Source organism: Sphaerospermopsis sp. LEGE 08334, assembly GCF_015207205.1.
In the GTDB taxonomy this organism is placed as follows: Bacteria; Cyanobacteriota; Cyanobacteriia; order Cyanobacteriales; family Nostocaceae; genus Sphaerospermopsis.
This window is the reverse complement of sequence record NZ_JADEXH010000039.1, coordinates 1-50,946: the sequence shown is the minus strand read 5'-3', so window position 1 is coordinate 50,946 and position 50,946 is coordinate 1. Positions and strand designations below refer to the sequence as shown.

The window sequence follows — 50,946 nt, the reverse complement described above, 5'->3', positions numbered from 1 at the left end:
GGACTGGGGACTGGGGACTGGGGACTGGGTAATCAGTTTTATGTTTTCTCATCAACTATCAACTATCAACTATCAACTATTATGAAAGGTTTATCTACCAAAAGTTTATCTTTAGCTTACGATGGTGCGACGATTATCTGGGATCTCAATTTAGCAATTCCCGCCGGAAAAATTAGTGCTTTAGTTGGTGCTAATGGTTGTGGAAAATCTACTTTATTAAGAGGTTTAGCTCGATTGCTTAAACCCCGTGGTGGGGCTGTATATTTGGATGGAGAATCTATTTTTCAACTTTCCACAAAAGCAGTCGCACAGCAATTAGGAATTTTACCTCAAAGTCCAGTAGCACCAGAAGGTTTAACAGTCAGAGATTTAGTAGCACAAGGACGTTATCCTTATCAAAATTGGTTGCAACAATGGTCGGAAAAAGATGAAAAAATTGTTCACCAAGCTTTAGAAATTACGGATTTACTCAAGTTATCTGAACGGGCATTAGATACTTTATCTGGTGGACAAAGACAACGGGCTTGGATTGCTATGGCATTGGCTCAAGATACGGATATTTTACTATTAGATGAACCGACTACTTTTTTAGATTTAACACACCAAATAGAAGTTTTAGATTTGTTGTATGATTTAAACCAATTTCAGGACAGAACTATTGTTATGGTGTTGCATGATTTAAATCAAGCTTGTCGTTACGCTGATTATTTAGTAGCAGTTAAAGAAGGTAGGATTTTTACTGCTGGAGAACCACAAGCAGTCATGAATGAGGAAATGGTAAAAGAGGTGTTTGGTTTAGATTGTCGTGTTGTTGCTGACCCAGTTGTGGGAACACCAATGTGTGTACCTATAGGACGTAAGGGTAAAGTAAATATAGATTCATAGTTGATCAATTCAGGCAATAAATTACAGCTAAAAAATGTTAGAAATTTTGACGCAAGAACAATACTATGAAATTGAGGAAGAAAGTCTCAAGCCTTTAGAGATTGTAGATAATAGTAGTGCTTTCGACTGTGTAGATAAATGGGAAAGTCAATTGAAGCTTGCTTTTTATCGGCAGGTGCAACTACGCCCAGAATTATCTCTAGAAATTTTTGACAAGACTTATTATCGCCAAGTAAATTGTCTAAATACTCACAATGGACAATATACACTGACAGCAAAATTTTATCTAGCTGGAAATCATAGTGTGATTTGTCCTGGCATTTCAGGGGTGAAAGAAAATTATCAAGAAATAGCGGGGAATAACTATTTATTTTACTTACCAGATATTGAGGAAATAGAGCAGTATTTTCCAGGCGATCGCTATTATCTGATCAGAATAATTTTTGACCTCAATTTTTTTAGAAACTTTGCTACTGGATTTTCACCTGTACCCAAACAATTGCAACCATTACTAGAATGTGATCATGCACCTTGTTTTCATCTGTCGGTTGGTAAAATTACGCCTACTATGCAAACTGTATTATCACAGCTTTTAAATGCACCCTATCAAGGTATGGTGCAACGTATTTATCTAGAAAGCAAAGTTCTGGAACTTCTAGCTTTGCAATTAGCGCAAATACTGGAAACTGAGAAAAACAGCAAAAAAGTTATTAACCTTAAAGCAGCTGATATTGAAAGAATTCATCACGCTAGAGAAATTTTAATTAGTCAATATGATAATCCACCAACACTACTGGATTTAGCAAAAAAAGTAGGTGTTAATGACCATAAGTTAAAATTAGGTTTTCGGGAAGTATTTGGTACAACAGTTTTTGGCTACTTACATAACTACCGCATGGAAATGGCAAAAATGCTGTTACAAGAAGGTGAGCAAAATGTAGCTGAGGTAGCATCTTACGTTGGATATTCTAACCCTGGTCACTTTGCAGCCGCATTTAAGCGTAAATTTGGCATGAGTCCTAAAATTTGTCGCTTAGGCAGAAATTAGAGAGACAGAAGAGGAAAGGGAGCAGGAAGCAGGGAGCAAGGGGGAAATACATCTCCTAAAACACTCTGTACCCCTCCCCCTGTCACCTGTCACCTGTCCCCTCTCTCCCTCTTGGGATCAAAAATCTCCGTTTGTGAGTAGACTTAACCGACGGAATTTACGTAAACTCTTTCTCAAGCTATTTGCAAATTACTTTCAATATTTAGTTTTTACAGGTGAAAGGGTGAATGGTATGAAATCTCAGCAGCATAGGGAAATTATTTCAGCAAGTCTCGTATTTTCGTGCATATCATTGCTATTACAACCAGCTATTGCTAAAACAAATTTGCATTATTCTATCAGTAACACGCAGAGGATGGCGCAACAATCGGTAGTAAAGATTACGGGTGTTAAAGTCAACTCTACAGATAAGGGTGTTGAAGTTCTGTTAGAAAGTACCCAAACCGAAGCATTACAACCTGTAACTAAAACTGAAGCAAATAATTATATTGCAGATATTCCTAATGCGGTACTAGCACTACCAAATGGTAAAGATGTTAATATAGCTAATCCTGTAGCGGGGATTGTTTCTGTTAATGTTACTCAAGCTACTGCTAATACTATTCAGATAAAGATACAAGGAGAGTCAGGAGTTCCCACACTGGAATTATTTGATAGTGATGAGGGTTTAATTTTTAGCTTTACACCTGCTGTTTCAACAACACAAACACCTACACCATCAGAACAGTTAACCAGTGAACAAACGCCATCTGAAACAACGTCTGAAACACCATCTGAAACAACATCTGATAGTGACTCATCAATTGAACTGGTGGTGACAGCAACTCGTACTGAAGAAGATATACGAAATGTTCCTCGTTCTATAACTGTAATTACTCGTGAACAGATTGAACAGCAATCTAAATTAAGCACTAACTTAGCTGATATTCTAGCGAAAACTGTTCCTGGTTTTGGTTCACCCACTAATCGGACTAATACCTTTGGACAAAGTTTGCGGGGTCGCAATATTTCCGTTTTGATTGACGGTGTTCCTCAAAATGCTAACTTACAATCTATTCCTGCTCAATTGACAACCATTGACCCCAGTGCAATTGAAAGAATTGAAGTTGTTCGTGGTCCAAATGCAATTTATGGTGGTCAAGCTACGGGTGGTGTCGTCAATATTATTACTAAAAAACCTAGTGGTCAAAGATTAATTTCGACAACAAATATTGGTTTAGATACCTCTTTAACTCGTTCTGAAGATAGTTTTGGTTATAATCTTTCCCATCAAATTGCGGGTACAGAAGGCAAATTTGATTATACTGTGGGTTTTTCTCTGGTAACAACTGCGGGTTTTTATGATGCAGAAGGCGATCGCATTGCTAACTTTGCAGGTGATGAAGACAGCAGAAAAATCAATGCTTTAGCAAAAATAGGAGTAGAGTTAGCACCTGATCAACGTCTACAATTTACCTTTAATCACTTTGATCAAAAACAAGATACAGATTTTGTTTCTGATGAAGCAGTTGATGATATTCCTGGAATTCAAAAATCTCGCGCTTTGAGAAAATTAGATGGCTTAAATATAATTGGTGCTGAGGATGGTAGTTTTATCAAAAACACTTTATTCAGCTTAAATTACAATAACGATAATATTTTTGGTAGCAAGTTACAAGCTCAAGCTTACTATCGTAATTATGGTTTTGGTGGTGGATTTCCTGTTGATAATCGGGGTGCTAGGTTCGATGCAATCACCCAATCAGAAGGAGAATCTGAACAGTTAGGAGGAAGATTGCAAGTTGAAACTCCGTTTAATTTTCAAAAAACCGTGAGCTTACTTTGGGGTGTTGACTATCAAAATGAGCGTAGTTCTCAAAAATTTAATATTTTCGATGGTGATGAATTTGACGCATCAGGGGGTCGAATATTTCGCAAGATTGAAGAGCGGGTTTTTGTTCCCGAATACGATTTTAGGGAACTGGGTATATTTGGTCAATTGCAATGGGAAGTTAGCGAGAAACTGCAATTAAGTGGTGGTTTGCGTTATGTAAATATAGGTGTAAGTTTGGATGATTACAAAACAGCAGAATCTCCCTCTCGAAATATTCAAGGAGGCGATCGCAGTTTTGATTCTACAGTTTTTAATGCAGGAATTGTCTATAAATTTACACCAGAAATCAGTGTTTTTGGTAACTTTGCTCAAGGGTTTTCCGTTCCAGATTTGGGTCGTGTCTTCCGTCTACCCCCAAGAGGTGTAGTTAATATTTTCAACTCTCTACAACTAACAGAACCCCAGAAAGTAGATAACTATGAAATTGGTGTTCGTGGTCAATGGGATAAATTACAAGCGTCACTTTCTGGTTTCTACAACTATTCTGAATTAGGTTCGTCCGTTAGCTTTAACCGCGCTACTGATTTCCTAGAAACTACTCGCGCTCCTCAAAAAGTTTACGGTATAGAAGCTGCGGTTGATGTTCAACCTGCTGATAATTGGAAAGTGGGTGGTACAGCTACTTGGACAGAAGGTGAAAATGATGAAAACAATGATGGTAAGTTTTTAGCCCTGAATAGCATTACAGTTGCACCTTTGAAATTGACAGCTTATGTAGAAAACCAAACTCTCAAAGGTTGGAGAAATAGACTACAACTACTTTATTCTGGTAATCGCGATCGCGGTTTTCAAGATGGGGCTGATGATGGCAAAATTAGCAGCTACGTCACTGTAGACTATATCAGCAGTATCAAACTAGGTAAAGGGGAACTACAAATAGGTGTTCAAAACCTATTAAATAACCAATACTTCCCGGTTTACTCACAATACTTTGCGCCTTTCTTTGATAGTGGTAATTATGCTGGTCAAGGTAGAACATTAAGCGTTGGCTATCGAATTAATTGGTAAGACTTTAAATAAGTTCTTACCACTTTTTATGGGTGTGTATTTTGCTCACTCATAAAAAATCCTTGTTTCCGAGAAAATCAATGTTAGCTAATTAAATGAAGGGGGATTAAATGAAGGAAATATATTCGGTAGGATTGGGATTATTAGTAATTATCAATTTGGTACAACCAACGTATGCACAAGAAACAAACATAAAAGTAGCTAGTGTTAAAGAACCAGAAAATTACTCGACTAGTGCAACACAATTATTAGCACAAAGCAACAATACCAAAGTTACAGGTGTTCAAGTAAATACCACAGATAAAGGTATTGAAGTTATTTTAAAAAGTACCAATATCGAAGCACTTCAACCTGTAAATAAAAGCCAAGGTAACGATTTTATAGTAGAGATACCCAATGCAGTCTTATCACTGGATAAAGCTACAAATTTCAATAAAGCTAATCCAGCACCAGGTATTACTTCTATTAGCGTCATTCAAGCTAATGCTAATACCATCAAACTAACAGTTACAGGAGAAAAAGGTTTACCAACCGCAGAATTATTTGATGATAATGAAGGCTTAATTTTTGAACTTGTTCCAGTTGCATCTGCTACTAAGCCACAACAGCAAAGTCAAAAATTAGTTAAAATTGATCAAGTTCAATTTAACAATACTGATCAAGGATTAGAAATAATCTTAGCCACTCCAGAAGCCGACAAACTACAAATATCTTCCAAAACAGAGGGAAATAAATTTATTGTTGACATTCCCTCAGCCCAACTTAGTCTACCTAATGGCGATACAGTTAGTCAACAAAAACCTATTGCTGGAATTAGTGAAATAACACTTAATAACTTGGATGCCAAAACTATTAGAGTTATTATTACGGGAACAGAAAAACCACCCACAGTAGAACTATTTGATAGTGAAGAAGGTTTGATTTTTGAAGTTACTAAACAATCTCAAACACCAGCTACAATAACTCCTCAATCAGAAAATCAAACTCAACCAGAACAACCAACAGTTTCCGAAACACCAATAGAATTAAAAGGTTTAGGACTAGGATTAGGTTTGGTGTATGCTGGTGAACGTGAAGCATCTTTACCAAATCAAATCAAAATTCCTTCTTTTCTGAGAACAGATGCTAGTGTCTTTTATAAAAAGAACAATTGGCGGGCTGCTCTCAACTTTAAGAACCTTTTGGACACTAAATATTATGAATCTCAAGGGTCCTTCGTTGTTCCGGCTGCTCCTTTTACCGTGATGGGAAATATTACCTTTGAATTTTGATTTGTTTAGAGTTTGATTTGTGTAGAGTGGGTATTTCTATATTAAATTTTCTATCGCAGCAAATATAATATAATCAAAAATTCCCACCCTACACATCAGATTTAAGATCAATGAAGTCCAAATTTTAGGAACAAAGCTTTATGATAAGATACTTTCAAACCTTTTCCTTGTCCTGTTAAATATGAAAAAAGGGTGCTTTTACTATATCAAACTATGCTTTGTGATAATTATGTCAGTATTAATAATCACTGCTTGTCATAGTATTAAATATCAAGATTTAACTTTATCCAAACCAAGATTATCAAATACTGAATGTAAATTAGTAAAACATGAATTAGGCGAAACTTGTGTTTCTATAAATCCGCAACGTATTATTGTTACAGAACAAGTATCACTAGAAGCTTTAATTGCATTACGTTTAAAACCAATAGCTACAGTAGACACGGCTTTTGTAGCTAGTAAAACTAATTTTCTAAGAAGTCAGATGGATGGTATACATTATATAGGTAAAGAGAGTCAGTTTAATTTAGAAACAACTCTGAAACTACATCCAGATTTAATTATTGGTACGTATGGTATTAATGCAGAAAATTATAAATTATTTTCCCAAATAGCACCTACGGTTAAATTACAAAATGTCCATAATGAATGGAAAGAAACTTTAATGAGTCTGGCTGAAATAGTAAATAGAACTGCAACAGCCAAGACATTATTAATCGAATATCAACAACGCCTAGAAAAATTACGCACTGCTTTGAGTGAGAAAATCAATGAACTAGAGGTTTCTGTGAGTCGTTTTCACGGTAGTAATAAACTTCCTGAGTTTCGTTCTCAATATTCTTTTCCTGGCAGTATTTTGGCAGAAGTAGGAATTTCTATGCCAGTTAATCAGCGTCAATTAATTAAGACTCCTGATGATACTATAGTAAAACTCAGCTTAGAAAAGATTGACTTACTCGATGCTGATGTTTTATTTGTAGCTGTAGATCCAGGTGCTAAAGAATTATTTAAAAAATATCAAAATAGTCAGCTTTGGCAAACATTAAATGTAGTCAAAAATCAACAAGTTTATAGTGTTGATTCTAGTTACTGGATATTTGGTAGTATTTTGTCGGCTAATGCAATAATTGATGATTTATGGAAATATCTCAGTTTAGAAAAAGTCCATAATTAATACATCATCTGTAATCTATTTACAAAAGATACCTTAAACCTGTACCAAAACCAACATAAATCATATTTGATTATTGATAATAATTCTAATTAGCTGAAATTACCAACTCTCATTTTCTGGTTTATTATGAACAACATTTTCTGTGCAGAAGAATCTTGTCAAGCGAAAGAAGACCCCATTGGAACGGCATTGAATCGCCGATATTATGTTTTACTTGAAGTCCCACCACCGTGGACATCTGACCTCCTAGAGTCCAAAAATATTAGCAATAAATTACAGAGTTTAAATTCTGTTATTGATGAAGCTTCTTGTTATCTACGGTTGCTATTTATTTACAACGCCAATTATTACCAAATTGGGCAAACTCGTTTAATTATCTACTACCAGACAGAAGAAATATCTTCAGGGTATAGCAAAAAAGAATATGTCCTCTCAGATATTGATGATGCAATACCAATCATAGAAAAGTGTATCAACAATGAAACTCTAGAATCTGAAAATACCAATATTCAAACTAGAGATTTTTTAGTATGTACTCATGGTAATCATGATAAATGCTGCGCTAAATATGGCAATCCTTTTTATCGTCAAGCTTTAGCAACAGTAGAAGATTTATCATTATCTAATGTTCGGGTTTGGCAAAGTAGCCATTTTGGCGGACATCGTTTTGCACCAACTATGATTGATCTTCCAGAAGGGAGATATTACGCTAGGTTAAATCAAAAATCTTTCACTTCTATTTTGACAAAAACAGGGGACATTCAATGTTTAAAAAATGTCTATCGTGGTTGGGGAATTTTACCCTGGCAAGTGCAAATTTTAGAACGAGAGTTGATGCTAAAATATAATTGGGATTGGTTTAATTACCAAGTACAAGGTCATGTAATTGAGCATAACGAAGATGAAACTTTTAGTCAGGTAGAAATAACTTTTACCACACCTGATGGTAAAGTTAACACTTATAGATGTAATGTAATTGATGATCCTACTAAAAGTATTAGTTTCCGAGGAGAATGTGGGACTAATGAATTAGTTACTTATTCTCAGTATACAATTACAGAACTTGTGAATATGACAGCATCATTAATTGCAGTTTAATTAATTAAGTGGGTGGGTGTTAAAAATTGTCATTGGGGCAAGGGAACAGGGAACAGGGAACAGGGAACAGGGAAAAGGAAGAAAGTTTTGGGCAATTTTACTTTTCTTCACACATTTTTGTTATCTCATTTCCAACTACTTATCAGGAAAATGTCAATCAAAAATAATTTATTTTTCAGGGTATCTACTTTACTGAATTACATACTTGATAATCCTCAAATTAAGTTACTTTTATTCAGCATCATCACAGCTTTAATAGTCATCGGCTGTGGACTGAATACACCAAAAAATATTACTTCTAACTCTGTCAATGTCATTCCAGAAATGCGAGTATTTAAACACGCTCTGGGTGAAACAAAAATACCTTTACATCCACAGCGTGTAGTTGTATTAGGAGGCTTAGATAATGTTTTAGCTTTAGGCGTGAAACCAATAGCAGCTACTACATTAGGTGATTATAAATTTCAGGCTTATTTACAAGATTTAACCTCAGAAATTGAGAAAATTGGTACTAACGGTCAACCCAATTTAGAAAAGATTTTATATCTCAAACCTGACTTAATTCTAGGTTTTTCTTGGGATGCTGAATTATATGGACAACTATCTAAAATTGCTCCAACAGTATTAGTAGATCAAGATAGCAACTGGAAAGATTGGTTAAAGCAATATGCGGAAGCACTGGGAGAAACCGCCAAAGCTGAAAAATTATTGCAAGATTATAATCAAAAAATAGCAACTTTGCGGCAAAGAATGGGAGATAGTCTTAGCACAACAAAAGTATCTTTAGTCAATTTCTGGGCTAATTATACTCGTCTTTATATGCACCGTTCATTTGGTGGATCAATTATCAAAGAAATCGGTTTACCTCGTTCTCAATATGAAAATAAAGATAAAAATCACGAAAACATTTCTTTAGAATTAGTTCCTCGAATTGGTGGTGATGTTATTTTCTTAATTCTGGGAGGACATAATGAATCAAGGTTGAAACAATTCATCAATCATCCTCTATGGTCTCAGTTACAAGCTGTACAACAAAATCGGGTTTATCCTGTTACAGGTGATGTTTGGATTGCTGCATGGGGAATTATTGGCGCTAATCGTGTTTTAGATGACTTATTCAAATTTTTGCCATAATATTAAAGGGTACTTGTAGCAATTAGTTAAAAACTATATAGCGATTCCTATTTAAGCGAGGTACACCTAAGAAATAATTAACCGCAGATATAAGATAATGGACGCGGATAAACGCAGATAAATTTGTACCTTAATAGACTAGGAAACGCTATAATTAAACCCTAATCAGCTTATGACTCTTATTCTTTCTCAATCTGCTTACTGGGAACTTGTTTATGAAAGTGAGGAGAATCAACTCACATCTGATTCTGCTGATGAATTTGATGTAACTTATCAATATCCTGTGAAACTGGGCAACGGTTACAGTCGGTGTATTAAATTACGAACAGGATTAGATTTAGATATCGCTAACTATCAATTGCATGATGAGATAATTACACGATCATCTGAGAGAGAACATCTGATTGAGTATAGTTTCAACCTTTCAGGTGTGGAGGCTGGAAACTATGGATTTTTTGGTAGTGGTTTAGCACCAGGAGCAAGTTTAGAACATTCACCAATGTTACCGACTACTTGGGTGAGTGTTCATGTAGAACCTGAGTTATTTTGCGAGTGGTTTGGACAGAAGGGAGAACTACCGGCAAATTTGCAACCATTAATTCGGAAATCAGATCAAAAATATTATGAGCGTTACGGAAAGACTAATTCTGCAATGCAAATGGCACTACAACAACTGTTAAACTGTCCATATCAGGGAAACACAAAACGGGTGTATTTAGAAAGCAAAGTTTGGGAATTGATGGCGCTTGTGGTTGATCAATTTCTGGAAAGTCAAACAGAAAATCCAACAGTGGAGACGACTAGCAAGAGTTTAAATACAGAGGATATTGAGCGCATTCATTACGCTAGTGAAATTTTGTTAACACATTTAGATCAGCCACCTTCGTTGATGGAATTGGCGCGGATGGTGGGAATTAATGACAATAAGCTGAAAGTTGGATTTAAGCAGGTGTTTAATACAACAGTGTTTGGTTATCTGCATGATTGTCGCATGGAGCGATCGCGCCAAATGTTAGCAGCAGGTAAACTAAGCGTAACGGAAACAGCGAAAGCCGTAGGATTTGCCAATAGAGGCTATTTCGCCGCTTCCTTCCGCCGCAAATTTGGCGTAAATCCGGGAATTTATCTCAACGAAAAACGACAAAGATCAAAAAACTCCGTCTAGCGATGCCTACGGCCAGCAAGGCTAACGCAAAAACTCCGTCTAGCGATCGCAAAAACTCCGGCTAGTGATCATAGTATTCACCCATACCTCCTAACTTTCCTGTAATCTTGTTGCTAGTAATTATTAATTAAATAGATGAATCTAGGTTGGTACTGAGATTTATTATCATAGTTGCCAGTCTTCCAGTTCCTTACTTCTGTGGTGTGTAGAGTGATGTTAAATCAAGTGCAAAAACTAGCTTGGATGACAGGTTTGGCTTTGGTGTGCGTAAATTTACCTGTGTTAGCTGAAGAAACCCAAAAACCAATCTCTAAAATTTCTCAATTAAATGAGATCAAAAAACCCGCTACCAATATTAAACAATGGCTGGCTCAATCCCTCATTCAAATTACAGGTGTCAAATCCCAAACAACGGATACAGGGATAGAGGTAATTTTAGAAACCAATCAATCAGATAAACTGCAACTCACAAATAAAAGTGAGGGTAATAGCTTTATTGTTGATATTTCCAATTCCCAACTACGTCTATCTAGCGGCAATACATTCCGTCAAGAAAAACCGACTGCGGGAATTAGTGAAGTTACAGTTACCAATCTAAATACAAATACTATTCGGATCACGGTAACGGGTGAAACAGGTGCGCCAAAAGTTGAGTTATTTGATGATGATGCGGGTTTGGTTTTTGGGGTTGTACCAAGTGTGACAAATACTCCAACACCACAAACACAACCAACTCCATTACAACCAGAAACCCAAACCACACCAACCCCCCAGTCAGAAAATCAAACTCAACCAGAAGAACCAACAGCACAGAATGAAGTACCTATTGAACTTTTAGTAACAGGTGAGCAAAATAGATATCGTGTACCCAATGCTTCCACTGGAACTAGAACTGATACTTTGATCAGAGATATTCCTCAGACTATTCAAGTAGTTCCTGAACAAGTGATTAAAGATCAAAGAGTTACTCGTTTAAGAGATGCGCTGCTGAATATTGGTGGTGTGGTTCAAGATGGTGGGTTTGGTGGTACATCAGACCAAATTGGCATTCGGGGATTTTTTGCTGGTGGTACTTTGGGTGGAAGTATTTTAACTGATGGTTTCAAAGATGGACGACGTGGTATTAGAGAAACCGCCACCGTTGAACGGATAGAAGTTCTCAAAGGTCCAGCTTCTGTTTTATATGGTGGTGTTGAACCAGGGGGAGTAATTAATTTAATTACAAAGCAGCCTCTGAGAGAGCCATTTTTTAATGCTGAATTGTCAGTGGGTAGTTTCTCCACATTCCGCCCTAGTATTGATATCTCTGGTCCACTAAATTCTGACAAAACTCTGCTATATAGGCTCAATTCTGTTTACGAAACTTCCGAGGGTTTCCGTGATTTTAATCAAGATGTTCAAAGATTCTTTATTTCACCCACTTTAAAATGGGAAATTGGCAAAGCAACTAACTTAACGGTTCAATTTGACTATCTCAACGATGAGCGTCCGTTTGATCGGGGATTTTTAGCTTTTGGTGAGGGTATTCTGGATATACCTTTAGAACGAATATTGGGCGAACCAGATGATGTTAGCAAAATTGAAGAAATAGGTTTGAGCTATCGTTTAGAGCATAACTTTAACGATAATTGGAAAGTCCGTAATGCTTTCCGATATCAAAGTTCAGATACTTCTGATTATCGTGCTGAACCTGTGAGATTAAATGAAACAACAGGCATTCTCACACGGAACTTTAGATCCAATGATGATTATCAAGAAAATTATACTTTACAAACTGATGTAGTTGGTAAGTTTGCTACAGGCTCGATTAATCATACTCTTTTGTTTGGTGTTGACTTAGCTAGATCCACATCAGGAGGAACTCAAAGCCGAGCGCCAGGAGGAATTACACCAAGTATTGATGTATTCAATCCAGTTTACAACGCCGCACCTAGACCTGGCTTAGACGCATTAACTAACGTTGTGCGTAATAACCAGAATAGCAGCGATGGTTTAGGAATTTTCTTGCAAAACCAAATAGCGTTTGCAGATAATTTAAAATTGCTTGTTGGTGGACGGTTTGATACTGTCGATCAAAATAGTAAAGATTTACGGAATGGTTCTGAATCTGGTCGCTATGATTCCGCTTTCACTCCCAGATTGGGTATTGTTTATCAACCTATTGAACCTATTTCTCTTTATGCTAGTTACAGCCAATCATTTCAACCAAATTTTGGTACAAGAGCAGATGGTTCAATTCTAGAAGCTGAACGGGGAACTCAATACGAAGTAGGAGTAAAAGGTGAATTTTTGGATGGTAAATTAGCAGCTACTTTGGCAGCTTATCACATTAAAAAATCAAACATTGCCACAACTGATCTTGCTAATTCAGACTTTTTAAATTCTATAGGTGAACAACGCAACCAAGGTATTGAACTCAATGTGGCTGGAGAAATTAGTCCTGGTTGGAATGTGATCGCATCTTATTCCCATATTGATGCCGAGATTACCAAAGATAATGACGGTTTGCAGGGAAATAGTCCAGCTAATGTCCCATTTAATACAGCCAGTTTGTGGACAACTTATGAATTGCAACGTGGTAATTTGCAAGGGTTAGGTTTAGGGTTAGGTTTGTTTTATGTCGGCGATCGCCAAGGTGACTCTAGTAATACATATATCATCCCTGGTTATCTCAGAACAGACGCAGCAATTTACTATAAACGTGATAATTGGCGGGCGGGGATTAATATCCAAAATCTCTTTAACGAAAAACATTATCTAGGAGCAAATTTCGGTAGAGTTGCCATAGAACCGGGCGCACCATTAACAGTGATTGGTAGTTTTTCTGTGACATTTTAATTTTAACGAAAATCAGGCTTTAAGTATGAGATTCCATCATGAATGACAGTTATATCAAAATCAAAAATTTGACTCGCTGGTGGCGATTTGGGATTGTACTATTTTGTAGTCTAATCCTATCTGTAGCTTGTCATCGTGGTGGTTCTCTACCTGTTAATTATCAAAGTACCAACGCTGCTTGTCGTCAGGTGGAACACATTGCGGGAATTACCTGTGTTCCCGAAAAGTTTGAGCGACTGGTGACTTTAGATGATCCTGAAAATGCGATCGCACTAGGAATTAAACCCCTTGGTGCTGTACTCTCGGATATTTCATCATCTTGGCAAGATAAGCTCACAGGAGTAAAAAACATCGGGAAAATTGGTGAACCTAGTTTAGAAAGTATTCTCGCACTCAAACCAGATTTAATTGTAGGTTCTGAATATCACAAAAATATTTATCCTATTACTTCCAAAATTGCTCCCACAGTTTTGTTGAAATTTCGACATAGTGGTACATGGAAAGAGGTATTTACAAATGTTAGTGTAGCATTAGGAAAGAAAGAAGTCGGTCAACAAGTAATGGCAGATTATTACCGTCGTCTTGCAGAATTTAAGCATAAAATGGGTAATAAGTTATCAAAAATCAAAGTTTCTGTAGTGCGAGTCTATCCTAGTAACATTAACCTTTATTTCCTTGATTCTTTCTGTGGAATAGTTTTACAAGATGCCGGTTTATCTCGTCCAGAATCACAAAATTATACTGCATCAGAGGCAAAAAAATTATTTGGTAATCCCATTCAAGTTCCCATCGGTAATGAATTAGTTGAAAAAGCAGACGGTGATGTGATATTTATTTGGACTTATGAAAATAACGTCAAAGGCAATCAAACAGCACAATATAAATTGGAGCAACTTAAAGCAAGTCCACTGTGGAGAAATTTAAAAGCTGTAAAAGAAAATAAAGTTTATGTAGTTCCAAGTTACTGGATAGGGAGTGGTATGTTAGCTGCAAATGCAATTATTGATGATTTATTTAAATATTTAGTTGACACACATTGAATAGTCAGTAAGCCAACAATAATCTTTATAAATTACCAATTATGAAACTTCATACCTTATTTGTTTGTAAATCGTGCAGTGCTGTTCTTGACCATGAAGAAGCAGACGAACGCGCCGAAGGAAATCAACTATTAATGAAGATTTTGGAAGCTCAAAAAAACAATCCCATTTACAACAATATTAATATTCAACCGGTGGGGTGTTTGTGGACTTGCGTTAAAAAATATTCTTGTGCTGTCAGCTTTGTTTGTCCGCAAAAATATACATACCATTTTGTTGATTTACCACAGGAAAGCATCACTGACTTGTTACAATTTAGTCAAATGTATCAAGAGAGTAAAGACGGATATGTTTTACCTCCTAAATTACCTGGAAAACTCCGTTCTCATCTCTTAGTACGCATCCCTCCTACACCATGAAAATCGGACTACGGCAATACTGGAATTTACTTGTAGATTATCTCAAACCCCAAAAAGGAAGGGTTTTCAAATTTGCGATCGCACTCTTAGCCAGCATCGGATTACAATTAGTCAACCCCCAAATTCTGCGTTACTTCATTGATACAGCCGTAGCTGGTGGTTCAGGGCAGAACTTACTCATATCCGCCCTACTATTTATTGGCGTAGCTTTAGTTACTCAACTAATCACAATTGCGGCTACTTACTACGGTGAAAACGTCGCCTGGAAAGCCACCAACGCCTTACGCGCTGACTTAGTTGAACATTGTTTGCAACTAGATTTATCCTTTCATAAATTCTCCACACCAGGCGAATTATTGGAAAGGGTAGATGGTGATGTTCACACACTTTCACAATTTTTCTCCAAATTCACCATTTACATCTTAGGTAATTTATTATTAATGTCCGGTGTGATTGTAGTGCTATTTGCCGAAGATTGGCGTGCTGGGATTGCGATCGCCTTTTTTAGCCTCACAGCATTAGGAACTTTAATCCGTCTGCGTTCCATAGCCGTTCCCTATTGGAGAACTTATCGCCAAATTAGTGCTGATTTCTTTGGTTTTGTGGGTGAACAACTGTCCGGCATGGAAGACATACGCGCCAATGGAGCTAAAAGCTATGTCATGCAACGCTTCCACAAAATTTTGCAAGGCTGGCTACCCATCTATCACAAAGCCCGTTTTGCCAGTACAATTCTTTGGGGTACAACCAACGGTATTTTTACATTAGGAACTGCGATCGCCTTAACCGTCGGTGCTTACCTTTGGAATCAAAATATTATTACTATCGGCACAGTATATATACTGTACTACTATACCAACTTACTCAGCGAACCCATCGAGCAAATTCGCAACCAATTTGAGGAACTCCAACAAGCAGAAGCCAGTATTTACCGCATTCAAGACTTACTACAAGTTAAATCCCAACTCAGTCCAGGAGGAGAACAACGACTTCCTCAAGGCGCACTTTCCGTAACCTTTGATCACCTTTGGTTTAGCTACAATGACCGAAAAGCAGGAGAAGGGGATTTGGTACTGCAAGATATATCCTTTAATTTACCTGCTGGACAAGTATTAGGTTTATTAGGGCGGACAGGTAGCGGTAAATCTTCCCTAGCACGGTTATTACTGAGATTATATGACCCCAAATCAGGCTCAATTCACTTAGGTGGAGTACCAATTAACCAGACCTACTCAACAGATTTACCTCAAAAAATCGGCTTAGTCACCCAGGACGTACAACTTTTTCAAACCACAGTACGGAACAATCTCACATTTTTTAACCAGGAAATTAGCGACGAACGCATCTATGAAACCTTAGAAATATTAGGACTATCACAATGGTTACATTCATTACCCCAAGGCTTAGATACAAACTTGGGTCCAGATAGTAGCGGCTTATCGGCAGGACAAGCGCAGTTACTCGCCTTTACTCGCGTATTTCTCAAAGATCCAGGTTTAGTCATATTAGATGAAGCCTCCTCACGCCTTGACCCCATTACCGAAAAACTGATAGAAACAGCCGTTGATAAATTACTAACTGGACGTACAGGCATAATTATTGCCCATCGTTTAGCCACCCTACAAAAAGCAAATCAAATCTTAATTTTAGAACAAGGTCGAATTAGTGAATATGGTCAACGCGAAGAATTAATTAAAAATCCTCACTCACGTTTTACCCAATTATTAAAAACTGGTTTAACTGATTTATAGCCTTTCCTACTCTACAGAAACACAAAATTATCTGCGTTTATCTGCGTCCATCATCTTCCATCTGCGGTTAACTCTTTCTTGACTAGTAATTATCATGGTGACAACAAAAAAGCGCAAACATTGGGAATTAATATGGCAACTGATTTGCTACAAACCAAAACTATATCTCCTTGATAGCATCTACTGGATTTTAATCATGGGTTTGCCAGCCATACCTGGATTAATTATCAGAGAATTTTTCAATAGTTTAACAAACAAAGAACAAATAGGATTATCACCTCTAGCCTTAATTGCATTATTACTAGCCCTAAACTTAGGACATATTGCCGTTATATTCGCAGGGCGAGTTACTAAAAGCCAACACCGTTTTATCATGCGGTCATTGCTAAGACATAATTTATTAGATCGCCTGTTTAAAAATCCCACTTCACAGCCAACAGTTGTGAATCAAAATTCAGAAACGACGGTATCTCAAGGTGAAATAATTAGCTATTTTCGTGATGATGCCGAACAAATAGAAGACAATGTAGCATGGATATCAGAACTTTCAGGAGAAGGAATATTTGGTATTTTTTGTTTAGTGACTTTATTAACTATCAACGTACAAATGACGTTGTTTGTATTTCTGCCATTAGTAGGAATGATAGCCATTATTCAACAAGCAGAAACTCGGATTAAAAAGTATAGAAAAGCCAGCCGACAAGCCACCGAAAAGGTAACAGGAATTTTAGGCGAAATATTTGCTTCAGTGCAAGCAATTAAAGTATCTGGGGCAGAAAAAAATGTATTGGATTATTTTCGCACTTTAAATGACCAACGCCGCCAAACCATGATCAAGGATAGTCTGTTTAACGCTATTCTCAAATCTTCTTTTCAAAATATGGTGAATTTGGGAACAGGAATAATTTTGCTCCTCGCTTCTCAATTAATGCAGAGTGGGGTTAATCAGTTAACAGTAGGTGACTTTGCTTTATTTGTTTATAATCTCTCATTTGTAACTGGCTTTTTTACGTCTGTTGGTGGTTTTATGGCGTTATCTAAACACACAGAAGTGTCTTTTGAAAGAATGACAGATTTACTATCTGGTGCATCGGCTGATACATTGGTAGCACCCAATCAACTTTATCTAAATGAATTGAATGGTCTTCAAAAAGATTTACCAAAAATAGAACAACCTTTGCGGAATGAAAAAGATCATCTTCAATCTTTGAAAGTTTCTCATCTCACTTATATTTATCCTGGTACAAACCAAGGAATTACAGATATTAGCTTTGAAATTCAGCGTGGTAGTTTGACTGTAATTACTGGTCAGATTGGTTCTGGAAAAACTACATTACTGCGGCTATTATTAGGATTATTACCTAAGCAAAGCGGGGAAATTTATTGGAATGGAAATATTGTGGAAAACCCCGCTACTTTCTTTATTCCTCCACGCAGTGCTTATACTCCTCAAATTCCCCAACTTTTTAGTTATACTCTGCGGGAAAATATTTTATTAGGATTATCTAAAGATGATTCTGATATCGCCACAGCTTTAAACATGGCTGTATTTGAGCAAGATTTAGCAACTATGAATGAAAGTTTAGAAACATTAGTTGGTTCTAAAGGTGTACGGCTTTCTGGTGGACAAATGCAACGGATAGCAGCAGCACGGATGTTTATCCGTCAACCGGAATTAATGGTATTTGATGACCTTTCTAGTGCGTTGGATGTGGAAACAGAATTAACATTATGGTCACGGATATTTACTAATAGAACAGAAGAAAATCTTTGGACACCAACTTGTTTAGTTGTGTCTCATCGTCCTTCTGTATTGCGTCGCGCTGACCAGATTATTCTAATGAAAGCAGGGAGAGTACAAACACAAGGAAAGTTTGAAAAGATTTTCGCATACGAAGAAACTGATTGGATTTTTTAGCTTTCAACTTGCAACTTATGAAGGATATTTTTTATCAATTGATACTTGATAATTAGGTAGGCATTGAAAACATTAGTTTTAATTGATAAAACCATGATAAAAAATGTCTAAATTACAAATATCACATCAATTATCGGTTAGTTTTTACCTTGGTAATCACGGTATAACAACCATAAAAAATAAGGAGTACCAATTAAAGCAGTAACTAATCCCGCAGGAATTTCTTTTGGTGCTAAAACTACTCTTCCCAGCGTGTCAGCAATTGTAACTAAAGTTGCACCGATTAACGCAGTTATTAATAATAATTGCCGATGACGATAACCGATGATTAATCTAGTAATGTGGGGAGCAACTAAACCAACAAAACTAATAGTACCAACAGTTGCCACGCTTGCAGCAGTTAAAGAAACAGAAATAAAAATAATAAATATTCTTGCTTTTTGGATTCTCATTCCCAATAACTTTGGTAAGTCTTCTCCCAGAGATAAAATATCCACTTTCCTAGCAATTAACCAAGCAATGGGTAACAAAATTATGGGGAAAATTACTAATTTACCCACTGGGAGCATCCCAAATGTGTAAGTTTATTTTTTGGTGGAGTTCAAGACTTGAAATGAACGAACCACGAAGGAGCGAAGAACACGAAGGTAAGAAGGAAGAAGAGAGTTTTTGGTGTTGCTACGGTTATTTTTGCAAAATTGGGATGCTCCCACAAATTTAGATCACAAAACCTTACACCAAAAGGATTTTTAAGCTGATAGCTGACCGCTGATAGCTGCTGTATTTAGCTTTTAACACCGTCGTAACTGCGTTAATAAAACTACTATTTCATCCATTGCTTTTCTAACAACGCTTGCAGGTTGTTCAGATTGATTTACCATAATACTAAAAACCAAAGTTTCATAATTAGGAACATTAACATATCCAGATAAGGAAACTACACCCATCATAGTACCTGTTTTTGCTTGTACAAGTCCCTGAGCAGATGTATTAAGAAAACGATTTTTTAAAGTACCACTAACACCAGCAACAGGTAAGGAAGCACGAAATACTTCTGCTTGAGAAGATTTTCCCATCACTTGCAAAAGTTGTACCAAAGCTTCTGGACTAATTAAATTTTTGCGAGATAACCCAGAACCATCTACAATCTTATAGCTATTCGGTTCAATTCCTAATTCAGTTAAGGTATTTTTTAAAGCTTGCAATCCTAAATCAGCAGTAGTTTTATTTTTTGCTAATTGCTGTTGATCAGCTAAACTTCTGAGTAAAGATTCAGTATACAAATTATTACTATTAACATTTGTTTCTACTAATAATTCAGATAAAGGCGGAGATTCAATAGTGGCTATTTCTTGTTCATTATTACCACCATTATTAACAGATGTCTGTTTAACTTTTATTCCTGCTTTTGTTAAAATTAAACGGAAATTTTGTACAAAATTCTGAGCAGGATCAAATACCGCTATAGCTGTAATATCTGGTTTTGAGTTGACAGGTAATTGTCCTTTGATTCTTAAAATTTGACCTTTTAAATCTCGGTAAACTTCCACAGAACCCGGTTGATTTTCTGGGGTTGTTATGGAATCATTTTCAATCTGCCAATTATAAGCATCCAGAGGATTTGACCATTGAATTTTTAAAGGTTCTCCAATTTTTTGAGGCAAAAAAGTTATAACAGAAGCATTTTCATTGACAATTAAACTATTGACAGGTGCGCCATAATAAAATTGTACATCTTCCCATTGCCAACTAGGGTTAACTACCTCACCTTGAAAATAACTATCATCAGCAATTAATTGATTAATTTCCCGAATACCTTTTTGATATAACTGCTGGGCTAATATTGTTAATTGCTCGTTTTTTAAACTTGGATCTCCTCTACCCACAACCCGCAAAATACCTTCACCGTCTTGATAAACAGAAGTACGAATGCGAAAATTTGCCCCTAGTTTTTGCAATGCGGCTGCTGTTGTAAAAAGTTTAGTATTAGAAGCAGGAATAAAATATTTTTCTGCATCTCGACTGTAAATAGTTTGTGGAGATGATAGGGGTTTTACCAAAATTCCCCAACGCATTCTCTTAAATATAGGACGATTAATTACAGCATCTATAGATGATTCTATTTGAGCAGGACAAGTGGATTTTTGGGTGGTTGTTTGTGGGGTTGGGGTTTGTGCTTGGGCTATTTGTTGGTTAACATTAATTTGAACACTGATAAATAGCAACATTAAGCTAATAGATATTTTTTTGTGAATCATTTGATTTTGGCTAAATGTAATCCTAATGTTGTAACTTACAGCAGATTGCAGATCAATGAGGCACAGAATCTAAATTGAAACCTATACACAAAGCCTGTTTTACTCCTGACTCCTGACTCCTGAATTCTGCTGTATTTTGCGTAGCTGAATTACTACTTAAAAAGCCCATGATCGCCTAAAATTTGCTACTCATGAGCTAAATTAACTTATTTATGTGAAAATTGCAAACTAAAGAGCTAAATGCCCTAATTCTTGGAAAAGTGGGGAATATTCAAAAAACAAACCCTAATTATTCTTCTTCCTCCTCTTCTTCTTCATATTCCTCGAAAATTTCGTCTATTAGTTCTTCTGCTCGCTCATCGGAAATTTTTAATGCTTCCTGAAGTTCAAAGAGATAATCTTCTTCTGATTCGGGTATGTCTTCTTCCATTCCCAGGATCAAAATAGCTGTGATATAGGCAGTTTCACGATAACTCTTTTTTGTTAAGGATGCGATCGCACTAGGAATTAAATTCTCTACTTTTTCTTCCTCTATCAAGGTGTTGACTTTTGCTGTTAACTTATCAAAGTCTTCCTCAGAGTAACTTGCAAACAGTTCAATACCTTCTAACATTTCTGGTAAGGGGTATTCTTCGGGGGTAATAATACCTTCATCCTCACCAGAAGCGGAAAAAAGTCCGATAATGGCGATCGCCACTTCTGGTTCTAGTTTAACTGAAGTTTTGATTTTGCTTTTAACCAACTCACTTTTAGACATGATTATCCTTTTGACAGACTATTATTTAGATTCCCAAATCATTGCATAAAATCACAGAGACTGTTACTTTTTTTCATACGTTTGCACACAGAAGTTATGTTTTTAACATAAAAAAGATTTTAGCTAAACTCAAACCCTCAATACCCAATCTAGAAGGTGATTTTCACACAATATCCCCGACTTCTTACAGAAATCAGGGATCTGATTCTGGTGTTTTTACTTACAACTTATTCCCGCACTCAGCACAGAAATTATGACTGGGTGGGTTTTTTGTACCACAATGGTTGCAGTAAACTGGCTCAACTGCTCCTGTAGGTGCTGGTTTAGGTAAACCAAACATCTGGGCGTTACTCTTACCAGGCGCTACCATTGGATAACAGTTTTCATCTTTGGTAACACGCACATCTACCACTACCGGTCCATTGTGTGCCAGCATTTCGGCGATTTTATCCGCTAACTCTTCTCTGGTATTAATCACCATGCCTTTAATACCATAAGCCTGTGCCAAAAGTTCAATATCCGGCATCCCTACTTCCATGTTGGAGCAGGAATAACGCTCACCGTAAAAGGCTTGTTGCCACTGGCGCACCATTCCCTGCCAACCGTTATTTAAAATAACAGTCTTGACATTTATACCATATTGTGCTAATGTCCCCAATTCCTGTAAACACATTTGGAAACTGGCATCACCGCTAATACAAATTACCTCTTCATCAGGAAAAGCTACCTTTGCACCCATCGCCGCAGGTACACCAAAACCCATTGTTCCTAAACCTGCGCTAGAGATCCAGCGTCTTGGTCCATTCTTCAAAAATTGGGCAGCCCACATTTGATGCTGTCCCACATCAGTGGTATAAAATGCGTTGGGTGCTTGGCGACCAACTTCCACAATTACCTCTTGGGGAGAAATGCTATCAGCATGATGAGGCACAACCAAAGGATAATCCTGTTTCCAACGGTGAATTAAATTCAACCATTCTTGATTTTGGTTAGGTGTTGCTTTGCCGTTTGTGTCTTGACATCGCCGTAATAAGTCTTTTAAAACGTTTTTAACATCGCCAACAATAGGCACATCAGGAACACGGTTTTTACCTACTTCTGCTGGGTCAATATCAATGTGAATAACTTTAGCATGGGAGGCAAATTCATCTAATTTACCTGTTACCCGGTCATCAAATCTTGCACCAACACAAATCAGTAAATCACAATCTGTCACCGCAAAATTAGCGTAAGCAGTTCCGTGCATTCCCAACATTCCCACAGATAGGGGATGATGTTCATCAAATGCACCGATACCCATTAAGGTTGTGGTGACAGGGATATTAAATAATTCTGCTAATTGTTGAACTTCTTCGTGAGCATTAGCCGCGATCGCACCTCCACCCACATACAATAAAGGACGACGACTTTCACGAATTAACTGGATAGCTGCGTTAATTTGTCTAGGGTTGCCTTTAACAGTGGGACGATATCCTGGTAACTTAACTGAACCTGGTTCTACAGGTACATAATCAAATACTTCTAAAGCCACATCTTTAGGAACATCTATCAACACAGGTCCAGGTCTACCCGTACTGGCAATGTGGAACGCTTCCGCTACAATTCGCGCCATGTCTTTGGGATCACGCACTACATAAGAATGCTTAACAATGGGTAGAGTAATACCGTAAATATCTGTCTCTTGGAAAGCATCAGTACCAATTGCAGCCCGTGGTACTTGTCCAGTCACAATAATCATGGGAATAGAATCCATGTAAGCAGTCGCAATACCTGTTACCAGGTTAGTTGCTCCTGGACCAGAAGTACCAAAACATACTCCTACCTTGCCAGTTGCACGGGCATAACCATCCGCAGCATGGGACGCGCCTTGTTCATGTCTGACAAGAATGTGTTTAATTGTACCAGTTTCCTCTACTTTGTAAAGGTCATCATAAATCGGTAGAATTGCCCCACCAGGATAACCAAAGATATACTCAACACCATGACGCAGCAGACTATCTAACAGAGCGAAACCGCCTGTTTCCCGTTTTGGAGTTACAGGGGTAGATTTAGAAATAGCGGACTGCTTCTGATTTTCTGATTGTGGGAGACTGATTTGAGAAGGCGATGGCACGGTTAACCTCAAAATATAACTAAAAGTTAAGCCTTAGATTTTGTATTTAGAATTTCAGGGTAATCCAATTCTACACCCAAAATAAAAACCACTTTTAATTGAGTGGCTTTTTTAAATTATCAATACATTATTACTAATTTATCAAACACCTAATTTGGATTTGCTTTAGAAAAGCGGGGAAGTCAGAGTATCTGGTTATTGGTATTTGTGATGCCAGATTACTTTACAATTTGTAAACATCTGAAAATCTGCATCACTACTATGGTACAGTCCACCTAGCGGTTCTGGTGGGAAACAGCCATCAGAGGTAACGGGGAAAGCCTGGTGTGAATCCAGCACTGTCCCGCAGCTGTAATGAAGTTAACACTTCAAAGTCAGAATGCCCGCCGCAATGACAACATACTCCCATCTGCGAGGTACAGATGAATAACACAATTAACACTTTCTTCATCAAACAGTATCACTGTCTCATAGACTCATATATAGGCGATACCATAGAAATTTCTATGAGATTGTAGAATTTTCCCTACACATATCAATAGCTACTGAGAAGGTTATAGATACAAACCTTCACTTTGCATATTTACATGATTTCCTGTCCTAGATGGACGCGAGGCTAATTCGTCATTTCAATCTGCAACAACTGAAAATTAATGCAAAAACAACAACATACTTTATTTGTCTGTACAACCTGCGCCAGTGTGTGGAAAGAAGGTAAAAAGATAGGTGAAAGTGGCGGACAGCAGCTATTACACAAACTTCAACAACTTGCACAAACTTGGGAACTGCACTCTAAATTCTCCATTCAAGGAGTCCAATGTATGAGTGCTTGCAACCATGCTTGCGTTATCGCTTTCCAAGGAGAAGAGAAATTTACCTATCTTTTCGGTAACTTAGCAGTTGATGATAGTGCATCTGCCATCCTGCAATGTGCCACCCAATACTACACTAACCCCACGGGTTTACTACCTTGGTCAGAACGCCCAGAACCCTTAAAAACAGGCATCTTAGCCAAAATACCACCCCTCAGTAAATGGGCAAAACTCACCGAAAATTGCTGTTAATTAAAGTTCGTAGTGAGGACTTTAGTCCTCAAGTTGAGGGGGCGAACGGCCGCCCCTCCTGACTACAAACCCAGAAACTAGCTTGTAAAATGTACCCTAAATGTGATAATAATAATCATTATCAAAATTTACCAGCTAAAAACTTTTGTGCAGACCACCAGTATTTATTGATTTATTCAGGGACTTAACTACCAATGCGTACTCAGCTTATTACCAGATGGGAAACTCAAATACTGATTTTCAGTTTGACCATTACATCCGGGATATTAGGGAAAAATCACCCCACCATAGCCACAGAAGTTACACCAAAATCTGAAAATTCCGCCCAAGACTTACAACCAATTGCACAAACAGAAGAAAAAGAACCGGATATAGAAATCACAGTGATTGATAGTATTCTCAACGAACCCGTATTTTCACCCTTTCGTCGAGAAGGAACAGTCAAAGATTCTACCCGTCCGGTTTACGTCATCACTGGGGAAGAAATGGAAGCGCAAGGTGCAAGAACAGTCAAAGAAGCACTGCGATTTTTACCAGGTATTTTGGGTGATGGTACTGTAGGAACAGAAGTCAACGCTTTAAGTGGTCAATTTATTCGCGGTTCTAACACCGGACAAGTTTTAATATTATTGGATGGAAGACCAATTAATAATTTAGGTGGTGGAGGTTTCGACCTTTCAGAATTTACCAGTAATAATATTGAAAGAGTTGAAGTCTTACCTGGAGGTGGTTCAACCCTCTATGGTTCAGATGCAATAGGTGGAGTAATTAATATTGTTACTCGTCGTCCTACAGAGCAGATTACCACAGAAACCAAAGTTAATTTTGGGTCCTATGGACTCAACCAACAAAGCATTCAAAATAGTGGAAAATCTGGTGATATTGCTTGGGTAGTTGGTTACAACCGTACTCAAGCACAAAATAATTATCCCTTCAGCATTCCTGAAGCGAACTTTGAAGGGACAAGAACAAATAATGATGCACTGTTCAACAACTTTAACCTGAAACTAGAGGCAAATTTAGGAAAAAGAAATACCTTAACTTTATCAACTTTATATTTAGGAAAAGAACAGGGATCACCCGGAGGTGTACCCATTCCCACACCTCAATTTGGTCAGGGATTTTTTAACTCTCTCACCGATAATAATCGCAAATACACCGACCAAGTTCTCACTGATTTAACCTGGAACTCTAAATTAGGAAACGGAGATGATTCATTATTAACAGCGAGAGTTTACGCCGATTTTCTCAACACTCGCTTTGATAATCGTACTGGTGCAATTACATCTCAAAATCGCTTTGATACCAAACAAGATTCCTATGGTATTCAAGTTACCCATAATTGGAATCTGTCTCAAAATCAAACCTTAGTCTATGGCTTTGATTACCGTAACACTAATGTACACAACACTTCCTTTAATTACGATACAAATATTTTACGATTAAACTATGATGACGGTATCAGTCAAGGGGCAATTTTTAGTAGATATGATATTCAGTTTTCTCCTAATTTGAATGTCAATTTAGGAGTGCGTCAAGACTTTAGTAGTTTGGTAAATGGTTCATTTACATCTCCATCTGTAGGTGCAAAATTCGCAGTTTCTGATTCCACTACCCTGAGAGCTAACTATATCAGAAACTTCCGCGCCCCCACCATTGCTAATTTATTTAATAATAATCCTACTAACATTGGTAATCCTGATTTAAAACCAGAAAAAGGCGATAGCTTTGATGTAGGAATTGACCAAAAAATAGGTGATATTGGCTTATTGAGGTTGACATTTTTTAATAACCGTATTTCTGATACCATTGCCTTTAAAAGACTCACTCCACCTGTAAATGGAAATACAGGAACTTGGGAAAATATTGGTTTAGTTCAAACTCAAGGAATTGAAGCATCTCTGAATTTACAACTAGCAAGAAATATATATGGTTTTGTGAATTATACAGCCAATGATCCGCGAATTTTAAGAAGTGGTAATGCCGCAGAAGTGGATAAAGAATTACGTTTTGCAGGTGCGGATAAGTTAAATTTTGGGGTGTCTTATGAAAATCCCCAGGGTTGGTATTTGGGTTTGTTAATGAATTCTTTGAACGGATATCCAACCAATAATACAAATACAGAATTTTTGCCGGGATATACCACTTTTGATATGAAGATGCGTGTGCCAATTAATGATAGGCTAGTATTGACTGGTAGCTTGGATAATTTGTTTAATCAGCGTTATCAGTTATTCCCTGGTTTTCCTGATGGTGGTAAGGTTTTTCAATTGGGTTTGAGTTCTAGTTTTTAATAATTATCTCACGCAAAGGCGCAAAGGAGAAGTAAGAATGAATGAGTTTAATTGTTGGGTACAACCAATGAATAAAATAGAAACAGAAAATCTATCTACAGGTGGATACATTGAGTATGAATATTTTGATTGTGGGAGTGATGTTTTAGCATCATTAATGTATACTTTATTTGAGCAAAATTGGCAGCAGGTGGGGATTGCCCATATTGTTCAAGGTAGTGTTTTAGAGTTGGAATTTAATGCACCACCAAAACTATGTATTCTCTATGATGGATATTTGACGGTGGCGGCTGAAGGGTGGCATTTACATTTGTGTATTGATACTAATTTTGGTGGTCCTTTGTGTAAAACTCCTGTGGAAGTGAGGAAGCAGCGTTTAGTTTCTCGTGCAGCTTTTTATCGGCGGTTTAATCCAGAAGGAAATCCTAGAAGTTGGGGAATTCAGTTTTGGAATGGTGCGAATGAACAATTGATGACGATTTTATTACCTAATCCTTTGGTAGATGGAGAAAATTTATTACCGGAGGGGAAACCAAATTTAGAAAAGTTAGCTTTGTATCAAGATTTGCGAGATATTTATGTGTTAGGAATTAAACCAATTCCCTTTAATAAAAATCCTCTCAAACATTCCTATATTTCAGTTTGTACTTCTACTCGCTGTCTTCCTTCTCGCAAATGGCAACCTACTTTTGAGGCGTTAAAATCAGCAGTGGAAAATGCAGGTTTAGATATAGAAGTAAGAACATCTGGTTGTTTAGAAGTTTGTCAATTAGGACCTGTGGTTTTCTATTCTAATGATAGAACTTGGTACACTCGCGTTAATCCTAATGTGGCAGAAAATATTGTCAATGAACATTTAGTTAAGGGTAATAAGGTGGCTGAAAACTTATATCCACCGGAAAAAGTATAATTCATTTTGCGAATTTAGCATTTAGTAGGTTAGGTTTGACGAAGTAAAGCCCAAAAAATGCAAAAAAATGTTGGGTTTCACTTCGTTCAACCCAACCTACAATATTTCACTATTTAACAAATATCTAGCACGAATGAAATTGTTAAAACTTCCTTATTCAAAGTTAATCTTTTTTTTCTGTCAAGTTTTTTTGATAGTTACGTTTATTATTGCCTGTCATAGTACAAAAAATCCTATAACTAAAAATCCTATAACTAACAACACAACTAATAACGCCTGTATTCAAAACTATAACCCTAATCAAGATTATTTCCCTAACAAAGCTAAAATTAACTATGCTACAGGATTCGCAGTTGAATATCATAATCATTACAAATTAGTCACGATTAAAAATCCTTGGCAGAATGCTAAAACTCAGTTTCAATATGTTTTAGTTCAGTGTGGAACTCCCACACCTCCAGGATTTAATCAAGCACAAATTATCACAGTTCCTGTTAATTCTGTCGTGGCTTTATCTACAACTCATTTACCCCACTTAGCAAAATTAGGATTGGTGGATAAGTTAATAGGAATTAGTAATACTCAACAAGTTAATACTCCGGCTGTAATTGAGAGAATTAAAGAGGGAAAAATTACCCAATTAGGTAATAATTCCAATGTGGATATAGAAAAGTTATTAGCATTAAATCCTGATTTAGTCACAACTTTTGGTACAGGAAATTCCCAAACAGATAGTTACGGTAAACTTACGGAAGCTGGTTTGAAAGTGGGGATAAATGCTGAATATATGGAAGATACGCCATTGGGAAGAAGTGAATGGTTAAAATTTACGGCTTTATTTTTTAATCAAGAAGAAAAAGCTGAAAATATATTTCAAGAAATAGCAGATAAATATACACAAATTGCCACAAAAGCTCAATCTGTAAAAAATCGTCCCACCGTATTTGTTGGCTTTAATTATAAAGGTACTTGGTTTATGCCTGGTGGTAAAAGTTATGTGGCTAAATATCTGAATGATGCAGGAGGTAATTATTTGTGGAATGATGATCCATCTAATGGTAGTTTACCACTTTCTTTTGAGGTAGTTTTAGAACGTGCAGCTAAAGCTGACTATTGGTTAAATTCGAGCCAAAGTTGGCAGAGTTTAAAAGATGTCGTCGCAGAAGATAGTCGTTATGGTGATTTTCAAGCTGTAAAAACTGGAAATATTTATAATAATAATGCCCGTGTTAATGCCGATGGTGGTAATGATTATTGGGAAGGAGGAATTAGTAACCCGGATATTGTACTAGCAGATTTAATTAAAATCTTGCATCCAGAATTGTTGCTGGAACATCAACTGTTTTATTACCGCGAATTGCCAAAATAATGTTTATGAAAACCGCAAAAAAATATCTTACATCTCACTCATTTATTCCAGATAATATTTCCATAAGAAGTTTATTTTTTGGGATATTAATTGTAGCTTTACTATTAATATTTCTCTTAGATTTGACTTTGGGTTCTGTTGCTATTCCTCTTCAGGAAGTTGTAAATATTTTACTAGGACAAGAACCAGAAAAGATCACTCATGCCAATATAATTCTCAAATTTAGATTACCGAAAGCTGTAACTGCAACTTTGGCGGGTGCTGCTTTAGGTGTGAGTGGGTTGCAAATGCAAACATTATTTAAAAATCCCTTAGCTGGACCTTTTGTATTAGGAATTAGTTCTGGTGCAAGTTTAGGTGTGGCGTTGGTGGTTTTAACTGCAAGTTTGACTACACCAACTTTATTAAATAATTTGGGAATCATTACTAATTTTGGATTAGTGATAGCTGCTAGTGTGGGTGCGGGTTCGGTTTTGGGTGTGATGTTGGTTGTTTCTCGTCGGGTGCAAGATACAATGACGCTGCTAATTTTAGGTTTATTATTTGGTTATGCTACTGGTGGAATTGTGAGTATTTTATTGCAATTTAGCACTAGAGAACGGATGCAAAGTTATATTATGTGGACTTTTGGTAGTTTTGCTGGTGTGACTTGGAAGCAGTTAATTGTGTTAATTCCAGTGATACTTTTAAGTTTATTGATGGCGTTGTGGCAATCAAAATCTCTGAATGCACTTTTGTTAGGTGAATCCTATGCGCGAAGTGTAGGTTTAACAGTAGAAAAAACTAGATTTTCTATTATTACCAGTGCTTCTATTTTAGCTGGTGGAATTACGGCTTTTTGTGGACCGATCGCATTTTTGGGGGTGGCTATTCCTCATTTATGCCGGAGTTTGTTCAATACTTCTGACCATCGAATTTTAATTCCCAGTGTGATAATTTTAGGGGCAATTTTAGCTTTAATAGCAGATTTGTTTTCTCAATTAGCAATAATTGAAATGGTTTTACCTTTAAATGCAATTACGGCTTTAATTGGCACTCCTGTGGTGACTTGGGTAATTTTAAGGCGTAATTCCCGCAAGTCTTTTCCATCCTAATCACTTCCAATAAAACTCGTTTGTACAGAAATCAAAAAGTTATCTGTTCCCTGTTCCCTGTTCCCTAACTCAACAAATATGAGTAATGCAATTTTAACAACTCACAATTTGACTATTGGTTATCAAACATCTCGAAAGAATTTTCGGTGTGTAGCAGAAAATATTTCTGTGTCTTTGCAAGCTGGGGAATTGGTGTGTTTATTGGGTCCCAATGGTGCAGGTAAATCTACATTACTGCGATCGCTTGCCGGAATGCAACCACCTGTAGCTGGTGAAGTCCGACTTTTAGATGATAATATCTACAAATTAGCACCCCAAGATTTAGCGAAACGGTTGAGTTTAGTTCTCACGGAAAAAGTTGATGTGGGAATGCTATCTGCTTATACTTTGGTAACTTTAGGACGACATCCTTATACTGACTGGTGGGGAAATTTGACTGCTGAGGATGAAGCGATAGTACACTGGGCAATTAAATCCGTAGGTGCATTAAATTTAGTCTCCCGTCAAGTTAGTGAACTCAGTGATGGTGAACGACAAAAAATTATGATTGCCCGTGCTTTAGCGCAGTCTCCTATGGTAATGTTGCTAGATGAACCAACGGCATTTTTAGATTTACCACGGCGAGTAGAAATTATGCAATTGTTGCGTAATTTAGCCAGGGAAACTAATCAAGCAATTCTCCTTTCTACCCATGATTTAGATTTAGCTTTGCGGTTAGCTGACCAAATTTGGTTATTAGATTCTCATGGAATTTTACAAGTAGGCGCACCGGAGGATTTAGTATTAAGTGGTGCATTTGCGAATACTTTCAAAAGTGAAGGTGTGGAGTTTGATATTTTGTCTGGTGAGTTTAATTTGCATACGCCATTGAAAGGAGAAGTTCAAGTTATTGGTGAGGGTATAGCGACTATATGGACTATTCGCGCTTTACAAAGAGTAGGTTTTCAGGTGAAACAAGCTGATAAATTTTCTGGCAATCAAAATGCTTCAAAAACACAATTAGTAGTAGAAGTTATATCAAAATGTCAAGAGAACTTTTGGCAAACTCAAGTCATAAATAATCATCCAGATGTGTATGTTCATAATTCATTATATGAACTGATTGAATTTTTAAATTTTTAGATCACATCTTGCAAGACTTTCCGGGTATTTTGCCAAGTCCAGAAACCAATAGCTGCGACAGTAACACTCATTCCGAATAGAACGATTGATAAACCAAGGGCGTTTACCAACTTGGTTGTAATCAACAAAGGTGCGGATAGAGCTATATTAATGGCATGATTTTGAAACCCAAATACCTTACCGTGCATTGCTGGGGGCGTGTGCTGTTGAATCAAAGTTTGCATTGGCACATTAATTAGGGCAGCGCCCAAACCTAAGAAAACGCAAAGTCCGAGAACTAAAAAGAGATTATTAGTCATAATAAACATTACCAGTGCCAATGCCATAAATATAAAGCCAATTAAAGGCAGGGGCTGACGATGTAATCTATGTCCAAAATGTCCGAGAATTCCAGCACCCAAAACCATTCCTACTCCAGCAGCTGCCACAAAAAAACTAAAATCTGTTTGTTCTAAGTTCAACTTAGCAGCTAATCTAATAGATAATTCCAATAACGCCGCAAACACGCAATACAAAGCGACAATTTGCAACATCGCATTCCAGACCAAGCGGTTTTGTTTGAGATACGAAAAGCCTTGTAAAAATTCATTCAGAGGATTAGCTACAGAAGTTTGCCTGTGTTCTTTAAATCGAATCGGCAACATGATGATGGCGGATAAAAGGTAGAAACCACCTACTAATAGTTCTTTGCCAAAATCAACGTTTATAAATTCAGCCCATTCCAAAATCGGTTTTCCTACGGCATAACCCACAATCAATGCTGACATCATCGTGCTGCCAAATAAGGCATTAGCAGCCATGAGATTTTCTCGTTTTACCATCAGGGGAATCGCAGCCTGTTCTGCTGGGGCAAAAAACTGTGTGACAGTGGAGATAATAAAATTCATGCTCAATAATATACCTAACTGCCTGGGCAAGAAAGGTATACTCAGTGTCAATAGGCCACGCACAAAGTCTGAGCCAACCATGATCAGCTTTTTCGGCATCCTGTCAACAATCACACCACCCGCAGAACCAAAAAAAATTGCTGGTAGGGTGAATGCCATATATAAGTAAAAGCGCCCAGTACCGTCTGATAAATTGCCTGTTAAGTATTTTTTCTCCAACAAATCAATCATTAAGATCAGCAAGACCTTATCTGCTAACTGGGAAATGAGTTGCCCAATCCACAGGAGCATAAAATTACGGTTTTTTAGCAGTGCGCCAAAGCCGCTATTAACAGCAGTCGGTTCAGTGGGAAACATCAGGAATGGGTGATTGGTGATTGGTGATTGGTGATTGGTGATTGGTGATTGGTGATAGGGAAATTAATCCTTTAAAATTTGTGCTTACTTTGATGGAAAAGAATAAATCTTCCCCGTCACCAGTCACCAGTCCCCTGTTATTCATAGCTTTTTAACAATATATGCAAGAAATCAGCCGCATTCAGGGATTTTTGGGGGTGGGAAAACCGAGTTGATGGATCTGTCCAGTTACCTTGTATCTTGTGAGGCGATCGCCACATTGATAAATGATCAACTGGTGGATCGGCATAAAAGTTATCTTCCCCAATACCTAAAATAGCAGAACTCCAATGGGTAAAATAATCATGACTCAGGCGATGTATGGGAAAATTACCCGACAATGGCACGCCCCAGCCATCTATAGCTATTAATGCTTTCACATTACCACCTTGAAGTTGCCATGTTGTAGCCGCCGCGATCGCCCCCACTACACCAGCACTAAAACCAATGAATATAACAGGCGATTCTAGCTTATTATTCAAGCGATCGCGCAAAAACAGTAAAATATGAAGTGCTGATAAAGTAAAAATCCCCTCTCCCGGAAAAACCAGTATATTTAATAACTGCTGATCACCTCTCTCAGTATGGGGATTAAATAAGCTTCTGACAAAGCTTTGCGTTAATTCTATTTCATGAATACCTGGACAAATAATAATATTCATTAGCTTTTATGGTTAAAGATGAACAACCTATGGCATTTGCTCGGTTAATTGTCAGTTAATTGTTAATTTTTACTGGTTAATTGTAAATTTTTCATGATCAGATGTATATTTTTATGTTCACATCTATCCTATCCCCCTGGATGGGATGATAATTAACTAATATGGTGAACTCTAGGGTTATACCCTGTGAGGATGTCGCCATTTCGCTTATATTGAGGGAATTATTGTGGTTGCAACTCCAGAAAAAATGCAACATACTCACGAGCATCTACCAGGCCATGATCGCATAGCTGTACTGCTCATGGGTTATGGTGAAGTCGAGAGCTATGAAGATTTTGCCAATTATAATGAACAAGCTTTAAATCTACTCACTGCCAAATTTGCACCAGTACCAACTTGGATTTATCCCAGTTTAGCCAAGATTTTAGCTATATTTGATCGTCATGAATGGGGACATACCCATCATGATTTTATCTCACCCCATAATGCCATTTTTGAACAGCAACGGGCAGGAATTGAACACGAATTACAACATAGATGGGGTGGTAATGTACAAGTTTTCAAAGCTTTTAACTTTTGCGCTCCTTTTTTACCGCAACAAGTTTTAGCAGAAATCAAAAATCAAGGCTTTGAAAAAATCTTGATCTATCCTTTGTTAGTGGTAGATTCTATTTTTACCAGTGGTATTGCTATTGAACAAGTTAATAATGCTTTGGCTGAATTAGCTGATGGTGATGAACATTGGGTGAAAGGAATGCGTTATATTCCTTCTTTCTACAATGAGCCGGAATATATCAATTTAATGGCGCAAATAGTAGAAGAAAAAATCAATTCTGACTTAGCCGATGCTTATTTACCATCACAAATTGGTATTGTGTTAATGAATCATGGCTGTCCACACAAAGCCAAAGGTTTTACATCAGGAATTGATGAAAGTCAGGCACTTTATGAATTAGTCAGAGAGAAATTAATTCACCGTTATCCTTTAATTTCTGTTGGTTGGTTAAACCACGATACACCATTAATTGAATGGACTCAACCCAATGCCACTCAAGCAGCTAACAATCTGATTCAATTAGGTGCAAAAGTGGTAATGTTTATGCCCATAGGTTTTGCCACAGAAAACCATGAAACCTTGTTAGATGTGCATCACATTATTCATGATTTAGAAAAACAGCATTCTGGTGTGGACTATTTACAAATGGCTTGTGTAAATGATGATCCTCGCTTTTTGGATATGGCTGCGGAATGGGCAAATGTTCATATTGCAGAGTTGATGCAAGCGGAAGGCAAAGAAGTTAATGTACAGTTAGCTTTACATCATCATCACCATCATCATTAGGTGATTGGTGACAGGTGACAGGTGACAGGTGACAGATAAAGAATCACTTCTTATCTGTTACCTTTTGTCTTGCTGATTTGAACTAGAAATTATTGGGCGGAATCATTACGACTCTGACAATTGTTCTGACAATTGTAAGGATGAGTTTTGTTTTGTGTCAACAATCATAGAAGTTATAATTTAATCAGAGTATACATGAACTATTATGACTAAATGGTTTAACACCGCCGGACCTTGTAAACCGAATATCCACTATACCCTACCCACCACCGAACGGTTACCAGACTTAAAACGCCTGATTGATCAGGAGAATTACTTTGTCATCCATGCACCCAGACAAACAGGTAAAACCACTGCCATGCTCACCCTAGCACAGGAGTTAACAGCTAGTGGTAAATATACTGCCGTCATGGTATCCGCAGAAGTAGGCTCTGCTTTTCCCGATCAGCCAGAAATAGCAGAACAGGCAATTTTAGGTGCTTGGCGAGAGGCATCCCGATTTTGGCTACCTAAGGAGCTAGAACCACCGGTGTGGCCAAATGCACTACCAGGACAACGGATAAATGCCGCTTTAACTGTCTGGGCGGAAACTGCTGTGCGCCCCTTGGTGGTGTTTATTGATGAAATTGACTCCCTGCAAAATCAAACTTTAATTACTGTTTTAAGACAGTTAAGGGATGGTTTTCCCCGTCGCCCCCAGAGCTTCCCCCAATGTGTGGCGTTAATTGGGATGCGGGATGTACGTGATTATAAAGTAGCCTCTGGTGGTACTGACAGATTAAATACCTCTAGCCCCTTTAATATCAAGGTACGGTCTCTGACTTTAAGTAATTTTAGCTTACAAGATGTAAGTAATCTATACGGACAACATACTCAAGCCACGGGGCAAATTTTCACCCCCGAAGCTATTAACCACGCCTACTATTTAACCCAGGGTCAACCTTGGTTAGTCAATGCTTTAGCTAAGGAAGTTACAGAATACTTAGCAGAAGATGTGAATATTCCCATCACGGTAGATTTAATTAATCAAGCCAAAGATATTTTAATTCAGAGGCAAGACACCCATTTAGATAGTTTAGCAGAGCGACTACGGGAAGATAGGGTAAAAGCAATTATTCAACCCATGTTAGCTGGGGAAGACTTAGGCAATGTTCCTGATGATGATTTACGCTATGTACTAGATTTAGGTTTATGTAAACGGGATAGAGGTGGTGGTCTGGAAATTGCTAATCCTATCTATAAAGAGGTATTCCCGAAAACTTTAGCAAATGTGACAATTGCTTCTTTAACATCTGTTCAACCCACCTGGTTAACACCAACTGGCAAACTGGATGCAGTAGCATTGTTAGAGTCATTCTTAGACTTTTGGCGACAACATGGGGAACCGTTATTTAAAAGCACTCCCTACCCAGAAATAGCCCCTCACTTAGTATTAATGGCATTTTTACACCGTGTCGTCAATGGTGGTGGGAGCTTAGAGCGGGAATACGCCATCGGCTCCGGGAGGATGGATATATGTCTGCGTTATGGCGATGTAGTCTTAGGGATGGAATTAAAGGTATGGAAACAGGGTAAACCTGACCCCTTACACCAAGGATTGATACAATTAGATAAATATTTATCAGGATTAAATTTAGATACAGGATGGTTAATCATATTTGACCGTCGCCCCGATTTACTCCCCATCAGCGATCGCACTACCACGGAAATAGCCCAGAGTCCCCAAGGGAGAAATATTACAGTCATTCGGGGGTAGGTTTGCATTTGTTGACTGTCGTCAACAATCATAGAAGTTATAATTAAATCGGAGTATACATGAACTTTTATGACTAAATGGTTTAACACAGCAGGCCCTTGTAAGCCAGATATTCACTATACCCTACCCACTAGTGAACGGTTACCCCAATTAAAACGCCTGATTGAGCAAGAGAATTACTTTGTCATCCATGCACCCAGACAAACCGGTAAAACCACTGCCATGCTCACCCTAGCACAGGAATTAACAGCTAGTGGTAAATATACTGCTGTCATGGTATCCGTAGAAGTAGGCTCTGCTTTTCCCGATCAGCCAGAAATAGCAGAAAGAAGGATTTTAGATGCTTGGCAAGATGCTATTGACTGTTGGCTACCAACAGAATTACAACCATCTTTCTTAACTAATGGTAATCCACCCCAACGTATTGGCTCTTTCCTCAAATCCTGGGCGGAAACTTCTAAGCGCCCCTTGGTGGTGTTTATTGATGAAATTGACTCCCTGCAAAATCAAACTTTAATTAATGTATTAAGACAGTTAAGGGATGGTTTCCCCCGTCGCCCCCAGAGCTTCCCCCAATGTGTGGCGTTAATTGGGATGCGGGATGTACGTGATTATAAAGTAGCCTCTGGTGGTACTGACAGATTAAATACCTCTAGCCCCTTTAATATCAAGGTGGAATCTTTAACTTTAAGTAATTTCACTTTAGAAGATGTAAAGAGTTTATATGAACAACATACCCAATCCACGGGGCAAATCTTTAACCCCAAAGCCATTAACCACGCCTACTATTTAACCCAGGGTCAACCTTGGTTAGTCAATGCGATCGCCCGTCAAGTTACAGAGTATTTAGCAGAAGATGTGAATATCCCCATCACAGTAGATTTAATCAATCAAGCTAAAGATATTTTAATTCAAAGGCAAGACACGCACTTAGATAGTTTAGCAGAGCGACTGCGAGAAGATAGGGTAAAAGCAATCATAGAACCTATTTTATCTGGGGAAGAATTACCCAACACACCGGAAGACGATCGCCGTTATCTGTTAGATTTAGGTTTAGTGATTCGCAGTAAAGAAGGTGGGTTAAAGGTAGCTAACCCCATTTATCAAGAGGTCATCCCCAAGGTGTTATCCCAGGGTACTCAAGATAGTTTACCGATGATTCAACCCAGTTGGTTAACACCCACAGGGGAATTAAACCCGCAAATATTGTTAGAAACTTTTTTAGACTTTTGGCGACAACATGGAGAACCATTATTCAAAAGCACTCCCTACCCAGAAATAGCCCCTCACTTAGTATTAATGGCATTTTTACACCGTGTCGTCAATGGTGGTGGGAGCTTAGAGCGGGAATACGCCATCGGCTCTGGCAGAATGGATATATGTCTGCGTTATGGCGATGTAGTCTTAGGGATGGAATTAAAGGTATGGAAACAGGGTAAACCCGACCCATTACCCAAAGGATTGGTACAGTTAGATAAATATTTATCAGGATTAAATTTAGATACAGGATGGTTAATCATATTTGACCGTCGCCCCGATTTACCCCCCATCAGCGATCGCACTACCACGGAAATAGCCCAGAGTCCCCAAGGGAGAAATATTACAGTCATTCGGGGGTAAGCTGTTGTGCATTTAATTTGTATAAGTGGAACAGGCATCTTGCCTGTTAAACAAGAGTTCAGAATATTAGGATTATACAATTTAGCTGTGTAACAGCTTAGGTTTGGATTTCCACCGTCAACCGTCAACAGTCAACCGTCACAAGATTATGGTCAGAAGTCGGGGATATGAGAATTAACGCCCCCGCCAAATCTTGATGGTTCTATCCCCACTCCCAGAAGCTAAGGTTTTACCATCCGGGCTAAAGGCTACTGAACGAACCGAACTTGAATGTCCCGTGAGGGTGGCGATTGACACCCCCGTGGCGACATCCCACAGTTTGATGGTTTTATCCCAACTCCCAGAGACTAAGGTTTGACCATCCGGGCTGAAGGCTACTGAATTAACCGAACTTGAATGTCCCGTGAGGGTGGCGATTGACACCCCCGTGGCTACATCCCACAGTTTGATGGTGTTATCCAGACTCCCAGAAGCTAAGGTTTTACCATCGGGGCTAAAGGCTTTATGGGTTGATACCGCCCCCTTGGACCTGATAGAATGAGGGGCATTCCACAGGCTTGACAGGTGGGGTCATTCTCTTCTAAGTGGTTTTCAGGTTGGGGGCAGCCTAGCCTGGTACAATAATATGCTTGGGGAGGCATGGTAGTGAGGTTGGGTAATATTCATAGTTACTAAAAATATAATCACATTACAGTTAGTTAATGAACCGCTGTATAAAACCTATGAGTGGAACACAGGTACTTATTACCGAATCTGATTCAGGATATTCTGTTGCTGCATGGTTTATCCCACCAGGAATTAATGGGGTATTCAGCCGTCAGCTAACAGCAGTCAGCAAGAAGCTAAAAAACACGAATTTCATCTGGTAAATTTTCCTCATCAACTGACAGGTGACAGGTGACAGGTGACAGGTGACAGTGTGAAAAGTGTTTTTATTTACTCCCTGGTTATTGATATAGAACAAAAAACAAAGCTACAGGTAACAAAGAACAGGAGATACAGCAGTTTCGAGGTAAATGAGGTACAAGGTTAACAGGCAGGATGCCTGTTCCACAAGGGTTTTATGATTTGAGTTTGTACCTCACTGGTATGAAATATGCTGTATCTATTTAACTCAAGTTGTTAGTTATAAAAGTGATGGGGAGATGGGGAGGAAAAGATTTTTCCCAATCACCAATCACCAATCACCAATCACCAATTTCTCATAGCTCGAAGTTAAACTAGATAAGAAAACAGTAATTTCCAGTTATTGCTATTTCTGTCAGAAGAATAGGCATAAAACCAAAAATCCGCTTATGCCAAAATTAAAAGGGTAAATATTATGACAAAAGTTGGTAAAAAGGCATTGAGAAAACAGCGTCAAACAAAGCGAGTAGCTTGGACTGGGGCATTAGCAGCCGCTATGATCATGTTGCCGGCAATGTTTGGGGGTAGTCCCGTCTTGGCACAAAAAGCAGAGCGTAACTCTTTATCTTACGGAGAATTGCTACAAAAAACCGAGCAAGGGCTGGTTAAAAGAGTAGAACTTGATGAAACCGAACAAATAGCTAAAGTTTATTTGGCAGATCAAAAACCAGATGCACCACCTATCCCGGTACAGCTTTTAGATCAAAACTCTGAGTTAATAAACAAACTCAAAGAAAAAAATGTTGAGTTTGGTCAGGTTTCCTCTGCTAACAGTAGAGCAGCCGTAGGATTATTAATCAACCTGATGTGGATTTTACCACTGGTGGCTTTAATGCTGTTGTTCCTGCGCCGTTCTGCCAATGCTTCTAACCAAGCTTTGAATTTTGGTAAATCTCGCGCTCGGTTTCAAATGGAAGCGAAAACCGGGGTAAAATTTGATGATGTGGCAGGAATTGAAGAAGCCAAAGAAGAATTACAGGAAGTTGTTACTTTTTTGAAACAACCAGAGAAATTTACCGCAGTAGGGGCAAAAATTCCCAAAGGCGTGCTGTTGGTGGGACCCCCTGGTACTGGTAAAACTCTACTAGCAAAAGCGATCGCTGGGGAAGCATCTGTACCATTTTTCAGTATTTCCGGTTCAGAATTTGTAGAAATGTTTGTGGGTGTGGGTGCTTCTCGTGTCCGTGACTTGTTCAAAAAAGCCAAAGATAACGCTCCTTGTATCATTTTTATTGATGAAATTGACGCAGTTGGTAGACAGAGGGGTGCAGGTATCGGTGGTGGTAATGATGAGAGAGAGCAAACCTTAAACCAGCTATTAACAGAAATGGATGGTTTTGAAGGTAACACAGGTATTATTATTATTGCCGCTACCAACCGTCCTGATGTCTTAGATTCAGCTTTATTGCGTCCTGGTCGTTTTGATAGACAAGTTATTGTAGATGCACCGGACTTAAAAGGACGTTTGGAAATCTTGCAAGTTCATGCACGGAACAAAAAATTAGATCCGAGTGTTTCCTTAGATGCGATCGCCCGCCGGACTCCTGGTTTTACTGGTGCAGACTTAGCTAACCTCCTCAATGAAGCAGCTATTCTCACAGCGAGAAGACGCAAAGAAGCAATTACCATCCTCGAAATAGATGATGCGGTAGATCGGGTAGTTGCCGGAATGGAAGGCGCTGCTTTAGTAGACAGCAAAAACAAACGTTTAATTGCATACCATGAAGTGGGACACGCTTTAATAGGTACATTGGTTAAAGACCATGATCCAGTTCAAAAAGTTACCCTCATTCCCAGAGGACAAGCATTAGGTTTAACTTGGTTTACACCCAATGAAGAACAAGGTTTAATTTCCCGTTCCCAAATTTTAGCCCGAATTATGGCAGCTTTAGGCGGTCGTGCGGCTGAGGAAATAGTGTTTGGGAAACCGGAAGTTACCACAGGTGCGGGTAATGATTTGCAACAAGTGACAAACATGGCCAGACAAATGGTAACAAGGTTTGGGATGTCTGATTTAGGTCCATTATCCTTGGAAAGTCAAAATAATAGTGATATATTTTTGGGACGTGACTGGGGAAATAAATCAGAATATTCTGAAGAAATTGCTGGTAAAATTGATGCTCAAGTCAGAGAGATTGTTAGCAATTGTTATGTGAAGGTAAAAGAATTACTGCAAGAAAACCGCATGATTATGGAGCGTTTAGTTGATATGTTAGCGGAAGAAGAAACCATTGATGGAGATGTTTTCCGCAAAATTGTAGAAGAGAATATTCAAGATCGGGTGCAAGATCAAAAGTTAGCTGTTTATCATTAGACATCTGGTGGAGGAGATCAAGGAGTCAGGAGTTCAAGGATATCAAGGAGTTTTTTGTATTTGGAAACGAGGTAAAAACCAACAAAATGCAAGGTTTTCCTACTCATAGTTTCCAAAACCTTGCACCTATTTTCTTTGTTATCACCCTCAAACTCCTTATTCATAGTGGTTTTCAGTTTATTCAGCAACCCCTAAGTATTAAGTTATGGGGAATTGGGAATTGGGAATTGGGAAAATACAGCACTTCCCGGTGTTATGAGGTACAGAGATGAATCATAAAACTCTTGTGGTGCGGGCATACTTCGACAAGCTCAGTACAAGTCTTGCCCGCTACTGGTGTACTTCATTTATATGAAATCTGCTGTAAAATCCTTTCTTCCTGACTCCTGGATCTCCTGACTCCTGGATCTCCTGACTCCTGACTCCTGAACTCCTGACTCCTGACTCCTGACTCCTGACTCCTGACTCCTGTGATAAAAAAAAGACAGGCAAGATGCCTGTCCCACAAATCATTGTTTAGTAAAGAATTTAGAAATTCATCTCAGCAGCTTGGACTTTTTCCACCTGCTTCTTCTTCAGCACTAACATAACTTGTGCCAACATCACTAAACAGATAAAGGCGATCAAACCTGTGACTCTGTTGGGGTTTTGTAAGACGATTTCTGTATCTTTCTGACCAAAACCACCGACGTTGGGGTTATTGGTTAAAGCGTCACCAGATGCAACTGTTTGTCCTTCAGAAACAATCAGTTCTGGACCTGCGGGAACGGTATCGTTAACAACTTCACCATTGTCAGTTTTGATGCTAACTACATACTTAACGTTACCGTCTTCATCTTCTGTTTTGGCAATCTTGCTGATTGTACCAGCAGCGGAAGCGTTGTAAACGTTGTTATTGCTCTTTTCACCTGTGGGGTAAACTTGACCACGTCCTCTGTTACCGCCTACATGAACGGCATATTTGCCAAAGTAGATATTTTTGTCGGTAGCAGGGTTAGGTGAAAGCACAGGGAAGACGATTTCTTGATGTTCTTCCCCTGGTAAGGGTCCAACTATCACCACGTTTTCCTGGTCTTCTCTGTAGGTTTGGAAGTAAACATCGCCTACTTCTTCTTTCATTTCTTCAGGAATGCGGTCTTCTGGTGCAATCTTGAAGCCTTCGGGTAACATCAATACAGCACCGACGTTTAAACCGACTTTAGAACCATCAGCACCTACTTGCTGTACGTTGGTATCGTAGGGTATTTTGACGATCGCTTTAAATACGGTGTCAGGTAATACGGATTGGGGTACTTCTACTTCTGTATTTTTTGCTGCTAGGTGACAGTTAGCGCAAACAATCCTTCCTGTGGCTTCGCGGGGTGTTTCAGGAGCGGTTTCCTGCGCCCAGAAGGGATAAGCAGCAGCTGTTTGGGGGTGAGCAATATCGCTGGTGAAGAAAAATGTCACTGTAGCGATCGCTATCAGCAATGTATTGAACATTACTTTAGCAGCGCGAGTTAACCTCGCTGGTGTACGGGCGTTTCTCATCTCTATAAAGTCAGTTGTCAGTGGTCAGTTGTCAGTGGTGATTGTTCAGCATTAAAGCTGAACCATTGCATTGTTTAAGCCCACCAAGGTTCTTCACCAGTGCGGAAGTCGCTTTCTGTCCAAGGGGTCAAAACGATTTTGTCATCGTTGACGTTGGCATGAGCTAAAGCTAAAGACCTGGGTGCAGGTCCACGAACCACTTTACCAGTAGCATCGTACTGGGAACCGTGACAAGGGCATTTAAACTTGTTCTCTGCTACGTTCCAGGGAACAACACAACCTAAGTGGGTGCAAATAGCGTTAATGCCATAATCTGCGATCGCTTCTTTGCTTTCTACCACAATATAAGTAGGATCTCCCTTGAGTCCTTGGACAAGGGTGCGATCGCCTACGTTATGACTGCTGAGAAACTTACTAACACTAACATCGTTACCCAGTTCATCTTTTGCTACTGTACCACCACCAGCACCACCGCTGGCGGGGGGGATAAAGTAGTTAACAACAGGATACAATACACCAGCAGCTACTCCGGTGACAGTCCCAAAAGTCAGCAGGTTCATGAACTGACGACGACCCATATCGGGTACGTCCATTGATTCAGAAAATTGAGCCATAGTCTACGCGCTCTTTGTGTAATTTGTTCAGCAATTTTGACAAGAGTGGTAGCAACTAGCCTCACACTTTGCCTGAGTCGAAATGCTAACGCCCCCAGTGATGCCATACTTCTTGGTAAGAAGACCTATCTAGCATTACCTTCTGTTAGCATTACATTTCTTTATATCCTTATCATAGTTTCAAAAAGCATAGACAAATATCTCATGCTTTCTGTTTGCTGGGAATAACCCCAACAGGACTTACTACCACACCCTCTATCCCTAGTCTAAAAGCTGTTGGGACTACTTTAAAGAAAATATTTTGCGGGTTCTCTTTTTTCAGTTCTGATTGGATTAGCTACTCTTGAGAATGTTTTACTTTGTCTGATTTATCGGATTTCCTGTCACACAGGAGCTATGGTCAGATCAATTCTGACTCTCCCCAGTCTCAGAGCCGGACTTTCACCACTTCTCAAGGATCTACGCTTCTTGAACTCAAGACTAAATATATCACATTCACATCTTGCATCACAGATGCAGACAAAACATGATAATATTTCTGTACTACAAATATTAATATTTTGAGTAAGTAAGTCGGCTCTAAATGTAAAATCTAAATAAGAGCAGCCATGATCTCGTTAAGTCGGTGTTAAATCTGTTTTAGATGTGTGACAATATCTTGATTAGTGATTCGCTTGCATGGCATTAACCCAAAATAAAAACTAAAATAATGAATGTTAAAACATTATGACTGGAAAAGAATTTCGTCAACTGTTAATTGATAAATGGGGATATTCTTATGATGTCCAGTTCCGCAGGACGCAAGGAAAGATATTTCTGCAAGTCATGTGGAAATATCTTGAACAAGCTTCATTCCCTTTAAGCGAACCAGAATATCAAGAACATCTGGATAGCATCGCTAATTATCTCAACGCTTTGGGGGGAACGAGTCAAGTACAAACTTTTATTGAACAAACTAAAGAGCGTCCCCGATTGGGTAAAGCTGTGAGTATTCCTCTCGATTTGGGCGATCGCGCATCCGAATGGATAGTGTAGGTTGTGACTGGTGACTGGTGACTGGGGAAAGATAATATTTTTATATGAAAATATAGCATTTACCAAGCTAGTGAGGTACAGAGTTTTTTATCTTAGGGAATTGGGAATTGAGAACAGTAAATAAATTAGGGTGTACCTCATGAGACTGGGAAACGCTATATCATGTCAAAAAAGCCAAGATGGGAAAATAAAAATTAAAATTGATCAATCCATTTGCAGAAAGGAAAAAAGTTTGGGTACATTGGGGAAATCATCATCATTTAAGAATTACCCGAATTTTTAAATGTTTGTGTTTATTAGGTTTAAAACACAAGCGATCGCTGGATCAACTCTCAGAACTACAAAACGTCGTGGCCGTGATCCAAAAAAAATTATTTGAAGATGCAGAAGAGGTTTTGAAATTAGTTACTGCCAAACACATAAGTGCTACATCAAGTCTTACCTATTATGAAGTGGAAGAAGCTTTATTTAAGCAAATGACATCTGTTGCTAAGGGTATGACTAATGCTAGTACATTGAGATTTCTTGCAGCCCGTTCTATTGTACCCCAAACAGTAACTGCGGTTAGGTTTTTTGGAATTAGTGTACTAGATTTAACGGCTGGAATTGTAGAAGCACAGTTAAACAATATAGAACTTTATATTAGAGGAATACGTGCGGCTGATGCACTTCATGTTGCTAGTGCAATTCAATTTGATGCAGAAGTTATCATTTCTGTAAATGAGGATGTGTTGAAATTAGATGGTGTGATACTTAACAGCAGTGGTATTCCAATCAAATTCTGTGATAGCTAAAACAGCAAGCGATCGCCCCACATTTCCCCAATATTTTCTAAACTCAATGATAATGATAAAAATTTTCAATAAGCTTTAGTATTTTTTCACAATTACAGCATGACGATTTCTCTGATAAAAGCTGAATTGTTCAGGCTTTTGAACTGGAAAGTGATCAAAAAGCAGTCAGCTTGACTAATTGATCAGGTTACGAGAAACTATAGGTTGATGGATGTACTATAGGTTGATGGATGTAACTGCTGACCCAAATCATAATTTTCGTTAAGATTTTGAGATATATATTTTTAAAGATGGAACATTATGAACAAATGGCAACTTTTGTTTCTGTGTTCTTTCAGCAATAGAAAACTAACTCCGCTAAAGCAGTTAAGTCCAAGGGTACTATTGAGATTGGCATTCAGAGAATGGAAACACTAGAATTTATAATTTATCCAGACGGTCGAGTACAAGAGAAAGTCACTGGTATAGTGGGATCTTCTTGTGCGGAGGTAACAGCAGCCATAGAAGCCCAACTGGGAAAAGTGGTAAATCAGCAGCCCACCTCAGAATTTTTCGCCAACAAAGCTACACAGGAATCAAGTGTAGTCAATACCCAAACTGCTTTTAGCGAATGGTAAGTTTTCCAACTCGTCTACTATCATTGATTACAAACCGCCATGTCACACTTTAGCCAAATTAAAACTCAAATCCGCAACCTCGAATCCTTACAAGATGCACTTTCCGACTTAGGAATAGACTGGAAACCAGGACATCGTGAAGTGCGTGGTTATCGTGGTCAAACCCATCCAGCCGAAGTTACCATTGAACAGGAAAATGGTTATGACATCGGTTTTAGATGGAATGGTCAGGAATACGAATTGGTAGCTGACTTACAATATTGGCAGCAAAATTTATCTGTAGATGGATTTTTGCGCCAAGTCACCCAACGTTATGCTTACCAAACAGTGATGAAAGAAACTGCCAAAGTTGGTTTCCAAGTTGCTGAAGAACAGAAAAATGCAGATGGTTCTATTCGTTTAGTAGTACAACGCTGGAGTGCGTAATGTCTCAATTGCAACCGTTCCCAGAAGATTTAGATAATAATCTAGACAATAATCCTTCCGGTTTAGAGCCAGAATTAGGCGGTTTTTTGCGAGATGAACCAGAAAGTTCTGGTTTTGAACCGGAACTGGGCGGTTTGCTGCGACAGAAAGGAGTTTATGTCGATGAAATTACCTGTATAGGTTGTAAACACTGCGCCCATGTTGCTAGGAATACATTTTATATTGAACCTGATTATGGGCGATCGCGTGTAATTCGCCAAGATGGAGACTCAGAAGAGGTAATACAAGAAGCTATAGATACCTGTCCTGTAGACTGTATTCACTGGGTTGATTATACAGAACTGAAAAACCTGGAGGAAGACCGCAGATATCAGGTTATTCCTGTAGTGGGTTATCCGGTGGATCATGCGGTAGCTACCACCGAAAAACGTCGTAAAAAGCAGAGATTAAAAAAAAATCAATAATATAGCAGTCAAGATTTCATAATTCTGATTTTTTTATTACCCAATCAACAGATCACTTTTTCAGCAAACCCTACTTAAAGCGATCGCTGCATTTTGTCCACCAAAACCAAAACTCAAGCAGAGCAGTTTTTGTATTTCTGTATTTCTTACTGTTGTCACAAAATTTAAATCAAATTCTGGCTGTTGCAATCCCACAACAGGAGGTAATATTTTATGCTTTAAACTCAAAAGCGAAAATGCTACACCTAAAGCCCCTGATGCTCCTAGTGTATGACCTGTAGAGCCTTTAGTAGAACTAATGGCTACTTTTGGCGGAAATAAATATTGTATAATTTTACTCTCTATCCGGTCATTGAGAATAGTAGCTGTACCATGAGCATGAATGTAGTCTACATCTGCGGGTATTAAATGACTACGTTCTAAACATTGCTTGATAGCAGCGATCGCACTCTTTCCTTCTGACTCCGGCTTATTACCATGAAACGCATCTGCTGTCAAGCCAAAACCCAAAATTTCACCGTAAATATTTTCTGGCTTTACTTGACGTTGTTTTGCCGACTCAGCAGACTCAAGGACAAATACAGCACCACCTTCACCTAATACCAAGCCTTCTCGGTGTAAATCAAAAGGATAAGCGCCTGTTTTTGCTAAAGCTCCCATTTGCTCAAATCCACAGATGGTCAGGGGTGTAATAGGTGCTTCCACTGCACCAGCGATCGCTTGTTGACATTGACCGCTTTGAATTAACATAGCTGCTTGGGAAATTGCCCAAATTCCCGTAGCGCAGGCCGCCATTGGTGCTAAAACTGGACCACAAGACCCGATTTGTCTGGCTACAGCGATCGCATTCATCAGCGGTAAAGTATCCAACCAATTTTCCAGATTTAATAATTCTGCGTTGGTATCTTGACCATACATTTGCTCTGCAAACTTCTCCCAAAACGCTTGATAGCTACGACTAGAACCAATTACCACAGCACAATCAGGCAAAGACGCTACTAATTCAGCATCTTGTAAAGCATCATCAACAACCCTTTGACTCAGAATACTCAAATTAGAAGGTTGTTGATTGATTAAACCAAGAGGAATTTTTCCCAGTTCTGGAAATGGTTGATATAATTTAATTCCCGTTTTTAAAGATAGTAAATTTTGCCAGCTATCTTCCAAGCTGTTACCCAAAGCAGAAACTAAACCAATACCAGTAACAACAACCCTAACCAATTTTCGATTTTAGATTTTCAATGAGAAGACAGGAGTCAGGAGTCAGGAGTTCAAGGAGTCAGAAGTTATTAATTTTGACTTTTGACTTGATTTATTCCCTATTCCCTCTGTTCAATAATGGACAATTAACAATTAACAATTGACAATTACCTCTCCCTTAAAAAATCAGAGAATTTCAAAAGCGGAATTTTTTGCTTTTTCTCCCTTGAAAGGGGAGGTTTGAAACCTGGAATGAAACAATTATCAATTGTCAATTGTCAATTGTCAATTGATAACTACTGAGGAACTTTCAAGTTTTCAGCACCTTTAACTACTTTAGCAGAATCAATTTTATCGCCTTGCTGAATTTTGTTAACTACATCAAAACCATCGGTTACATAACCAAAAACCGCGTAGTTACCATCTAAAAAGCCCAGATCCGCCAGAGCAAAATAAAACTGAGAAGAAGCAGAATCAGGCATTTGGGATCTTGCCATTGCTACAGCACCAAGTTTGTGAGTCAAAACAGGCTTTTGAGTAATTGTTTGACCGTAAACTGGTTGATCTGCACCTTCAGGTTTAATTTCTAAGGGTATACGGCGTTCGGTTTTCAGTTTTGGATCTATATAACCACCAGTTCCATCTCCTTTAGGATCACCACCTTGAACGACAAAAGGCTGAGGTTCACGCACAACCCGATGGAATACTAAACCGTCGTAAACACCTTTTTCGACTAAATCAACAAAATTTCCCGCAGTAATGGGAGCATTATCACCATCGACTTCAATGGTAATTGGTGATCCTTTAACTGTCATCACTACAGTTGCTTTACCTTCGAGACGTGGTATGGCGCTTGTCTCAGTTGCCTTGGAGGTAGCTGTAGAATTGGGAGATGTACTAGAAGCGACTTGATCAGCCGAACATCCAGTCAACATCAAACCACCAATTATTAACAGAAGCACTAAAAATTGTGAAAATTTTAACCGCATTGAAAGTTACTTACTCAACCAAAGTATCTTAGCAATTTTGGATTTTAGACTGGTGACTGGTGACTGGTGACTGGGTAATCAATTTGATGTTTCCCAATCAACTATCAACTATCAACTATCACCAATCCAAAATCCAAAATCCAAAATCCAAAATCTAAAGTCCTTCTAAGGGTACACCCAAAAAGCGAGCTAACTGAGCGCCTTGAGTTTCCAACTCAGCCAAAGATAAAGGTTGACCTACTCGTGTCAGAGGAATATCCCTTCTTCCCTTGACTCTCAGGTAAAGTGCGCGTTGAGGATTTAGACCTTCTTTAATAGAGATACGTACAGATTGTATATCTTGGATGCGGCTTTCAATCTCAATTTGGCGGTTTTTACCAGGAAAACCCCAGCGAAAGATTTTGAATTTGCCAGTTTCCTGGTTAAATTCGTTGTAACCGCCGCCTACATCCCATAAAATAACTAGCCACAGGTATAAAGCTAACAGTACGCCAGCTATGCCATATAATCCCATCACCAATCCTTGAGGGACAAATACCAGTTGAGTGGGATCGGTGACAATGAGTAAATTGACTTTGAGATAGCTGGAAATGCCAGCCAATAAAAAGCCGGATGCTCCTAAACTAACAATAGTTGCCCACCAGTAGTTACTTAACCGACGAGAACCGAGAACATTTTGATGCAGGAGGCGATCGCTTTTATTAATCGTTGTTGATGCCGTCATTTTAGCTACCTTAGACCGTTATATATTCTCTGTGAACTGGGGACTGGCTAACCTGGGTAATGAGACAGGTATGGATCTAGATTTTAACTTCATTCACCCAAACCTTAAAGATATATTTTCTCCAGCATCAGCTTAAATCTTTTTATAGAAATTAACGCTATCAGCTTGTAGTAGCAGGACTTTCACTGTGTGGTTTGATAGTGAGTCTTCTAGTGGAGATTTTACAGGATTTTACCATTGTCCTGATCAAACTCCCGAATCATTTCCATCTTATCTAGCCGCTTATTATCATGCTAAATTTATGTTATTCAGATAATGTATATGAAAATTTATAAGTTTTATGAGAAAAGTTGTGTCATTTTGTTAAAATTCTGATATTCACAATATTTAACAAAATCGTCACAAAATCGGCGTAAGTCCCCACCTATAAGAATCTTAGGTAAAGATATAAGCTGAACTAAGACGAATCGAAAAGCAATCAAAAAGCAATCAAACTGTATGCGGAAGACGGAGGGCGGCGCGGCTTCTCCCAGTGAGGACTATATTTTTGTTATTCAAAACCCAATACAAAATTAACTTGCGTATCTCCAGCGCAAACCATGAAGAATGTGATAAGTTAAGAATCATTAAGTTACCGCCAACCAAATGACTTGGTAATGGTAACAGATAGTGGCATAATTATGAGAAATGCCCAATTAATCAAGCGGTAAATTCTCAGAGTCTTAACTGCTAATCAGTAGCTAAGAGTGTCAAAAAAACGTTAAATTCCTCCTGGCAGTGGCTAAGGAAAAAACCTCCAAAAGCATCCTGCCTTAAAAACGTCGCAATTTTAGTAAAAAAGAGGATTTTAGTTCTCATGACCATCGCAGTTGGACGCGCCCCATCAAGAGGGTGGTTTGACGTACTAGACGACTGGTTAAAGCGCGATCGCTTCGTATTCGTAGGCTGGTCAGGTGTTTTATTATTCCCCTGTGCCTTCCTCGCATTAGGCGGTTGGTTAACCGGTACAACCTTCGTTACCTCCTGGTACACCCACGGATTAGCATCCTCCTACTTAGAAGGTGCAA

The 50,946-nt window shown here is 38.4% G+C and carries 41 protein-coding genes, 2 pseudogenes and 1 riboswitch; of the genes and pseudogenes, 30 read left to right on the top strand and 13 right to left on the bottom strand.

The window, feature by feature from the left end; translation table 11 throughout:
• Positions 1-81: 81 nt before the first annotated feature.
• From IQ237_RS19885 to IQ237_RS19820, 13 genes are all read left to right on the top strand, one after another.
• Positions 82-885 (top strand): ABC transporter ATP-binding protein, encoded by an 804-nt coding sequence (locus IQ237_RS19885; protein ID WP_194058305.1) that lies wholly within the window; start codon positions 82-84, stop codon positions 883-885.
• Positions 886-919: 34 nt separating this feature from the next.
• Positions 920-1,933 (top strand): helix-turn-helix domain-containing protein, encoded by a 1,014-nt coding sequence (locus IQ237_RS19880; RefSeq protein ID WP_194058303.1) that lies wholly within the window; start codon positions 920-922, stop codon positions 1,931-1,933.
• A 355-nt stretch (positions 1,934-2,288) separates the two neighbouring features.
• Positions 2,289-4,814: a TonB-dependent siderophore receptor gene (locus IQ237_RS19875; protein WP_228020500.1), complete on the top strand. Its 2,526-nt coding sequence runs from the start codon at positions 2,289-2,291 to the stop codon at positions 4,812-4,814.
• A 110-nt stretch (positions 4,815-4,924) separates the two neighbouring features.
• A complete protein-coding gene (locus IQ237_RS26390; protein ID WP_228020498.1) occupies positions 4,925-6,085 on the top strand; it encodes an AMIN domain-containing protein in 1,161 nt (386 codons plus the stop codon).
• A 229-nt stretch (positions 6,086-6,314) separates the two neighbouring features.
• The gene (locus IQ237_RS19860) at positions 6,315-7,259 is read left to right on the top strand and encodes an iron-siderophore ABC transporter substrate-binding protein (protein ID WP_228020496.1); all 945 of its coding nucleotides are present in this window, start codon (positions 6,315-6,317) and stop codon (positions 7,257-7,259) included.
• A 126-nt stretch (positions 7,260-7,385) separates the two neighbouring features.
• Positions 7,386-8,357 carry a sucrase ferredoxin gene (locus IQ237_RS19855; protein WP_194058300.1) on the top strand — a complete coding sequence of 324 codons (972 nt, stop codon included), beginning with the start codon at positions 7,386-7,388 and terminating at the stop codon, positions 8,355-8,357.
• A 150-nt stretch (positions 8,358-8,507) separates the two neighbouring features.
• On the top strand, positions 8,508-9,491 hold the full coding sequence (locus tag IQ237_RS19850) for an ABC transporter substrate-binding protein (RefSeq protein WP_194058298.1): 984 nt from the start codon (positions 8,508-8,510) through the stop codon (positions 9,489-9,491).
• Between the two features lie 172 nt (positions 9,492-9,663).
• Positions 9,664-10,656 (top strand): helix-turn-helix transcriptional regulator, encoded by a 993-nt coding sequence (locus tag IQ237_RS19845; RefSeq protein ID WP_194058296.1) that lies wholly within the window; start codon positions 9,664-9,666, stop codon positions 10,654-10,656.
• Positions 10,657-10,869: 213 nt separating this feature from the next.
• Positions 10,870-13,494: a TonB-dependent receptor gene (locus IQ237_RS19840; protein ID WP_194058294.1), complete on the top strand. Its 2,625-nt coding sequence runs from the start codon at positions 10,870-10,872 to the stop codon at positions 13,492-13,494.
• 38 nt (positions 13,495-13,532) lie between these two features.
• Positions 13,533-14,534, top strand: a complete 1,002-nt coding sequence (locus tag IQ237_RS19835; protein WP_194058292.1) for an iron-siderophore ABC transporter substrate-binding protein — start codon at positions 13,533-13,535, stop codon at positions 14,532-14,534.
• Between the two features lie 41 nt (positions 14,535-14,575).
• Positions 14,576-14,953 (top strand): DUF1636 domain-containing protein, encoded by a 378-nt coding sequence (locus IQ237_RS19830; RefSeq protein ID WP_194058290.1) that lies wholly within the window; start codon positions 14,576-14,578, stop codon positions 14,951-14,953.
• Entirely contained in the window at positions 14,950-16,704 is a 1,755-nt protein-coding gene (locus IQ237_RS19825; RefSeq protein ID WP_194058288.1) for an ABC transporter ATP-binding protein, read from the top strand. Before IQ237_RS19830 ends, IQ237_RS19825 begins: the two co-directional genes overlap by 4 nt.
• A gap of 94 nt (positions 16,705-16,798) precedes the next feature.
• Positions 16,799-18,622 (top strand): ABC transporter ATP-binding protein, encoded by a 1,824-nt coding sequence (locus tag IQ237_RS19820; protein ID WP_194058286.1) that lies wholly within the window; start codon positions 16,799-16,801, stop codon positions 18,620-18,622.
• Between the two features lie 137 nt (positions 18,623-18,759).
• Here IQ237_RS19820 and IQ237_RS19815 read toward each other — a convergent pair whose 3' ends face one another.
• The 4 genes from IQ237_RS19815 to ilvB all read right to left on the bottom strand — a co-directional run bounded on the left by IQ237_RS19815 (position 18,760) and on the right by ilvB (position 23,750).
• A complete protein-coding gene (locus IQ237_RS19815; RefSeq protein WP_309225786.1) occupies positions 18,760-19,182 on the bottom strand; it encodes an iron chelate uptake ABC transporter family permease subunit in 423 nt (140 codons plus the stop codon).
• A 231-nt stretch (positions 19,183-19,413) separates the two neighbouring features.
• Positions 19,414-20,877 (bottom strand): D-alanyl-D-alanine carboxypeptidase/D-alanyl-D-alanine-endopeptidase, encoded by a 1,464-nt coding sequence (gene dacB / locus IQ237_RS19810; RefSeq protein WP_375539913.1) that lies wholly within the window; start codon positions 20,875-20,877, stop codon positions 19,414-19,416.
• 292 nt (positions 20,878-21,169) lie between these two features.
• On the bottom strand, positions 21,170-21,637 hold the full coding sequence (locus IQ237_RS19805) for a tellurite resistance TerB family protein (protein ID WP_194058280.1): 468 nt from the start codon (positions 21,635-21,637) through the stop codon (positions 21,170-21,172).
• Between the two features lie 220 nt (positions 21,638-21,857).
• Complete coding sequence (ilvB, locus tag IQ237_RS19800; RefSeq protein ID WP_194058278.1) at positions 21,858-23,750, bottom strand: biosynthetic-type acetolactate synthase large subunit; 1,893 nt, start codon at positions 23,748-23,750, stop codon at positions 21,858-21,860.
• Between the two features lie 262 nt (positions 23,751-24,012).
• Positions 24,013-24,156, top strand: a riboswitch (cobalamin riboswitch).
• A gap of 247 nt (positions 24,157-24,403) precedes the next feature.
• Here ilvB and IQ237_RS19795 point away from each other — a divergent pair.
• The 6 genes from IQ237_RS19795 (at position 24,404) to IQ237_RS19770 (ending at position 31,603) form a co-directional block, all read left to right on the top strand.
• Complete coding sequence (locus tag IQ237_RS19795) at positions 24,404-24,814, top strand: DUF1636 family protein (protein WP_194058276.1); 411 nt, start codon at positions 24,404-24,406, stop codon at positions 24,812-24,814.
• 194 nt (positions 24,815-25,008) lie between these two features.
• The gene (locus tag IQ237_RS19790; RefSeq protein ID WP_194058274.1) at positions 25,009-27,108 is read left to right on the top strand and encodes a TonB-dependent siderophore receptor; all 2,100 of its coding nucleotides are present in this window, start codon (positions 25,009-25,011) and stop codon (positions 27,106-27,108) included.
• Positions 27,109-27,145: 37 nt separating this feature from the next.
• Positions 27,146-28,018, top strand: coding sequence for a ferredoxin (locus tag IQ237_RS19785; protein WP_194058272.1), 873 nt, complete (start codon positions 27,146-27,148; stop codon positions 28,016-28,018).
• A gap of 133 nt (positions 28,019-28,151) precedes the next feature.
• The gene (locus tag IQ237_RS19780; protein WP_194058270.1) at positions 28,152-29,387 is read left to right on the top strand and encodes an ABC transporter substrate-binding protein; all 1,236 of its coding nucleotides are present in this window, start codon (positions 28,152-28,154) and stop codon (positions 29,385-29,387) included.
• Between the two features lie 5 nt (positions 29,388-29,392).
• Positions 29,393-30,481, top strand: coding sequence for an iron ABC transporter permease (locus IQ237_RS19775; RefSeq protein ID WP_194058268.1), 1,089 nt, complete (start codon positions 29,393-29,395; stop codon positions 30,479-30,481).
• A gap of 78 nt (positions 30,482-30,559) precedes the next feature.
• On the top strand, positions 30,560-31,603 hold the full coding sequence (locus IQ237_RS19770) for an ABC transporter ATP-binding protein (RefSeq protein WP_194058266.1): 1,044 nt from the start codon (positions 30,560-30,562) through the stop codon (positions 31,601-31,603).
• On the opposite strand, the gene IQ237_RS19765 is transcribed toward IQ237_RS19770, so the two are convergent.
• Entirely contained in the window at positions 31,600-32,847 is a 1,248-nt protein-coding gene (locus tag IQ237_RS19765) for an MFS transporter (RefSeq protein WP_194058264.1), read from the bottom strand. The genes IQ237_RS19770 and IQ237_RS19765 overlap by 4 nt on opposite strands.
• 137 nt (positions 32,848-32,984) lie before the next feature.
• Complete coding sequence (locus IQ237_RS19760; protein ID WP_194058262.1) at positions 32,985-33,548, bottom strand: hypothetical protein; 564 nt, start codon at positions 33,546-33,548, stop codon at positions 32,985-32,987.
• A gap of 226 nt (positions 33,549-33,774) precedes the next feature.
• Here IQ237_RS19760 and IQ237_RS19755 point away from each other — a divergent pair, with 226 nt between their 5' ends.
• From IQ237_RS19755 to IQ237_RS19745, 3 genes are all read left to right on the top strand, one after another.
• On the top strand, positions 33,775-34,890 hold the full coding sequence (locus tag IQ237_RS19755) for a ferrochelatase (RefSeq protein ID WP_194058260.1): 1,116 nt from the start codon (positions 33,775-33,777) through the stop codon (positions 34,888-34,890).
• Positions 34,891-35,095: 205 nt separating this feature from the next.
• Positions 35,096-36,646, top strand: coding sequence for an ATP-binding protein (locus IQ237_RS19750; protein WP_194058258.1), 1,551 nt, complete (start codon positions 35,096-35,098; stop codon positions 36,644-36,646).
• Positions 36,647-36,715: 69 nt separating this feature from the next.
• The gene (locus IQ237_RS19745; protein ID WP_194058256.1) at positions 36,716-38,266 is read left to right on the top strand and encodes an ATP-binding protein; all 1,551 of its coding nucleotides are present in this window, start codon (positions 36,716-36,718) and stop codon (positions 38,264-38,266) included.
• A 174-nt stretch (positions 38,267-38,440) separates the two neighbouring features.
• On the opposite strand, the pseudogene IQ237_RS19740 reads toward IQ237_RS19745, so the two are convergent.
• Together IQ237_RS19740 and IQ237_RS27070 are read right to left on the bottom strand one after the other, a co-directional pair.
• Positions 38,441-38,767: pseudogene (locus IQ237_RS19740) on the bottom strand (WD40 repeat domain-containing protein); the annotation flags it as partial.
• On the bottom strand, positions 38,740-38,907 hold the full coding sequence (locus IQ237_RS27070; protein ID WP_375539912.1) for a 4-Cys prefix domain-containing protein: 168 nt from the start codon (positions 38,905-38,907) through the stop codon (positions 38,740-38,742). The pseudogene IQ237_RS19740 and the gene IQ237_RS27070, both read right to left, overlap by 28 nt.
• Before the next feature lie 81 nt (positions 38,908-38,988).
• Here IQ237_RS27070 and IQ237_RS19735 point away from each other — a divergent pair, with 81 nt between their 5' ends.
• Positions 38,989-39,135: a hypothetical protein gene (locus IQ237_RS19735; RefSeq protein WP_194058254.1), complete on the top strand. Its 147-nt coding sequence runs from the start codon at positions 38,989-38,991 to the stop codon at positions 39,133-39,135.
• 452 nt (positions 39,136-39,587) lie between these two features.
• Positions 39,588-41,486, top strand: a complete 1,899-nt coding sequence (gene ftsH, locus IQ237_RS19730) for an ATP-dependent zinc metalloprotease FtsH (RefSeq protein WP_194058252.1) — start codon at positions 39,588-39,590, stop codon at positions 41,484-41,486.
• A 528-nt stretch (positions 41,487-42,014) separates the two neighbouring features.
• Here the strand turns inward: ftsH and petA are convergent.
• Positions 42,015-43,016: a cytochrome f gene (petA, locus tag IQ237_RS19725; RefSeq protein WP_194058250.1), complete on the bottom strand. Its 1,002-nt coding sequence runs from the start codon at positions 43,014-43,016 to the stop codon at positions 42,015-42,017.
• 74 nt (positions 43,017-43,090) lie between these two features.
• A complete protein-coding gene (petC, locus tag IQ237_RS19720; protein WP_194058248.1) occupies positions 43,091-43,630 on the bottom strand; it encodes a cytochrome b6-f complex iron-sulfur subunit in 540 nt (179 codons plus the stop codon).
• A 726-nt stretch (positions 43,631-44,356) separates the two neighbouring features.
• Here petC and IQ237_RS19715 point away from each other — a divergent pair.
• The 5 genes from IQ237_RS19715 to IQ237_RS19695 all read left to right on the top strand — a co-directional run bounded on the left by IQ237_RS19715 (position 44,357) and on the right by IQ237_RS19695 (position 46,966).
• The gene (locus IQ237_RS19715) at positions 44,357-44,665 is read left to right on the top strand and encodes a DUF3067 family protein (protein WP_194058246.1); all 309 of its coding nucleotides are present in this window, start codon (positions 44,357-44,359) and stop codon (positions 44,663-44,665) included.
• A 200-nt stretch (positions 44,666-44,865) separates the two neighbouring features.
• Positions 44,866-45,459, top strand: a complete 594-nt coding sequence (locus IQ237_RS19710) for a PIN domain-containing protein (protein WP_194058244.1) — start codon at positions 44,866-44,868, stop codon at positions 45,457-45,459.
• 404 nt (positions 45,460-45,863) lie between these two features.
• Positions 45,864-46,076: a DUF2997 domain-containing protein gene (locus IQ237_RS19705; RefSeq protein WP_137668128.1), complete on the top strand. Its 213-nt coding sequence runs from the start codon at positions 45,864-45,866 to the stop codon at positions 46,074-46,076.
• A 39-nt stretch (positions 46,077-46,115) separates the two neighbouring features.
• The gene (locus IQ237_RS19700) at positions 46,116-46,502 is read left to right on the top strand and encodes a DUF1257 domain-containing protein (RefSeq protein ID WP_194058242.1); all 387 of its coding nucleotides are present in this window, start codon (positions 46,116-46,118) and stop codon (positions 46,500-46,502) included.
• A complete protein-coding gene (locus tag IQ237_RS19695; RefSeq protein WP_194058240.1) occupies positions 46,502-46,966 on the top strand; it encodes a ferredoxin in 465 nt (154 codons plus the stop codon). Before IQ237_RS19700 ends, IQ237_RS19695 begins: the two co-directional genes overlap by 1 nt.
• Positions 46,967-47,026: 60 nt before the next feature.
• Here the strand turns inward: IQ237_RS19695 and IQ237_RS19690 are convergent, their stop codons facing one another.
• From IQ237_RS19690 to IQ237_RS19680, 3 genes are all read right to left on the bottom strand, one after another.
• Positions 47,027-48,187: a beta-ketoacyl-ACP synthase gene (locus IQ237_RS19690; RefSeq protein WP_194058238.1), complete on the bottom strand. Its 1,161-nt coding sequence runs from the start codon at positions 48,185-48,187 to the stop codon at positions 47,027-47,029.
• 275 nt (positions 48,188-48,462) lie between these two features.
• On the bottom strand, positions 48,463-49,155 hold the full coding sequence (locus IQ237_RS19685; protein WP_194058236.1) for a peptidylprolyl isomerase: 693 nt from the start codon (positions 49,153-49,155) through the stop codon (positions 48,463-48,465).
• Positions 49,156-49,309: 154 nt separating this feature from the next.
• The gene (locus IQ237_RS19680; RefSeq protein ID WP_194058234.1) at positions 49,310-49,879 is read right to left on the bottom strand and encodes a photosystem I assembly protein Ycf4; all 570 of its coding nucleotides are present in this window, start codon (positions 49,877-49,879) and stop codon (positions 49,310-49,312) included.
• An 856-nt stretch (positions 49,880-50,735) separates the two neighbouring features.
• Here IQ237_RS19680 and IQ237_RS19675 point away from each other — a divergent pair.
• A pseudogene (locus IQ237_RS19675) lies at positions 50,736-50,946 on the top strand (photosystem II D2 protein (photosystem q(a) protein)); the annotation flags it as partial.

Bases quoted from the DNA above. Each gene is read 5' to 3' on its own strand.
- IQ237_RS19685 (WP_194058236.1), bottom strand. From the start codon at position 49,155: ATGCGGTTAAAATTTTCACAATTTTTAGTGCTTCTGTTAATAATTGGT.
- IQ237_RS19790 (WP_194058274.1), top strand. From the start codon at position 25,009: ATGCGTACTCAGCTTATTACCAGATGGGAAACTCAAATACTGATTTTC.
- IQ237_RS19845 (WP_194058296.1), top strand. From the start codon at position 9,664: ATGACTCTTATTCTTTCTCAATCTGCTTACTGGGAACTTGTTTATGAA.
- IQ237_RS19695 (WP_194058240.1), top strand. From the start codon at position 46,502: ATGTCTCAATTGCAACCGTTCCCAGAAGATTTAGATAATAATCTAGAC.
- IQ237_RS19775 (WP_194058268.1), top strand. From the start codon at position 29,393: ATGAAAACCGCAAAAAAATATCTTACATCTCACTCATTTATTCCAGAT.
- IQ237_RS19760 (WP_194058262.1), bottom strand. From the start codon at position 33,548: ATGAATATTATTATTTGTCCAGGTATTCATGAAATAGAATTAACGCAA.
- IQ237_RS19765 (WP_194058264.1), bottom strand. From the start codon at position 32,847: ATGTTTCCCACTGAACCGACTGCTGTTAATAGCGGCTTTGGCGCACTG.
- IQ237_RS19680 (WP_194058234.1), bottom strand. From the start codon at position 49,879: ATGACGGCATCAACAACGATTAATAAAAGCGATCGCCTCCTGCATCAA.
- ftsH (WP_194058252.1), top strand. From the start codon at position 39,588: ATGACAAAAGTTGGTAAAAAGGCATTGAGAAAACAGCGTCAAACAAAG.
- IQ237_RS19705 (WP_137668128.1), top strand. From the start codon at position 45,864: ATGGAAACACTAGAATTTATAATTTATCCAGACGGTCGAGTACAAGAG.
- IQ237_RS19825 (WP_194058288.1), top strand. From the start codon at position 14,950: ATGAAAATCGGACTACGGCAATACTGGAATTTACTTGTAGATTATCTC.
- petC (WP_194058248.1), bottom strand. From the start codon at position 43,630: ATGGCTCAATTTTCTGAATCAATGGACGTACCCGATATGGGTCGTCGT.
- IQ237_RS19770 (WP_194058266.1), top strand. From the start codon at position 30,560: ATGAGTAATGCAATTTTAACAACTCACAATTTGACTATTGGTTATCAA.
- IQ237_RS19750 (WP_194058258.1), top strand. From the start codon at position 35,096: ATGACTAAATGGTTTAACACCGCCGGACCTTGTAAACCGAATATCCAC.
- IQ237_RS19780 (WP_194058270.1), top strand. From the start codon at position 28,152: ATGAAATTGTTAAAACTTCCTTATTCAAAGTTAATCTTTTTTTTCTGT.
- IQ237_RS19835 (WP_194058292.1), top strand. From the start codon at position 13,533: ATGAATGACAGTTATATCAAAATCAAAAATTTGACTCGCTGGTGGCGA.
- IQ237_RS19795 (WP_194058276.1), top strand. From the start codon at position 24,404: ATGCAAAAACAACAACATACTTTATTTGTCTGTACAACCTGCGCCAGT.
- IQ237_RS19785 (WP_194058272.1), top strand. From the start codon at position 27,146: ATGAATGAGTTTAATTGTTGGGTACAACCAATGAATAAAATAGAAACA.
- IQ237_RS19700 (WP_194058242.1), top strand. From the start codon at position 46,116: ATGTCACACTTTAGCCAAATTAAAACTCAAATCCGCAACCTCGAATCC.
- IQ237_RS26390 (WP_228020498.1), top strand. From the start codon at position 4,925: ATGAAGGAAATATATTCGGTAGGATTGGGATTATTAGTAATTATCAAT.
- IQ237_RS19820 (WP_194058286.1), top strand. From the start codon at position 16,799: ATGGTGACAACAAAAAAGCGCAAACATTGGGAATTAATATGGCAACTG.
- IQ237_RS19880 (WP_194058303.1), top strand. From the start codon at position 920: ATGTTAGAAATTTTGACGCAAGAACAATACTATGAAATTGAGGAAGAA.
- IQ237_RS19715 (WP_194058246.1), top strand. From the start codon at position 44,357: ATGACTGGAAAAGAATTTCGTCAACTGTTAATTGATAAATGGGGATAT.
- IQ237_RS19860 (WP_228020496.1), top strand. From the start codon at position 6,315: ATGTCAGTATTAATAATCACTGCTTGTCATAGTATTAAATATCAAGAT.
- IQ237_RS19885 (WP_194058305.1), top strand. From the start codon at position 82: ATGAAAGGTTTATCTACCAAAAGTTTATCTTTAGCTTACGATGGTGCG.
- IQ237_RS27070 (WP_375539912.1), bottom strand. From the start codon at position 38,907: ATGCCTCCCCAAGCATATTATTGTACCAGGCTAGGCTGCCCCCAACCT.
- petA (WP_194058250.1), bottom strand. From the start codon at position 43,016: ATGAGAAACGCCCGTACACCAGCGAGGTTAACTCGCGCTGCTAAAGTA.
- IQ237_RS19745 (WP_194058256.1), top strand. From the start codon at position 36,716: ATGACTAAATGGTTTAACACAGCAGGCCCTTGTAAGCCAGATATTCAC.
- IQ237_RS19850 (WP_194058298.1), top strand. From the start codon at position 8,508: ATGTCAATCAAAAATAATTTATTTTTCAGGGTATCTACTTTACTGAAT.
- IQ237_RS19855 (WP_194058300.1), top strand. From the start codon at position 7,386: ATGAACAACATTTTCTGTGCAGAAGAATCTTGTCAAGCGAAAGAAGAC.
- IQ237_RS19830 (WP_194058290.1), top strand. From the start codon at position 14,576: ATGAAACTTCATACCTTATTTGTTTGTAAATCGTGCAGTGCTGTTCTT.
- IQ237_RS19735 (WP_194058254.1), top strand. From the start codon at position 38,989: ATGAGTGGAACACAGGTACTTATTACCGAATCTGATTCAGGATATTCT.
- IQ237_RS19875 (WP_228020500.1), top strand. From the start codon at position 2,289: ATGGCGCAACAATCGGTAGTAAAGATTACGGGTGTTAAAGTCAACTCT.
- IQ237_RS19840 (WP_194058294.1), top strand. From the start codon at position 10,870: ATGTTAAATCAAGTGCAAAAACTAGCTTGGATGACAGGTTTGGCTTTG.
- IQ237_RS19805 (WP_194058280.1), bottom strand. From the start codon at position 21,637: ATGTCTAAAAGTGAGTTGGTTAAAAGCAAAATCAAAACTTCAGTTAAA.